46 protein-coding genes (1 of these 46 cut by a window edge) are annotated in these 57,671 nt (G+C 70.9%); 21 read left to right on the plus strand and 25 right to left on the minus strand.

Going from position 1 to position 57,671, the window contains the following annotated elements; translation table 11 throughout:
• Positions 1 to 21 precede the first annotated feature (21 nt).
• Both OHA25_RS30905 and OHA25_RS30910 read right to left on the minus strand, forming a co-directional pair.
• Positions 22 to 636 carry a helix-turn-helix domain-containing protein gene (locus OHA25_RS30905; protein WP_305923480.1) on the minus strand — a complete coding sequence of 205 codons (615 nt, stop codon included), beginning with the start codon at positions 634 to 636 and terminating at the stop codon, positions 22 to 24.
• Positions 637 to 744: 108 nt separating this feature from the next.
• A complete protein-coding gene (locus OHA25_RS30910) occupies positions 745 to 1,788 on the minus strand; it encodes a LacI family DNA-binding transcriptional regulator (protein WP_327580474.1) in 1,044 nt (347 codons plus the stop codon).
• 145 nt (positions 1,789 to 1,933) lie between these two features.
• Here OHA25_RS30910 and OHA25_RS30915 point away from each other — a divergent pair, with 145 nt between their 5' ends.
• From OHA25_RS30915 to OHA25_RS30925, 3 genes are read left to right on the plus strand one after another with little or no spacing between them, the layout of a single operon-like run.
• A complete protein-coding gene (locus OHA25_RS30915; RefSeq protein ID WP_327580475.1) occupies positions 1,934 to 3,214 on the plus strand; it encodes an ABC transporter substrate-binding protein in 1,281 nt (426 codons plus the stop codon).
• 7 nt (positions 3,215 to 3,221) lie between these two features.
• Positions 3,222 to 4,175: a carbohydrate ABC transporter permease gene (locus OHA25_RS30920; protein WP_327580476.1), complete on the plus strand. Its 954-nt coding sequence runs from the start codon at positions 3,222 to 3,224 to the stop codon at positions 4,173 to 4,175.
• A complete protein-coding gene (locus tag OHA25_RS30925) occupies positions 4,175 to 5,002 on the plus strand; it encodes a carbohydrate ABC transporter permease (protein WP_327580477.1) in 828 nt (275 codons plus the stop codon). Before OHA25_RS30920 ends, OHA25_RS30925 begins: the two co-directional genes overlap by 1 nt.
• Before the next feature lie 61 nt (positions 5,003 to 5,063).
• Here OHA25_RS30925 and OHA25_RS30930 read toward each other — a convergent pair whose 3' ends face one another.
• Together OHA25_RS30930 and OHA25_RS30935 are read right to left on the minus strand one after the other, a co-directional pair.
• Positions 5,064 to 6,731, minus strand: coding sequence for an HAL/PAL/TAL family ammonia-lyase (locus OHA25_RS30930; protein ID WP_327580478.1), 1,668 nt, complete (start codon positions 6,729 to 6,731; stop codon positions 5,064 to 5,066).
• 197 nt (positions 6,732 to 6,928) lie between these two features.
• Positions 6,929 to 8,290, minus strand: coding sequence for a sensor histidine kinase (locus OHA25_RS30935; protein WP_327580479.1), 1,362 nt, complete (start codon positions 8,288 to 8,290; stop codon positions 6,929 to 6,931).
• A 170-nt stretch (positions 8,291 to 8,460) separates the two neighbouring features.
• Here OHA25_RS30935 and OHA25_RS30940 point away from each other — a divergent pair, with 170 nt between their 5' ends.
• The gene (locus tag OHA25_RS30940; protein ID WP_327580480.1) at positions 8,461 to 9,399 is read left to right on the plus strand and encodes a sulfite exporter TauE/SafE family protein; all 939 of its coding nucleotides are present in this window, start codon (positions 8,461 to 8,463) and stop codon (positions 9,397 to 9,399) included.
• Positions 9,400 to 9,413: 14 nt separating this feature from the next.
• Here OHA25_RS30940 and OHA25_RS30945 read toward each other — a convergent pair whose 3' ends face one another.
• On the minus strand, positions 9,414 to 10,952 hold the full coding sequence (locus OHA25_RS30945) for a multicopper oxidase family protein (protein WP_327580481.1): 1,539 nt from the start codon (positions 10,950 to 10,952) through the stop codon (positions 9,414 to 9,416).
• A gap of 11 nt (positions 10,953 to 10,963) precedes the next feature.
• Complete coding sequence (locus tag OHA25_RS30950) at positions 10,964 to 11,419, minus strand: hypothetical protein (protein WP_327580482.1); 456 nt, start codon at positions 11,417 to 11,419, stop codon at positions 10,964 to 10,966.
• A 223-nt stretch (positions 11,420 to 11,642) separates the two neighbouring features.
• Between OHA25_RS30950 and OHA25_RS30955 the strand changes: the two genes are divergently transcribed.
• Together OHA25_RS30955 and OHA25_RS30960 are read left to right on the plus strand one after the other, a co-directional pair.
• Complete coding sequence (locus OHA25_RS30955; RefSeq protein WP_327580483.1) at positions 11,643 to 13,094, plus strand: hypothetical protein; 1,452 nt, start codon at positions 11,643 to 11,645, stop codon at positions 13,092 to 13,094.
• Between the two features lie 167 nt (positions 13,095 to 13,261).
• Positions 13,262 to 14,986 carry an RNA polymerase sigma factor gene (locus OHA25_RS30960; protein WP_327580484.1) on the plus strand — a complete coding sequence of 575 codons (1,725 nt, stop codon included), beginning with the start codon at positions 13,262 to 13,264 and terminating at the stop codon, positions 14,984 to 14,986.
• A 67-nt stretch (positions 14,987 to 15,053) separates the two neighbouring features.
• Here OHA25_RS30960 and OHA25_RS30965 read toward each other — a convergent pair whose 3' ends face one another.
• The gene (locus tag OHA25_RS30965; protein WP_327580485.1) at positions 15,054 to 15,875 is read right to left on the minus strand and encodes an SAM-dependent methyltransferase; all 822 of its coding nucleotides are present in this window, start codon (positions 15,873 to 15,875) and stop codon (positions 15,054 to 15,056) included.
• Positions 15,876 to 15,990: 115 nt separating this feature from the next.
• Here OHA25_RS30965 and OHA25_RS30970 point away from each other — a divergent pair, with 115 nt between their 5' ends.
• Positions 15,991 to 17,415 carry a basic amino acid/polyamine antiporter gene (locus OHA25_RS30970; protein ID WP_327580486.1) on the plus strand — a complete coding sequence of 475 codons (1,425 nt, stop codon included), beginning with the start codon at positions 15,991 to 15,993 and terminating at the stop codon, positions 17,413 to 17,415.
• A gap of 17 nt (positions 17,416 to 17,432) precedes the next feature.
• Entirely contained in the window at positions 17,433 to 18,692 is a 1,260-nt protein-coding gene (locus tag OHA25_RS30975) for an arginine deiminase (protein ID WP_327580487.1), read from the plus strand.
• Here OHA25_RS30975 and OHA25_RS30980 read toward each other — a convergent pair.
• The 8 genes from OHA25_RS30980 to OHA25_RS31015 all read right to left on the minus strand — a co-directional run bounded on the left by OHA25_RS30980 (position 18,674) and on the right by OHA25_RS31015 (position 26,819).
• Positions 18,674 to 20,431 (minus strand): cytochrome c oxidase assembly protein, encoded by a 1,758-nt coding sequence (locus OHA25_RS30980; RefSeq protein WP_327580488.1) that lies wholly within the window; start codon positions 20,429 to 20,431, stop codon positions 18,674 to 18,676. The genes OHA25_RS30975 and OHA25_RS30980 overlap by 19 nt on opposite strands.
• Positions 20,432 to 20,524: 93 nt before the next feature.
• Positions 20,525 to 21,007, minus strand: coding sequence for a hypothetical protein (locus OHA25_RS30985; protein WP_327580489.1), 483 nt, complete (start codon positions 21,005 to 21,007; stop codon positions 20,525 to 20,527).
• A 79-nt stretch (positions 21,008 to 21,086) separates the two neighbouring features.
• The gene (locus OHA25_RS30990; protein WP_327580490.1) at positions 21,087 to 21,968 is read right to left on the minus strand and encodes an aldo/keto reductase; all 882 of its coding nucleotides are present in this window, start codon (positions 21,966 to 21,968) and stop codon (positions 21,087 to 21,089) included.
• Positions 21,968 to 22,264 (minus strand): cupin domain-containing protein, encoded by a 297-nt coding sequence (locus OHA25_RS30995; RefSeq protein WP_327580491.1) that lies wholly within the window; start codon positions 22,262 to 22,264, stop codon positions 21,968 to 21,970. The genes OHA25_RS30990 and OHA25_RS30995 overlap by 1 nt, the downstream gene beginning before the upstream one ends.
• A 5-nt stretch (positions 22,265 to 22,269) precedes the next feature.
• The gene (locus OHA25_RS31000) at positions 22,270 to 23,172 is read right to left on the minus strand and encodes a carbohydrate ABC transporter permease (RefSeq protein ID WP_327580492.1); all 903 of its coding nucleotides are present in this window, start codon (positions 23,170 to 23,172) and stop codon (positions 22,270 to 22,272) included.
• Between the two features lie 9 nt (positions 23,173 to 23,181).
• Positions 23,182 to 24,072 (minus strand): carbohydrate ABC transporter permease, encoded by an 891-nt coding sequence (locus OHA25_RS31005; RefSeq protein ID WP_327580493.1) that lies wholly within the window; start codon positions 24,070 to 24,072, stop codon positions 23,182 to 23,184.
• Positions 24,069 to 25,487: an ABC transporter substrate-binding protein gene (locus OHA25_RS31010; protein WP_327580494.1), complete on the minus strand. Its 1,419-nt coding sequence runs from the start codon at positions 25,485 to 25,487 to the stop codon at positions 24,069 to 24,071. The genes OHA25_RS31005 and OHA25_RS31010 overlap by 4 nt, the downstream gene beginning before the upstream one ends.
• A 24-nt stretch (positions 25,488 to 25,511) precedes the next feature.
• The gene (locus OHA25_RS31015; protein WP_327580495.1) at positions 25,512 to 26,819 is read right to left on the minus strand and encodes an alpha-L-fucosidase; all 1,308 of its coding nucleotides are present in this window, start codon (positions 26,817 to 26,819) and stop codon (positions 25,512 to 25,514) included.
• Between the two features lie 178 nt (positions 26,820 to 26,997).
• Between OHA25_RS31015 and OHA25_RS31020 the strand changes: the two genes are divergently transcribed.
• From OHA25_RS31020 to OHA25_RS31030, 3 genes are all read left to right on the plus strand, one after another.
• Positions 26,998 to 28,740 (plus strand): glycoside hydrolase family 97 protein, encoded by a 1,743-nt coding sequence (locus tag OHA25_RS31020; protein WP_327580496.1) that lies wholly within the window; start codon positions 26,998 to 27,000, stop codon positions 28,738 to 28,740.
• A 112-nt stretch (positions 28,741 to 28,852) separates the two neighbouring features.
• The gene (locus tag OHA25_RS31025) at positions 28,853 to 30,073 is read left to right on the plus strand and encodes a hypothetical protein (RefSeq protein ID WP_327580497.1); all 1,221 of its coding nucleotides are present in this window, start codon (positions 28,853 to 28,855) and stop codon (positions 30,071 to 30,073) included.
• Between the two features lie 9 nt (positions 30,074 to 30,082).
• A complete protein-coding gene (locus OHA25_RS31030) occupies positions 30,083 to 31,663 on the plus strand; it encodes a hypothetical protein (RefSeq protein WP_327580498.1) in 1,581 nt (526 codons plus the stop codon).
• On the opposite strand, the gene OHA25_RS31035 is transcribed toward OHA25_RS31030, so the two are convergent.
• From OHA25_RS31035 to OHA25_RS31045, 3 genes are all read right to left on the minus strand, one after another.
• The gene (locus tag OHA25_RS31035; RefSeq protein ID WP_327580499.1) at positions 31,633 to 33,657 is read right to left on the minus strand and encodes a glycoside hydrolase family 36 protein; all 2,025 of its coding nucleotides are present in this window, start codon (positions 33,655 to 33,657) and stop codon (positions 31,633 to 31,635) included. The genes OHA25_RS31030 and OHA25_RS31035 overlap by 31 nt on opposite strands.
• Before the next feature lies 1 nt (position 33,658).
• Entirely contained in the window at positions 33,659 to 34,825 is a 1,167-nt protein-coding gene (locus OHA25_RS31040; protein WP_327580500.1) for an ROK family transcriptional regulator, read from the minus strand.
• 137 nt (positions 34,826 to 34,962) lie between these two features.
• The gene (locus tag OHA25_RS31045; RefSeq protein WP_327580501.1) at positions 34,963 to 37,854 is read right to left on the minus strand and encodes a CBM35 domain-containing protein; all 2,892 of its coding nucleotides are present in this window, start codon (positions 37,852 to 37,854) and stop codon (positions 34,963 to 34,965) included.
• Positions 37,855 to 38,583: 729 nt separating this feature from the next.
• Between OHA25_RS31045 and OHA25_RS31050 the strand changes: the two genes are divergently transcribed.
• The 5 genes from OHA25_RS31050 to OHA25_RS31070 all read left to right on the plus strand — a co-directional run bounded on the left by OHA25_RS31050 (position 38,584) and on the right by OHA25_RS31070 (position 43,632).
• On the plus strand, positions 38,584 to 38,811 hold the full coding sequence (locus OHA25_RS31050) for a hypothetical protein (RefSeq protein ID WP_327580502.1): 228 nt from the start codon (positions 38,584 to 38,586) through the stop codon (positions 38,809 to 38,811).
• Positions 38,812 to 39,059: 248 nt separating this feature from the next.
• Entirely contained in the window at positions 39,060 to 41,471 is a 2,412-nt protein-coding gene (locus tag OHA25_RS31055; protein WP_327580503.1) for a PQQ-dependent sugar dehydrogenase, read from the plus strand.
• A gap of 22 nt (positions 41,472 to 41,493) precedes the next feature.
• Positions 41,494 to 42,699 carry a carbohydrate-binding protein gene (locus OHA25_RS31060; RefSeq protein ID WP_327580504.1) on the plus strand — a complete coding sequence of 402 codons (1,206 nt, stop codon included), beginning with the start codon at positions 41,494 to 41,496 and terminating at the stop codon, positions 42,697 to 42,699.
• 81 nt (positions 42,700 to 42,780) lie between these two features.
• Positions 42,781 to 43,167, plus strand: a complete 387-nt coding sequence (locus tag OHA25_RS31065; protein WP_327580505.1) for a VOC family protein — start codon at positions 42,781 to 42,783, stop codon at positions 43,165 to 43,167.
• 36 nt (positions 43,168 to 43,203) lie between these two features.
• On the plus strand, positions 43,204 to 43,632 hold the full coding sequence (locus OHA25_RS31070; RefSeq protein WP_327580506.1) for a MarR family winged helix-turn-helix transcriptional regulator: 429 nt from the start codon (positions 43,204 to 43,206) through the stop codon (positions 43,630 to 43,632).
• 90 nt (positions 43,633 to 43,722) lie between these two features.
• Here OHA25_RS31070 and OHA25_RS31075 read toward each other — a convergent pair whose 3' ends face one another.
• Positions 43,723 to 44,514, minus strand: a complete 792-nt coding sequence (locus OHA25_RS31075; RefSeq protein ID WP_327580507.1) for an isocitrate lyase/PEP mutase family protein — start codon at positions 44,512 to 44,514, stop codon at positions 43,723 to 43,725.
• A gap of 205 nt (positions 44,515 to 44,719) precedes the next feature.
• Here OHA25_RS31075 and OHA25_RS31080 point away from each other — a divergent pair, with 205 nt between their 5' ends.
• The 5 genes from OHA25_RS31080 (at position 44,720) to OHA25_RS31100 (ending at position 50,473) form a co-directional block, all read left to right on the plus strand.
• Positions 44,720 to 46,345 (plus strand): FAD-binding oxidoreductase, encoded by a 1,626-nt coding sequence (locus OHA25_RS31080; protein ID WP_327580508.1) that lies wholly within the window; start codon positions 44,720 to 44,722, stop codon positions 46,343 to 46,345.
• A 133-nt stretch (positions 46,346 to 46,478) separates the two neighbouring features.
• Positions 46,479 to 48,257, plus strand: a complete 1,779-nt coding sequence (kstD, locus tag OHA25_RS31085; protein WP_327580509.1) for a 3-oxosteroid 1-dehydrogenase — start codon at positions 46,479 to 46,481, stop codon at positions 48,255 to 48,257.
• A 20-nt stretch (positions 48,258 to 48,277) separates the two neighbouring features.
• Positions 48,278 to 48,829, plus strand: a complete 552-nt coding sequence (locus OHA25_RS31090) for a Chromate resistance protein ChrB (RefSeq protein WP_327580510.1) — start codon at positions 48,278 to 48,280, stop codon at positions 48,827 to 48,829.
• Positions 48,826 to 50,007 carry an MFS transporter gene (locus OHA25_RS31095; protein ID WP_327580511.1) on the plus strand — a complete coding sequence of 394 codons (1,182 nt, stop codon included), beginning with the start codon at positions 48,826 to 48,828 and terminating at the stop codon, positions 50,005 to 50,007. Before OHA25_RS31090 ends, OHA25_RS31095 begins: the two co-directional genes overlap by 4 nt.
• A gap of 94 nt (positions 50,008 to 50,101) precedes the next feature.
• Positions 50,102 to 50,473 carry a hypothetical protein gene (locus OHA25_RS31100; protein WP_327580512.1) on the plus strand — a complete coding sequence of 124 codons (372 nt, stop codon included), beginning with the start codon at positions 50,102 to 50,104 and terminating at the stop codon, positions 50,471 to 50,473.
• Here OHA25_RS31100 and OHA25_RS31105 read toward each other — a convergent pair.
• The 6 genes from OHA25_RS31105 to OHA25_RS31130 all read right to left on the minus strand — a co-directional run.
• Entirely contained in the window at positions 50,372 to 52,543 is a 2,172-nt protein-coding gene (locus tag OHA25_RS31105) for a SpoIIE family protein phosphatase (protein WP_327580513.1), read from the minus strand. The genes OHA25_RS31100 and OHA25_RS31105 overlap by 102 nt on opposite strands.
• Before the next feature lie 205 nt (positions 52,544 to 52,748).
• Positions 52,749 to 53,867, minus strand: coding sequence for a bifunctional 3-oxoadipate enol-lactonase/4-carboxymuconolactone decarboxylase PcaDC (pcaDC, locus tag OHA25_RS31110; RefSeq protein ID WP_327580514.1), 1,119 nt, complete (start codon positions 53,865 to 53,867; stop codon positions 52,749 to 52,751).
• A 2-nt stretch (positions 53,868 to 53,869) separates the two neighbouring features.
• Complete coding sequence (locus tag OHA25_RS31115) at positions 53,870 to 55,267, minus strand: lyase family protein (RefSeq protein WP_327580515.1); 1,398 nt, start codon at positions 55,265 to 55,267, stop codon at positions 53,870 to 53,872.
• Positions 55,254 to 55,778 (minus strand): protocatechuate 3,4-dioxygenase subunit alpha, encoded by a 525-nt coding sequence (pcaG, locus tag OHA25_RS31120; protein ID WP_327580516.1) that lies wholly within the window; start codon positions 55,776 to 55,778, stop codon positions 55,254 to 55,256. The genes OHA25_RS31115 and pcaG overlap by 14 nt, the downstream gene beginning before the upstream one ends.
• Positions 55,775 to 56,527, minus strand: a complete 753-nt coding sequence (gene pcaH, locus OHA25_RS31125; RefSeq protein ID WP_327580517.1) for a protocatechuate 3,4-dioxygenase subunit beta — start codon at positions 56,525 to 56,527, stop codon at positions 55,775 to 55,777. Before pcaH ends, pcaG begins: the two co-directional genes overlap by 4 nt.
• 5 nt (positions 56,528 to 56,532) lie before the next feature.
• Positions 56,533 to 57,671 carry the 3' portion of a thiolase family protein gene (locus OHA25_RS31130; protein WP_327580518.1) on the minus strand. 7 nt of this gene lie beyond the right edge of the window, so only the last 1,139 of its 1,146 coding nucleotides appear in the window; its start codon lies off the right edge, out of view; the stop codon is at positions 56,533 to 56,535.

A 57,671-nucleotide genomic window follows, 5' to 3' on the forward strand; every position in this document is an offset into this window, starting at 1 on the left:
CGGGAGCGGCCCATCGACCGGTCAGCGCGGCTGGCCGTCGTGGGTCCGGGCCACGCCCATCGCCCCGGTGCCCGGCTGGACACGGGGCACGCTGACCACGACGTGGACCAGACTCTCTCCGTCCAGCGATTCGTAGAGGTGCGGCCGGTCGGCCGGATAGCGGACGAAGTCGCCGGTGCTCAGCTCGACCGCGTAGTCCACGGGTCCCACCCGGACCCGGCCGCTGATCACGTACAGGTGCTCCAGGGTGCCGACCGGATGGGGAGCGGACGGCTCGCCGGCGTCGTCGCCGGCCGCCGGAAGGATGCGGAGCAGATAGTTCTCGATCACGCCGGAGCCGTAGACGTGGTCGAGCGAGCGGGACTCGTAGCCTCCGTGCTGACGCCACGCCACGTCGTCGCCGCGCTGGACGACCATGACCTGCTCGCGTTCGGCCACCAGCCGCGTCACCGGCACGCCGAGCGCTTCCGCGACGGAGAACAGCGTGTCCACGGTCGGATTGCCCGTGCCCTGTTCGATCGTGGACAGCGTCTGCTTGGCCAGCCCTGCCTGCCGGGCCAGCTCGGCCAGTGACATGCCCCGCTGCTCTCTGAGGAGCCGCACATTGCGCGCGACCACGGTATTTCCCGATGACACGGCACCACTGTAGGCGCAGCCGGCCGAGCGCGGTGGCGAGGGCCTCCTTAGGCGGGCGTCAGCCGTCGGCCACCACCTTACGTTCGTTAAATTGCCCGAAAGTTTCGGTCATCGGGAAGGTTTCGTCGTGCTTTCCCGGACGATGAGCTCGGTGCCGAGCTCGATGCGGGGCTGAGCCGGCGGCTCGCCCTGGGCGAGCTTGAGCAGCATGGTCGCGGCGGTGGCCGCCATCTCGGTGAGTGGCTGGCGGATCGTGGTCAGTGGCGGGGTCATCCATTGCGTCGAGGGCAGGTCGTCGAAGCCGACCACGCTCAGGTCGTGCGGGATGCGCAGGCCGAGCTGGTGCGCCGCACGGTAGACGCCCATGGCCTGTCCGTCGTTGCAGGCGAAGACGGCGGTCGGCGGATCGGCCAGGCGCAGCAGCCGGTTCGCCTGGGCCAGGCCGCCCTCGACGACGAAGTCGCCTCGGCCGATCAGGTCCGGATCGATGGGCACCCCGGCCATGTCCAGGGCGGTGCGGTAGCCGTCGAGCCGGGCACGGCTGGACAGCGCGTAGTCAGGGCCGGTGATGATGGCGATGCGCCGGTGCCCGAGGTCGAGCAGGTGGCGCGTCGCCGCCAGCCCGCCGTTCCAGTTGCTTGCGCCCACCGTGGGCACCTGCTGCCCCGGATCGCCTGACGGATCGAGCAGGACCAGGGGGACGCCGCGCGTGGCGAGCTGGTCGCGCTGCTCCTTCGTCAGGTCGGCGAATACCGCGATCACGCCGGTGGGGCGGCGGCTCAGCACGGCCTCGATCCAGCCCTTGCCGGGGGTGTGGCGGTGTTGCAGCTCCGACAGGACGACGGCCAGCTGGTGCTCGCGGACCACCTGCTCGACGCCCTTGGCGATCTCCACCGGGTAGTCGCCCTCCAGGGCGTGGAAGACCAGCTCCACCAGCGGGGCCGGGCTGGCCCGCCGCCGCTGTGGGCGATAGCCGTGCTCGCGGATGAGCCCTTCGATGAGGGCGCGGGTCTCGGGCGCCACCTCGGTGCGACCGTTGACGACCTTGGAGACGGTTGCCGTGGACACCCCGGCCAGCTCGGCGAGTTGCGCGATGGTGAGTGGCTGGGGCGGGGCGCCATCGCCTGCGGGCGGCTCTTCGGTCGCGGTCATGGCCGCAGTCTAATGGGATGCTTTCGGCAAGTTGCCTTAACTGTTTCGCGGAACTTACCAGTCGGTTCTTGACGGATTTCCGAGGATCCCCCTACAGTCCCGGGGTTAACGATCGGAATTAATTACGAAACTTTTGAGGTAGCCCGTGAAGCTCCGCATCGCAACACCGGTCGTGCTCGCCGCGGCCATCGCCCTGACCGCATCCGCCTGTGGAGGCGGCGGCAGCAGCACCTCGGCCCTGCCGTCAGGCGACGGCAAGTCGTTCGAGTTCTGGTCGTTCACCGGGATCGACCAGAAGACGTCGGTCGATAAGTACCAGAAGGACAACCCGGGTGTGCAGGTCAAGCTGACCGAGGTGGGGGGCTCCACGGAGACGGCACAGGCCCTGACCACGGCGCTGGCCGGCGGCAAGGTGCCGGACCTCGTCCTCATCCAGGGTGACGACCTGCCCAAGTTCGTGCAGCAGCCGCAGAACTTCTACGACCTGCGGCAGCTCGGCGCGGACAAGATCAAGGGCGATTACCTGGACTGGGTGATGAGCCAGAGCACCGCCAAGGGCGGCGAGATCATCGGCATTCCGACGGACGTGGGCGGCATGGCGGTGGCGTACCGCCATGACCTGTTCAAGGAGGCCGGGCTGCCGACGGACCGGGAGGAGGTGGGCAAGCTCTGGCCGACGTGGGACGCCTTCATCGAGACCGGCAAGAAGTACACCACGGCCACCGGGAAGGCGTTCGTCGACAACGCCGCCACCAGCGTGTTCTACCAGGCGGTCAACCAGGGGCCGATGAAGTACTACGACCCCTCGGGCAACGTCGTCTACAGCACCAGCCCCCAGGTCAAGACCGCCTTCGACCTGGCGATCAAGGCGGCGCAGTCCGGGATCACGGCCAAGCAGAGCTCGTTCTCCGACGGCTGGAGCGCGGGTATAGGCAAGGGCCAGTTCGCGGTGGTCTCTGCGCCGGCGTGGTTGCTGGGACAGATCGAGCGGAACGCCCCCGACACCAAGGGCAAGTGGGACATCGCCGCTATTCCTGGCGGAGCGGGCAACTGGGGCGGCAGCTACCTGGCCATCCCCAAGGGCGCCAAGAACCCGAAGGCCGCCTGGGACTACATCACCAAGACGCAGTCGCCGCAGAGCCAGCTGGAGCACTTCGTCGACTCGGGGTCGCTGCCCACCACCCCGTCGGTCTACAAGGACCCGAAGCTGACCGGGCACAAGGACTCGTTCTTCTCCGACGCGCCGACCGGGACGATCTACACCAACTCGCTGCTCGGGCTCAAGCCGTTCCACGTCGGCACGGACAGCGCCGCCATCGGTCAGGAGTTCCTGAACGCGCTCGAGAACGTGGAGCAGGGCAAGGGCGACGCCGCCAAGGCATGGGACGCGGCGCTGGCCAACATCAAGACCGCCATCGGTAAGTAGGACCGGCGTGACGACGACTCTCAGCACGTCGCGGGCGGCCGGTACGCCGCCCGCGGTCCCCACCCGGGTCCGGCAGAGCATCCGCGAGCGCGTCGCCCCGTACGCCTACATCGCGCCGTTCTTCCTGATCTTCGCGGTGTTCGGCCTGGTGCCGCTGCTGTTCACGTTCTACGTGGCGCTGTTCGACTGGAACCCGATCGGCGAGCACGTCTTCATCGGCCTGGACAACTTCACCCGTCTGCTCGACGACGCCCGGTTCTGGAACGCCGCCTGGAACACCATCAGCATCTGGCTGTGGTCGACCGTGCCGCAGCTGCTGCTGGCGCTGGTTCTGGCGCACCTGCTCAACCACGCCCGGCTGCGGTTCGCGGTGTTCCTCCGGATGTCGATGCTGGTGCCGTACATCACCTCGGTCGCGGCCACCGCTATCGTCTTCGCCCAGATGTTCGACCGCGACTACGGCCTGCTCAACTGGTTGCTCGGGCTAGTGGGGGTGGAGCCGATCGACTTCAAGCAGTCGGTATGGGGCAGCCACCTGCTCATCGCGGCGATGGTCACCTGGCGCTGGTTCGGCTACACGACCCTGCTGTATCTGGCCTCGCTGCAGGCGATCCCGCGCGCGCTGTACGAGGCCGCGGCGGTCGACGGCGCGGGCAGCTGGAAGCAGTTCCGCCACATCTCCATCCCGTCCCTGCGGCCGGTCATCGTGTTCACGATCGTGACCTCCACGATCGGCGGGCTGCAGATCTTCACCGAGCCGCTGCTCATCTCCCGGGTCTCGGCGGTGACCTGCGGGCCGGTCCGCCAGTGCCAGACGCTCGCACTCTTCCTGTACGAGCAGGGATTCGGCCAGTTCCAGTTCGGCTACGGCGCCGCCATCGGCGTGGCGCTGTTCATCCTGATCATCGCCTTCGCCACGCTCAACTACCTCCTGTCCGCCCGCGTCCGCCCGGAGCGCTGATGAACAAGGCCAACCGCGTCCGCTGGTGGACCTATCTCCTCCTCGGCCTGGCCGTTTTCGCCTGCCTGTTCCCGCTGTACTGGATGTTCGTGGTCGCCAGCACCGACAGCGCGACCGCCACCCAGATGCCGCCCGAGATCGTGCCCGGCGGCAACTTCTTCCACCTGGCCGGGCTGGTCTTCGAGACGGTGCCGTTCGTCAGCTCGATGGTCAACAGCCTCATCGTGGCCGGGGCCATCGGGGTCGGGCACGCGGTGCTCTGCTCGCTGGCGGGCTTCGCCTTCGCCAAGATGAGCTTCCGCGGCCGCAACACGTTGTTCCTGATCGTGGTGCTGACCATGACCGTGCCGACGCAGCTCGCGGTCATCCCGCAGTACATGATCATATCCAACCTGAACTGGGTGGACACCCTGCAGGCGCTCATCGTGCCCGGCCTGGCCAGCGCGTTCGGCATCTTCTGGATGCGTCAGCACATCGGTGCCACGATCAGCGACGAGCTCCTCCAGGCCGCCCGCATCGACGGGGCCACGACCTGGCAGATCTTCTGGCGGATCGCGTTCCCGCTGGTACGGCCGGCCGCGTTCGTCCTCGGCCTGCTCGGCTTCGTCACCGCGTGGAACGACTTCCTGTGGCCGTTCATCGTGCTGAAGTCGCCCGAGATGTACACCGCGCAGATCGCCATCAAGGCGCTGCAGAACAGCTTCGACATCGACCTCGGGCTCGCCATGTCCGGCTCGTTCCTGGCGACCTTGCCGCTGCTGGTGCTGTTCATCTTCGTCGGCAGGCGGATGGTGGCCGGGATCATGGACGGCGCCTTCAAGGGCTGATCATTCCCTCACCGGCGCCGCCTGTGCATCGCGCACGGGCGCGCCGGTGGAGGCCTCGCGATCAAGCGCTGGACACAGAGGGGCGCAAGTGCCCGTTGCGCACCAGCCAGATGGCCTTCTCCAAGTCGGGGGTGAGATAGCGGTCGTCGCCCAGGGGTGTGACGTACCTCCTGATCTCCGTGTGCAGGCCCTGGGTGACGGCGCCGAGCGGCAGGCCCGCCATCTTCTGGGCGATCAGGTCAACGCCCTGGGCCGCCATCAGATACTGGACCGCCAGGACGATTTCCAGCCGGTCCAGGTTCTCGTGCAGGTGCCGGACCGAGGCCATCGCCATCGTGTTGTGGTCCTCCTGCCCGTCCTTGACCGGCCGGGACAGCGTCCCCGCAGGCGCGGCCCTGACCTGCATCTCCGGGACCAGCGCCGCGGCCACCGTCTGCACCTGCACCATCCCGGAGTTCAGCCCGACCGTGCCACCGGCGAGGTTCGCCGGAAGGCCGTAGCTCCACCGGGGCGACAGCAGCCGTCCCGACAGTTCCTGCGACAGCACCCCGATGTCGGCGATCTCCGCGTTGAGGGTGTCGGCCAGATGCCCCATGATGGAGCCGTCCCAGTTGCCGCCCATCACGAACTCGTAGCCCGGCCCTTCATCCCGCTTGAAGATCAGCGGGTTGGAGGTCGAGGAGTTGGCCTCCCGCAGCAGAGTCCGGTGCGCGTCGGCGAGCTCGTGCCGCAGGCCGGCCATGATGTGCGGCGCCGCCCGCACCGACACCGCGTCCTGGATGCGCGGCTCGTAGTTCGCCGGGTCGAGGCGCTTGCGTCCCTCCTCCGTCATCCAGCCCGAGCCCGCCACCATCTCCCGCAGCCGCGCGGCGACCGCGTCCTCCTCGGGGATGTGGCGTTCCTTGTGCGTACGCGCGTCGAGCGATCCCCGCTCGGCCCTGGTCGCCTCCATGAACAGGGCGAAGGCGCCTTCCGCCTGGTCGGCGAGCACGGTGGCCCGGTGCACGGCGTGCAGCAGGGTGGCGGCCAGGACCGTGCTGCCGCTGACGATCGGCAGCGCTTCCCCGGCCTGGAGGGTGAAGTCCCTGGGCAGCCCGGCCTTCGGCAGCAGCTCGGAGGCCGGCCCCTCGACCCCCTGGTACCGCACCGGCGCGTTCTCGCCGATCATCGCCAGCCCGGCCGCGGCCTGCGGCTGCAGGTCCCCGGTGCCCAGCGAGCCGATCTGCGGCATCCGCGGCACGACGCCCGCGTTGACCATGTCCAGCAGCCGCTGGGGCACTTCGGGTCGTACCCCGACCTTTCCCCTGGCCATCTGGTTCGCCTTGAGGATCATGACCAGCCGGACCACGTCGTCGGGCAGCGGCTCACCGACGCCCGCGGCGTGCGAGCGCAGGACGTTGCGCTGGAACTGCTCGGCCTGCTCGGGTGTGAGCGGACGGTCCTTCAGCGGCCCGAGCGCCTGGTTCCAGCCGTACACCCGCTGGTTCTCCAGGGCCTTCAGCGCTCCTGCCCGCGTGGTGATCATGTTCGCCCGCGCGTCCGGTGCGAGCTGGGCGGAGACCGGACGGCCATCGAGGATGGCGAGCGCGTCCTGGAGGGAGAGCGAACCGCCGTCCAGCACCAGGCCCAGCACCGGCGCAGGCGCTGCTGCCACAGGAGGCGGGGCGGGTTCGGCGACTGCCTGCCCCGGCGCGCACAGGGCGGCCAGCAGGCCGACGGCGGTCGCCATTCGTCCGATGGTGGTCATCAAGGTGATCCCCCTGCCCTCGCGATCAAGAGCGATGCTGCTCCGTTATAGCGGTGGGGCCAGACAGGGCCGGGGACGGCTCGACACCGCAGAGACGAGTGCTGACCTGGTCTCGACCGGTCCTATGCAGTGCGATGCCCTTTCTGTGCCCGTGCTGTGCCAGAGCGGAGCGGGCTCCGTCATCCCGAGCGGGGAAGGCGCAGCACGAACCGGGCGCCGGTGTCGGAATCCTCGATGGTCAGGGTGCCCTGGTGGGCCGTCGCGATCTCGCGGGCGATCGGCAGGCCGAGCCCGGTGCCGCCGATGTCGCGGTTACGCGCGTCGTCCAGGCGGGTGAAGCGCTCGAAGACGAGGTCGCGCTGGGCGGGGGCGATGCCGGCGCCGTCGTCGAGCACCTCGAGCACGGCCTCCCCGCCCTCCTGCCGCACCGTCACGTCGATCCGCGTCTCGGCGTGCCGCTCGGCGTTGTCCAGCAGGTTCGTCAGCAGGCGGACCAGCTGCAGGCGGTCGCCCATGATGACCACGCTCTCCTGCGTGTGGGTGATGACGCGCTTGGTGCGCGGCCTGGTCGTCTCGGCGACGACGAGCTCGCCCAGGTCCACGTGCTCTCGGCGGCTGGGGGCGTCGGCGTCCAGCTTGGTCAGCGTGAGCAGGTCCGAGACGATGGCCTGGAGCCGGTCCAGACTGGCGAGCACCTCCGTGCCCGTCGCCTGCCAGTCGGTGTCCTCGGGGTGGAGCATCGCCTCCTCGACCTGGGTACGCATCGCGGTGATCGGGCTGCGCAGGTCGTGCGAGGCGTCGCCGGCGAACCTGCGCTGCCGCTCTATCGCGATCTCCTGCTGCCGCATCGCCGCCTCCAGCCGCTCCAGCGTCTCGTTGGCGGTCTCGGCCAGAGCCCTGAGCTCGTCGTCAGTGTCCGGCACGGGAACCCGCAGCCCGCCGCCGCCCGCGGTGATCTCGGCCAGCCTCGTCGTGATGCTGCCCACCGGTGCGAGCGTCCGGTGCACGACCCGCGACACCCCCAACCAGGTCACCGCGGCCAGCCCGGCCGTCATGCCGATCAGGAACAGGATCACCTGCGGGCTGACGTACCAGGGCACGGTCGGCTCGAAGGCGTAGATGACCCAGGTGCCGTCCGGCTGGTACGCGCGCAAGGCGACCACGATCTTGCACGTGCCGGGGAAGGCCGGCAGATCGCAGAGCTCCGCGTCGTCGTTGGCCTGGTCCGGGCGGGGGATCGCGGTGGTCTGGCGGGGCGCGCCGGCCAGGCTCCGCGTCCAGGTGACCGGATGCCCGGCCGGGTCGATCACTTGGATGCCGTCGAGCCCGTCCGGCTCCAGCAGCCGGGGCAACTGGTACTTCTTGACCAGCATGAGCACGCGCAGGGCTTTGCCGGACACCTTGAGCGACCGGATGTCCCGGGCCTCGTCCCGCGTGCCGTACAGCACGAACGCGCTGACGACGATGTTCAGCAGGACCATGGCGATGCTGGCGAGCAGTGCCAGCCGCGTCCGCAGTGAACGGCGCAACCGTGCTCTCACGCGTCTTCCCCCCGGCGATCAGAAGATCACGGTTGTCGCGCTCGCCGCTAACTTAGGGAGATTCCTCAATAAATGCGACCAGAAGGCAAGAAGGCCGGTCCACCCCTTGACGGGAACGTGGATCGCCATAAATGATTATCCCTACTTATTAAGTAGAGAAAGGGGAGATCGTGCGAGCGCTCATCCTGCTCGGCCTGGTCGGGTTCGCGGCCCAGCTCGTCGACGGCAGCCTCGGCATGGCCTACGGGGTCACCTCCAGCACGCTGCTGCTGGCCGTCGGCACCAACGCGGCCGCGGCCTCGGCCACCGTGCACCTGGCCGAGATCGGCACCACGCTCGCCTCGGGCATCTCCCACTGGCGCTTCGGCAACGTGGACTGGAAGGTCGTCGCCAGGATCGGCATCCCCGGCGCGCTCGGCGCCTTCGCCGGCGCGACGTTCCTGTCCAGCCTGTCCACCGAGATCGCCGCGCCGGTCATGTCGATCATCCTGCTGACCCTCGGCGTCTACATCCTCGTCCGCTTCACCGCCTTCGGGCTGCCGCGCGGCAACCTCGGCAAGCCGCTGCGCAAGCGCTTCCTGGCCCCGCTCGGCCTGCTGGGCGGCTTCGTCGACGCCACCGGCGGTGGCGGCTGGGGCCCGGTCGGCACCCCCGCCATCCTGGCCAGCGGCCGGCTGGCACCCCGCAAGGTGATCGGCTCCGTCGACGCCAGCGAGTTCCTCGTCGCGATCGCCGCCAGCGTCGGCTTCTTCGTCGGCATCGGCTCGGAGAACATCGACTTCGCCTGGGTCGCCGTCCTGCTGCTCGGCGGCGTCATCGCCGCGCCGATCGCGGCCTGGCTGGTCCGCCACATCCCGCCGCGCATCCTCGGCTCGGCCGTGGGCGGCGTGATCGTCCTGACCAACATCCGCACCCTGCTGCGCAGCGACTGGATCGACGCCTCCGGCGCCGTCCAGACCGTCGCCTACCTCGCCATCGCGGTGATCTGGGCCGGTGCCATCGCCTACTCGGTGCGCGAATACCGCCGCGACAAGGCCCACGAGTCTGTCGAGGCGATCGAGACCGACCTGCGCGTCCGGACCGCCGAGGAGGAGCAGGCCTCCGCATGAGGGCCGCCGGCGGCTCACTCCGGCTCGTTCGCTGCTGGACCTCCCACGGTGAACGGTGTGGTGACGTCCGCGTACATCAGGTGGGCGGTGAGCCCTTCCGAGGCGTGGGGCAGGTTGTGGCAGTGGTCCATCCAGATGCCGGGGTTGTCGGCGACGAAGGCGATCTCGTACGACTCGCCGGCCGCGACCTCGAGGGAGTCCACCCACCAGGGGCTGCCCGAGGCGGCCACGCCGTCGCGGCTGAGCACCACCGCGTGGTGGCCGTGCAGGTGCATGGGGTGGGCCTCGCCGCTGTCGTTGGATATCCGCATCCGCACCACGTCGCCCTCGGCCACGTGGAACATCGGCACGTCGGGATAGAGGTGCCCGTTGATCGTCCACCACAACCCGGGCACCCCGTCGAGGAAGCCGGGGCGGCGTCCCATGTCGTACGCGAACCGCCGATCGGGCTTGCCGGGATCGAAGGCGAGCGGCGCGGGGGCGCCGTACGTGAGAAGGTCCAGCGTCGGCCCCGGCCGGGGGACCGGAGGCAAGGTGTGCGACGTGGAGCCGAGCACCACGCCGGTCGGGCCGCCGAGGTGGATCCGGACCGGTGAGCCGTCCGCGGGCATGGTCACCTCGAAGTCGGCGCGTCCTCCCGCGGCCACCGCCACGGCCTTGTCCTGGACGTGGGCAGCCCCGTTGATCTCCGTGCCGTCGACGGCCACCAGCCGGTACGGCGCACCGCTGACCCAGGTCGGCATGAGGCCGTACTCGGTGTTGATCACCCGGACCCGCACCCGCGCCCCGGGCGGCGCCTGGACGGGAACGTCGCCCTCACGCCCGTTGACGGTGCGCACCCCGTTGTACAGGTGCACCAGCGCCACGACGTCCGTGGCCTTCTCCCGCGTCACCGGCGCGACCACCAGCGCCCCGAGCAGGCCCCCGCGAACCTGCTCGTGCGACATCTGGTGTGAGTGATACCAGAACGTGCCTGCCTGGTCGGCGACGAAGCGGTAGGTGAACTCCTTGCCGATGCCGACCGCGTCCTGGGTGACGCCGGCGACACCGTCCGCGGCATTGGGCACGTCGACGCCGTGCCAGTGCAGCGTGATCCCGCCGGGCACCGACTCGTTGATCAGCCGCACCTGCACGAGCTGGCCCTTGGTGGCCTTGATGACCGGCCCCGGCGACTGGCCGTTGAGCGTATACCCCTCGAAAGCGCGACCCGAGGGCAGCAGGAACCGCTGCTCTCGGGCGACCATGGTCACCGCCACGTCGGCGCGGCGGCCCGGGTCGGCGACCAGCCGCGTGACGTCCTGCCTCGCGCCCGCGTGCGCTCCCTGGGCCGAGGCGCCCCGGCCGGCGTGTGCTCCATGAGCCGAGACGCCCGCGTGCTCCATGGCCCCGCGCGGCCCGCCGCCGTAGTCGACGTGCCCCATGTCCGTGACCGCGTACGTCTCCGGCAGCAGGCTGTCTTGCCACAGCCAGATCAGCGGCCCCAGCACGGCCAGGGTCGCGGCGCCCGCGACGGCCAGGCGCACGCGGCCACCGCTCCAGCCCTTGCGCTGCATGGAACCCGCCGTCACCCGCGAGCCGCGAGCTGCGGCTCCGGAGCGCGCACCGCCGCGCCGCGACGTGCCGCGTAGAGCGCGGAGGTGAACAGCAGCAGCGCGTTGAGCCCGTGCACGGCGCCGATCAGGGGAATGTCGTGGCCGAGGATGCCGAACGTGACCTGCAGGACGACGAGCAGGACCACCAGGCCGGCCGCCTTGACGGCCCCCGGGACCTTCGCCCAGAAGGAGCTGATCAGCAGGAGCAGCGCGATGACGGGGATGGCGATCATGCCGTTGATGCCGTGGATGATGAGGCCGATGAACTCGGGGAACGGCATGTCGCCGCTCTCGCCGAGCGTCTTGTCGAGCACGCCGCCCTCGCCGACCCACTTGCCCATCCCGGCGTCACCCCAGACCATGACCGCCGCCTGCACGGCCACCTCGATCGCCACCAGGTAGGCCAAGACCTTGTAGACGTGCTTCACCACGCCCTCCCCTCTCAAGAGACCGCTTGTCTCGCGTGTCACGGTAGGGAGCGCCACTTGGGGAGGAATGGTGGGCGACTTGGAACGTGCTTGGGGCGGCGGTCCCCGTCGCGTCGGCGAGCGGGGGTCGCGACCGTGGCGGAGCTTCACGGGCGGGCATACCTTCCGGCAAGTTGTCGTGGGGTCGCCCGCCTGCTCCGGGCGGGCGCGCTAAGAAGATCCGGTGGCATCGAACATGTCGTGGTGGCGCGCCGATCCGTGGCGGGCGCTGCTGATCCTGGTGGCCTGCTGCTATGGGATCGTGCAACTGATCGTCGTCACGCCCGGGATGGGGCTGGGGTGGGACGAGTCGATCTATGTCAGCCAGGTGGATCCGCGGGCGCCCGCGGCCGAGTTCATCGCGCCCCGCGCCCGGGGGATCACCTTGCTGGTCGCTCCGGTGGTGCTGGTCACCTCCTCGACGGAGGCGTTGCGGGTCTACCTCTGCCTGCTGTCCGCCCTGGCGTTGTACGCGTCGTTCGGGATCTGGCTGCGGGTGCGGGCCGGGGCGATGGCGCCGCTCGCCGCCCTGCTGTTCGCGTCCTTGTGGCTGTCGTTGTTCTACGGCGGCCAGGTCATGCCGAACCTGTGGGTCGCCTTCGGCGCGGTGGCCGCCGTCGGCTGCTTCCTGCGCTGCGTGCGGCCGGGCAGCGGGCGCGGCCCGGCGATCGGGCTGGCGCTGAGCGTGGCCGCGGTGGCCCTGCTGCGGCCGCCCGACAGCCTGTGGCTCGTGCTCGCGCTCGCGGCGGCACTCGCCCGGCCGGCGTGGCGGCAGGCCAAGGTCACCGCCGCCCTGGTCGCGGGGCTGGTCGTGGGCTGGGCTGACTGGATCGTCGAGGCGTACGCACGTTTCGGCGGGCTCGCCGCCCGCTGGCAGGCCGCCGGCGCGGCGAACGAGACCGGCCTGCACGTCACCCTGCTCGAACACGCCCGCGCCCTCAACGGCCCGCTGCTCTGCCGCCCTCCCGCGCACTGCGGGCCCGTCCCGCCGTCCTGGCTGCTGTGGGCAAGCGCGATCCCCGTTCTCGTCCTGCTCGGCCTGTACGCGGCCCGGCGGCGCGGACACCTGGCCGCCTGCGCGGTGCCGGCCCTCGCCGGCCTGCTGATGGGCCTGCCGTACGTCTTCCTGGTCGGGTACGCGGCACCCCGCTTCTTGCTTCCCGCGTACGCGTTGCTGGCGCTGCCGATCGCGTACGGCGTCCTCCGGCTGCTGGAGCATCGGCCGCGACGGGCCCTTGCCGGCCTCGTGGCCGCGGGCTTCCTCGCCCAGTTCACCCTGCAGGGGCTCACACTGGACAAGGTCGTCGCCCCCCGGCTGGCCAAACGCCAGGCCGACGTCGAGGTCGCGCGCGCGTTGAGCGCCCTGGACCTGCGCCCGCCCTGCCTGGTGTACGGCGAGCACGCGGCGATGATCGCCTACCGGGTGGGCTGCGAGTCGTACACGATCCTGCGCTGGCCGCAGCAGTCGGCGGCCCCCGCCCCGATACGCGCCGCCCAGAGCGCGGGCAAACACGTGGTCGCCGTCGACAGGGGCCGGCAGGCCGCCGCGCCCTTCCTGCTGGACTGGGAATGGAGGCCGCTGCCGGAAGCACGGCCCGGTACGTGGCAGGCGTACCTGCCCCCGCCGCACTCGTAAGCCCGGCCCGGTGGGTGACCGGTGGGTGAGCGGAAACACATCGACGGCTGATCCAGGCCGGACCCGATCATAAGCGACGAATGGAACAATTTCGTGTTTGTGTTATGCGAGTGGTGATTCTCCCGTCTCCTGTCCGGAGCTACGGAGGCTCCGGATCGAGGTAATGGATGTACGCACGGCCGACGTACGAGGTGGAAACGGTGCTCGCGGCCCGGGCGGGCGACCGCGCCGCCGTCGACGAGCTGGTCAGAAGCCACCTGCCGCTCGTGTACAACATCGCCGGCCGGGCCATGAACGGCCATCCGGACGTGGACGACGTCGTCCAGGAGACGATGGCCCGGGTCGTGACCGGCCTGTCCGGGCTGCGCGACCCGGAGAGCTACCGCTCATGGCTGGTCGCCATCACCATGAACCAGGTACGGGAGTGGCGGCGGGCCACGGCCGCCACCCTGTCCGCCCTCGACGAGGCCCTGGGCCTGCCCGATCCGGGCGCCGACTTCGCCGCCGTCACGATCACCCGCCTCCGCCTGTCCGGGCAGCGCAGGGAGACCGCGGAGGCCGCCCGCTGGCTCGACGCCGACGACCGCGAGGTGCTCGCGCTGTGGTGGCTGGAGGTCGCGGGGGAGCTCACCAGGGCCGAGCTGGCCGCCGGGCTGGGAGCGAACGAGCAGCACGCCGCCGTCCGCGTGCAGCGCACCAAACGCCGCCTGGAGAGCGCCCGCGCCGTGGTGCGCGCCCTCACCGGCACCTGCCCGGAGCTGGCCGCGGCGGCGGCGCGCTGGGACAGGGCGCCGTCCGACCTGTGGCGCAAGCGGCTGTTCCGGCACGTGCGCGAATGCCCGGCGTGCAGCGCCCAGGCGTCCGATCTGGTGCCGGCCGACCGGCTGCTGGCCGGGATCGGCCTGGTGGCCATCCCCGCGGGCACCGTGATCGGCCTCGTCGAGCTCGCCCGCACCGCCGCCGTGCCGGTGGTGAAAGCGGGCCTGCTGGCCAAGGGCAAGGCCGCGGCCGGTTCACTGCTGGCGGCCAAGCCCGTCGCGGTCGCGGCGGCCGGCGCGACGGTGATCGCCGGGGGAGCGATGGTCGTCCAGACCATCAGGCCCGACGACGCGCCCCCCGAACGCGCGGTTCCAGTGATCGCCACCTCATCGCCCGCGACCGCCCGGCGCTCACCCGCCCCGTCGGCGCCAGCCGTCACCGCGCGTCCGCTGAAAAGCCCTCAGGCGAGCCTGTACGGCCGCACCGTCGACACGGTGGACCAGGCCCCGCCGATGAACCGTCCGCCGGCCCCGCTGCCCCGGCGCCGCGCCGGCCAGGTCGCGTTCGCCGGCGAGTACGGGCACGCCCGGTTCGGCGGACCTGGGCTGACGAAGCGGGGCCACTACCTCACGATCACGGGACGAGGCTACTTCCTGATCCGCTTGGGGATCCTGTACCACAACCGGGTCGGTCCCATCCAGCCCGTCACCTGGACCGGGCTGAAGGGCAAGCTGTTCCACGTGGCCTCCGGGGGCGGGCAACGCATGGATGACGAGCAGTCGCCGGGCGTCACCAAGATGGGCTCCGCGGAGACGGGTTTCGCCCAGTTGCCCAGCGGACACCAGCCGAGATGGCAGAACGAGTTCTACTACGTCGACGGCAGCGTCACCGTGCACAACAACGACAGCGGCGGCGGCAGCACGGACGTCGACTTCACCGTCGTGCCCAAGACCTGGGAGGACGTCTGGGCCGACATCTCGGCCAAGCCTGATCGCGCCAGGGGGATCCTCCGCTACGGCCTGACCCGCGACACCGGCGACGATCGAGCCCCCGTCCCGCAGTACGTCACCAGGAAACGACCCGCGGACCCGGCCCTGGTCCCGCAGCGCAGCCAGGTCTCGGCTGCCCGATGACCGGCCCGCTTCCCCACGGGGGCGGAAGCGGGCCACCTCCTCACCGAGCTCCGGAACGAGCCGACGGTCACGGTTTGCGGGCGACCCCGCAGAACGCGTCCACCTCGTCGGGCGTGCCGAACACGTCGGCTTCCACCCGCCAGCGGGAGACGGACACGACACCCGGCTCCACCAGCTCCAGCCCGTCGAAGAACGGGGCGAGCTCGGCGGGGGTGCGCAGCCGGTAGTGGTAGCCCTCGCCCCGCTCGCGCAGCCGCTCGGCTTCGGCGGCCGCGTCCGGCTTGACGACGTTGGTGCCGTCCTCGAACACCAGGTAGCTGCCGGACGGCAGCGCGTCCATCAGCTGCTTCACCAGCGCGTATGCCTGATCGTCGGCCATGATGGTGCCCATCACGCCCAAGAGCATGACCGCCGTCGGCTGGGCGAAGTCCAGCGTCTTGCCCGCGGCCGCCAGGATGGCGTCCGGGTCGCGCACGTCGGCCTCGATGTAGTCGCAGGCGCCCTGGGGGTCGCTGGTGAGCAGCGCCCGGGCGTGCACCAGCACGAGGGGGTCGTTGTCGACGTACACGATGCGGCTGGACGGATGCACCCCTTGGGCCACCTCGTGGGTGTTGTCCACGGTCGGCAGGCCGGTGCCGATGTCCAGGAACTGCCGGATGCCCACCTCGCCGGCGAGGAACCGGACGGCCCGCCCCAGGAACGCCCGGGCGTGCCGGGCGATGTCCTCCATGCCGGGATAGGCGTCCTTGAGCTTGGCGGCCAGCTCCCGGTCGACCGGATAGTTGTCCTTCCCGCCCAGCCAGTAGTTCCAGACCCTGGCTTGGTGCGGCCGGGTGGTGTCGATCCTGGCGAGCAGCTCCGGATCCGGCACGGGGGAGTCATCCGTCACGAGAGGTCCACCTCATAAGCGGCGTCTGCGGGGTTTCAAGATAGCGCACGAAGCAAGAGAGGGATTTGACGGTTGACGGACCCTCTCGTCGGAGGTGGCCGGGTACGTCGCGATCGTGACCACGCAGACCGAGGCCGCGCGCAAGATGTCGCTGCCGGCGCTGACCGCGATGGTCGTCGGGTCCATGGTCGGCGCCGGGGTGTTCTCACTGCCGCGGAACTTCGCGCAGGCCACCGGCGTCTTCGGGGCGTTGGTCGCGTGGCTGATCGCCGGCGTGGGCATGCTCATGCTGGCCCTGGTGTTCCAGACGCTGGCCGTGCGCAAGCCGCAGCTGGATGCCGGCGTGTACGCCTACGCCAAGGCCGGGTTCGGCCAGTTCCCCGGCTTCTTCTCCGCGTTCGGCTACTGGGCCAGCGCCTGCGTCGGCAACGTCACCTACTGGGTGCTGATCAAGTCCACCCTCGGCGCGATCGTGCCCGCCTTCGGCGAAGGGGCCACGCTGCTGGCGGTGGTCGTGTCCGCGGTCGGTGTGTGGGCCTTCCACTTCATGATCCTGCGCGGCGTCAAGGAGGCCGCGAGGATCAACCAGATCGTCACGGTCGCGAAGGTGCTGCCCATCCTGGCGTTCGTGGTGATCCTCGCGGTCGCCGTGAAGGGCGGGGTGTTCTCGGCCAACCTGTACGGCGGCCCCGAAGGGCTGTTCGAGCAGATCAGGGCGACCATGCTGGCGACGGTGTTCGTGTTCCTCGGGGTGGAGGGCGCCAGCGTCTACTCCCGGTACGCGCGCCGCCGCGCCGACGTGGGACGGGCGACCGTGCTGGGCTTCCTCGGCGTGCTGGCGCTGTTCGCCTCCGTCACCATCCTGTCGTACGGCGCGCTGCCGCAGCAGGAGCTGGCCGGCCTGCGCCAGCCGTCGATGGCCGGCGTGCTGGAGTCGGTGGTGGGCCGTTGGGGCTCGACGTTCATCTCGATCGGGCTGATCGTGTCGGTGCTGGGCGCGTACCTGGCCTGGACGCTCATGGCGGCGGAGGTGTTGTTCGTGGCCGCCAAGGACAGGGACATGCCCGTCTTCCTCACCCGCGAGAACGTTCACGACGTGCCGGTCGCGGCCCTGGTGATGACCAGCGCGCTCATCACCTGCGTGCTGGCCGTCACGCTCTTGTCCGAGGACGCCTTCACCTTCACCCTTGAGCTCACCAGCGCGCTGTCGCTGATCCCGTACCTGCTGGCCGCCGGCTACGCGCTGCGGCTCACGCTCAGCGGCGAGACCTACGACGCCGACCCCCGGGGCCGGAACAAGGACGTGGCGATCGCCGCCCTCGCGACGTTCTACACCGCGTTCCTCATCGTCGCGGCCGGCCCGACGTTCCTGCTGCTGTCCTGCCTCATCTACGCCCCAGGCACGATCCTGTTCGTGCTCACCAGGCGTGAGCACGGCATGCGCGTGTTCTCCCCCGCGGAATTCGCCCTGTTCGCCGTCACCGTCATCGGGGCCGTCATCGCGCTCGCCGGCCTGGTCATGGGATGGCTCACCATCTAGCCCGTGAAGGAGAGACCATGAACGACCAGCCTTTCGGCGTGCACTCCGAGGTGGGGACGCTGCGCAAGGTCATCGTCCACCGGCCGGACCTCAGCCTGCGCCGGCTGACCCCGGGCAACAAGGACGTGCTGCTGTTCGACGACATCCTGTGGGTGGAGCAGGCCCAGGTCGAGCACGACGCGTTCGTCCAGGTGATGCGCGAGCGCGGCGTCGAGGTGTTCTACCACCACGAGCTCCTCGCCCAGGCGCTGGAGGCGAGCTTCGACGCCAAGCAGCACGCCATCGAGCAGGCCGTCACCCACCTGACCGTCGGCCCGGCCCTCGTCGACGTCGTCCGCGAGACGCTGGCCGGCTGGAGCGGCGACAAGCTCGCCACGCACCTGATCGGCGGGCTGTCGAAGGAGGAGTTCGGCATCGCCGATCTGGACGGCTCCTCCCTGGTCGCGGCCTCGGCCGACCCGCGCGCGTTCATCCTGGCGCCGCTGCCCAACTCGTTGTACCAGCGTGACCCGGTGGCCTGGTTGTACGGCGGCGTCTCGATGAACCCGATGTTCTACCACGCCCGCCTGCTGGAGACGATGAACCAGTCCACCATCTACCACCACCACCCGATGTTCGCCGAGGACGACTTCTCCTACTGGTACCCGTACGGCGGCGAGGACGAGCGGCTCCACGAGGAGTCCTACGGAACGGCCGCGATGGAAGGCGGCGACATGATGCCCATCGGCCACAAGACGGTGGCCATCGGCATCAGCGAGCGCACCAACCCGCGCACCATCGAGCACCTCGCCCTGTCGTTGTTCGCCGCCGGGGCGGCCGAGCGGGTGATCGCCGTGGACATCCCGAAATCCCGCTCCTACATGCATCTCGACACCGTCTTCACGTTCCTGGACGTCGACAAGGCCAGCGCGTACCCGCCGTTCCTGGAGGCCGCCACCACCTTTTCGCTGCGCCCCGGCGACAAGAGCGGCACCCTGGAGGTGCACCGCGACCGCAGCCTGCCGGCCGCCCTGCGTGAGGCGCTGCGCCTGACCGAGCTGGACATCGTCCCCACCGGCGGCGACGACTACCAGCAGGCCAGGGAGCAGTGGGACTCCGGGAACAACTTCTTCGCCCTGTCACCTGGCGTGGTCGTCGGTTACCACAAGAATCAGTTCACCAACCGGAAGCTCCGTGAGCACGGCGTCGAGGTCATCGAGATCGAGGGCTTCGAGCTCGGCAAGGGGCGCGGCGGCACCCACTGCATGACCTGCCCCCTTCAGCGGGACGCCATCTGAGACGCACGCGCCTCGGCGGCCGGTCGCACTGCCACCGGCGTGAGCGCGAGCAGCGGCACGAGCAGGTAAACGGCTCCCGCCAGACGCTGGTCGGCGAGGAGGCCGGGCGCGCCCGACGGAGCCGCGGCCGCGAACCAGTCCGCCGCGACCGGCGGCCCCACGAGCAGGTACACCCCGACCACGAGGTGCACGCCGGCCACCACCGCCAGCAGCCGGACCCGCGCCGCCCACGGGAACGGCCCTGGCGGCGGGTCGCCGCCGACCAGCACCCACGACACCGCCAGCCCCAGCCCGAGGAACACCACCCCCGTGACCAGGTGCGCGGCATACCCGGCCAGCGACCACGGCAGCCACCCCGTCGTATACAGCAGGAGGAACGGCACCGGATAGGCGATCATGAGGACGGCCGGCCGGGTGAAAGCCGTGACGGTCCTGCCCGCCAGCGTGAGGGGTGCGCCCGCGCACAACAGGAGCGGAACGACGACGGCGAGCACGACGTGCTGCAGCGCCTGCACCGACAACATGGCCCGCGCGTAGCCGCCGACCCCGCCGACCAGGACCAGCGCCGCCAGTGCCAGCCCGGCGTACCAGGCGAACGTGCGGCCGGACGGCCACGCCGGAACCCTGCGCAGGCCGGCCAGATACCCGGCCGCGGGCAGCGCCAGCAGCAGGATGATCAGCGCGTCCGGGCGCACCTCGCTGATCAGCGCGCCAGGGGAGAACGGCGCGAGGTCGTACCCCAGCGCGCCATGCCCCGATCCTTCGCCGCCTGCCGGCGGGGGAGTGCGGGACAGGCCGACGGCCAGCCCCGTCGCCGCCGCCATCACGCCGACCTCACCTGCCGCGAGCCGCACGAACGTGCCGCGTACCCCGCGGTCGGCGACGCCCATGACGGTGCGGCGCCGGTGGTTCCAGCCGAACCAGCCGAGCACCGCCAGCGTGGCCACCTTGGCCAGCAGGAGCAGTCCGTACGGGGTCCGCCACAGATCGGACGGCGCGCCCAGCCGAACCCACGCGCCGGCCAGGCCGGAGAAGGCCACCGCGGCGAAGCAGCACAAGGCGATCGCGCTGAACCTGGGCAGCACCACCGGCAGGTCGTCCGAGCGGCGGAAGTGGACGAGCAGCGCGCCCAGGCCGCCGGCCCACAACGAGGCCGCCACGAGATGCGCCATCAGCGCCGACACAGCGAGGTCGTGGTCGGCGGCCGAGGCGGCATGACCCACATAGGCGGGCGGCAGCAGCCCGAACACGGCGATCGCCAGCGGGATCCACCGGGGCAGCCGCCGCGCGTACGTGGCCGCCGCCACCACGAAGGTCACGCCCAGCACGACCAGCAGGGCCTGGGTCTGGGGGAGCAGCGTGCCGATGTTCAGCCGGCCGGGCGTGGCGAGGAGCTCCGCCACCGGCATCGGGATGAAGCTCGACAACGTCAGCACGTAGCTCAGCAGCGTGGTGAACGCCCAGCCCAGCGCCCACCAGCCCGCCGCGCACAGGCACCGCGCCGGCTCGGCCGACCCGGCGGGGGCCAGCACGGCGGCCAGCAGCGTGCCCACGCAGGCGACCGCGCACACGACGTGGAGGAATCGCGTCAGCGGCAGCCCCCAGTCCGTCAGCGGACCCGCCGTGGGCAGGCCGGGGATCGCCGGCGCACCCGCGCCGCCGCCGAACCGCAGCACCGCGACCAGCACTACGACCCCCACACCGACCGCGAACCCGGCATACACCGTCTTCCACCGCATACGAGGGGTACGCAGGGCCGGCCCCGCCGGTTCACCCGCCCACGGCGGTGGCGCGGATCGTTCGGAGAGGGGCGGAGATGCGCCGCGTGCGGGTCAGGCGGGCGGCACCGCGCCGGGGCGGACGATCATGAGGACCACGACGACCGCCCACACGAGGTTGTAGACGCCGGCGAGCATCGACAGCGTCCGGAGCCTCCGGCCGTCATCGGGCGTGCTGAGCGCCGCGCGCTGGCGCGGGTAGATCTGCGTGGCCAGCAGCCCGCCCGCCACGATGGTGAGCACCATGGCGACGTTGATCCAGATTTCGCCCATCCGGCCCTGGACGAGGGCCAGCGCGATCCCGGCTACTGGGACGATGAGGCCGAAGGCGGCGTACCCGCCGGTGATGCGGTGCAGCAAGGCGGCCACGGCCGGGCTGCGCTCACCCGGCGGGCTCGCGGACGGACTCGGCTCATCCGGCGGGCCCGCGGCCGGGGCGAGCGGCGCGTAGCGAGGAAACAGGCTCGCGGCGACGGCCGAGCCGCCGACGAACACGATGCTGGCGAGCACGTGTATCGACAGCAGGACATGATCCATGGGAACTCCTCCAACCTTCAGTTCACCTGAAGCCTAGCCCAAGCTTCAGGCGGTCTGAAGGTCGGGTTCCCGCGCGAGATCAGCCCAGCTCGTCCCAGAGGGCGACGGGGACGGGCCGGTCCAGGGCCTGGAGGTTGGCGGTGACCTGCGCCGGGGCGTGGGCGCCGACGAGGACCGTGCGCACGGCCGGGTGCCGCAGCGGGAACTGCAGGGCCGCGGCCGGCAACGGCACGGCATGCCGGGCGCACGCCGCGGCCAGGGTGCGGACCTCGGCGGGAGCGTCCGCGGGCGGCTCGGCGGCGGCCAGGAGCCCGCGGTGGAAGAGGCTCGCCGCGATGACCGGGATACCGCGGTCCTGGCAGAGCGGGAGGAGCTCGTCGAATGCCGTCCGGCGCAGCAGCGTGGCCTGGTTGGCGGCCAGCAGCAGGTCCAGGTCGGTGAGCTTGACGAAGTCCACCAGCATGGGCGACTGGTTCATGCCCACGCCGATCGCGCGGACGACGCCCTGCGACCGCAGCTCCGCCAGAGCGGGATAGGCCTCGTCGAGCGCCTGGGGCCAGTGACGGTCGGGATCGTGGATGAACAGGATGTCCACGTGGTCGAGGCCCAGGCGGTCCAGGGACTCCTCGACGCTGCGCAGCACTCCGTCGCGGCTGAAGTCCCACTCGACGTGACGGTCGCCGAGCACGGCGAAGCCGCCGTTGTCGCCCGGCCCCGGCCGCACGAGCCGTCCGACCTTGGTCGACAGGATGAACGCCGAACGCGGGCGCTCGCGCAACGCGCGGCCCATGCGCCGCTCCGACAGCCCGAGCCCGTAGAACGGAGCGGTGTCGTAGTACCGGATGCCGCACTCCCAGGCCGTGTCCATCACCGCCTGGGCCTCGGCGTCGGAGATGGTCAGGAGGTAGTTGCCGAGCGGGCCCCCGCCTAGGCCGACGCGGGGGAGCGGGACAGAGGACATCACGCCTGCTCCAGGTGCAGCCAGGTAGTGACCACCTCGGAGACCGCCTCCAGGTGGTGGTCCTCGCCGGCTTCCACGATGAGCACATCACCCCCGGCAAAATCCGAAGTCTCGCCATTGATGTGGATCTTTCCGGTGCCGGAGAGGATGAGGAAGATCTCCGGATCCGGGTGGGTGTGCGGGCCCTTGGCGTGGCTGATCCGGCCGGGCGGCAACGTCGAGACCCCACCGGACTCGACCCGGTACCCGGGCAGCGACACTCCGGCTCCCATGGCCGCCAGCGTGCTCCTACGCATAACGACTACCTTCCTGCGATACCCGTGAGCGTGACGCCCCGGATGAACGTCTTCTGAGCCAGGAAGAACACGACGAGGATGGGCAGCATCGACAGCAGCGCGACGGCCATCATCTGGTTGTACTGGGTGACGTACTGGCCGCTGAACATGCCCAGGCCCTGCGCGAGCGTGATCTTCTCCATCGAGCGCAGGTAAAGGGTGTTCTCCAGATACTGGTTCCAGTTGCCGACGAAGGAGAACAGGCAGATCGCCGCGATCGCGGGCTTGGCCAGCGGCAGCATGACGCTCCACAGGATGCGCAGCTCCGAGGCCCCGTCGATGCGGGCGGCGTCGATGAGCTCCTGCGGGATCGTGGTGAAGAACTGCCGCAGCAGGAAGATGTAGAGCGCCACGCCGAAGAACTCCGGCACGACCAGCGGCAGATACGTGTCCACCCAGCCGAGCTTCGAGAACATGATGAACTTCGGCACCAGCGTGATCTCGCGCGGGATCATCATCGTGGCCAGCAGCGCCGTGAACATGATGCCGGCCGCCCGCGCCCGCATCCGCGCGAAGGCGTAGGCGGGCAACACGCACGAGATGAGGTTCCCGGCCATGGACAGCGCGGTGATCAGGATCGTGTTCAGCAGGAACCTGGTGAACGGCAGCGACCCCGTCCAGCCCTTGACGTAGTTCTCGACGTGGAAGGAGTCCGGGAGCCATTGGGGCGGGAAGGCCAGGTTGTCGGCGTCGGACTTGAGCGAGGTCGTCAGCATCCACAAGAACGGCAGCAGGAACACCGCGGAGCTGATGATCAGCAGGACGTACGCCCCGCTGCGCCGGATCCGCCTGATGCGCTCGGCCTGGTCGGACGTCAGGGACGGGCCCGGCTTCGTACGCGCGGGCCGGGCCGCGGTCTCGAGGAGCATCGGGGGACCTCACTTGAACTCGTAGTGCACCCAGCGCCTGGCCAGGCTGAACTGGATCGCGGTCACGATGATGACCAGCACGAACATGGCCCACGACAGCGTGGCCGCATAGCCCATGTCGAAGTAGACGAACGCCTGCCGGTAGATGTAGAGCCCCAGCACCATGGTGGCGTTGCCGGGTCCGCCCTCGGTCATGACGAGGATGAGCACGTAGCTCTGCAACGCGGCGATGAACCCGGTCACCACGTTGAAGAAGATGACCGGCGACATCATCGGCACCGTGACGTTCCAGAACCTGCGCCACCACCCGGCCCCGTCGATCTCCGCCGCCTCGTACAACGTCTTCGGGATGCCCTGCAGGCCGGCCAGGTAGATGACGATGGTGTTGCCCGCGCCCCACACGCTCATCAGCACCAGCCCGGGGATGGCCCACTCCTGCGAGGCCAGCCAGCCGGGTCCGTCGATGCCGACCGAGGCCAGCAGCTTGTTGATCAGCCCGTAGTCGGGGTGCAGGATGTTGATCCACAGCAGCGCGGTGGCCAGGCCCGACACCACCGACGGCAGGTACATCACGGTGCGGAACAGGCCCTGGAACCGCAGCGGCTGGTTGAGCAGCAACGCCAGCACGAACGTGAACGTCACGCCGAGCGCCACCGAGCCCAGGCCGTACTGCACCGTATTCTCGATCGACTCCCAGAACTCGGGATCGTTGAACATGCGCGCGTAGTTGCCGAACCCGATCCACGACGGCGTCTGCAGCAGGTTCCATTTCATGAAGCTCAGGACCACGGCGGCGACGATCGGGCCCGCGCTGAACAGGACGAACCCGATCAGCCACGGCGAGACGAACAGGTGGAAACGCCGGGCCTCACGACGCGCCAGCGGGCTGACGGCGGTCATGCGATCTTGTTCTCGCTCAGGACCGGCGTGACCTTGTCGACCATCTCCTTCAGCGCGTCGTCCACGCTGATCTTGCCGAGCTGCGCCCGCTCCCAGATCGGCAGGGCGGTGTCCACGACCTTCTTGTTGGCCGGCAGCCGCAGCACGCCGTCGTCGGAGGCGTAGTCGGCCATGATCTTCTTGACCAGGTCCGCCTCCTCCGCCGGGATGCCGAGCGCCTTGGCGGTGTCCTCCCACGCGGACTGGCGGGCCGGCGCGGCGATCCGGCGGAACTTGTAGCCGGAGGCCGACAGGTATTCGTGCATGTAGATCCAGGCGGCGCCCTTGTTCTGCGACGAGGCCGCCATGACCAGCGCGCTGCCCACGGCCGGGGTGGTGCGGCCCTCCGGCCCCTTGGGCACCTGCGTGGCGCCCCACTTGAACGCCTTCTGCTTGGACAGCTCCAGCATGACCCACGCGCCGTTGACGAACAGGGCCGCGTGCCCGGACTTGAACGGATCGACCTTCTCCAGCAGCTGCAGCTCGGCCAGGCTCGGCGTCGCCTTGTCCTTGAGCAGCAGGTCCAGCCAGCGGGCCATGACGTCCCTGGCGGCCGGCTCGGCGATCATCACCTTCGACTCGGCCGCGTCCAGGAACCGCCCGCCGAACGGCAGCAGGTAAACGGAGCTCAGGTCGGGCGACGGCTTCGGCATCGGCGAGACGCCGTAGATCTTCTCCACGCCCGACCCGTTGGTCATCTTCTTGGCCGTCTCGAAGAGCTTGTCCCACGTCCAGGTCTCGTCCGGGTAGTCCAGCCCGGCCTTGTCGAACAGGTCCTTGTTGTAGAAGAGCAGCTTGGGCGCCATGTCGGTGGGCAACCCGTACAGCGCGCCGTCCCGCTGGAAGTAGCCCAGCCCGCGCTGCGGGATGTCGTCCATGTCGAACTCGGGCGTCTTGGCGATGTAGTCGTCCAGCGGCTGCAGGACCTTGTTGGCGATGAGGTTCTGCGTCCAGGAGTAGTGGTTGTAGAGCACGTCGGGCAGCGTGCCGCCGGCCGCCTGCGCCATGTATTTGGTGAGGAACTGGTCGAACGTCGCCGACTCGCGCTTGATCTCGATGTTCGGATGGCGCTTCTTGAAGAAGAAGTCGAACTGCGCGTTGCGTACCTCGGTGACGGCGTCCGTGGTGAACGCCAGCGTGATCACGACCTTGGACGCCGGGTCGGGGACATTCGTCTTCGGCCAGGTCAGCGAGTTGTTGAGCTGCTCGGCCTCCTCGAAGGGCCAGTCGTCGCTGCTGGGACGGTTGGGGTCGATCACCTGGGCGCCGGACTTGACCGGGGCCGCGGCCTGCTTCTGCTGGCGGCTGTCGCCGCAGGCGGACAGCGCGGCGGCGGCCACCGCCAGGGCCAGCATCTGCCGACGGTTCATCTCCATGGGGTCATCTCCGTGGGGGGTCTTTCACAGGAAGAGCTCGAGCACCGGCACGGCCACGTCGGGTCGCTGCACCGGGAGCTGCAGGGTCAGGGTGCCGGGCGCCAGCGCGCCCAGCTTCGTGTGCCCGCTGTCCACGGCCGGGTCGGGGGCCAGGACGCGGATCTCCGAGGCGTCGTTGAGCAACTGCGCGTAGCGCACCTTGCCCGCCAGCCCGGGCAGGTGCAGATGCTTGTACGGCCAGGCGAACAGGTGCACGTAGAGCCGGTTGCCGCGCTGGGTGTAGCGGCAGTCCGGCGGCGCCTCGTACGTGCTCGGACCGGCGCCGTAAAGGGAGCGGCCGTGCAGCCGCGTCCACGCGCCGATGCCGCGCAGCGACTCCAGCGCTCGCGCCTCGAACGCGCCGCGCCCGTTGGGCCCCACGTTGAGCAGCAGGTTGCCGTTCTTGGAGACGGTGTCGACCAGCATGCGCACGAGCAGGTCCACCGGCTTGTAGTCGAGGTTGTCGCGGTCGTAGCCCCAGCTGCCGTTGAGCGTCTGGCAGGCCTCCCAGACCTCGGCCGGCGGGGCGGGCGGCTGGAACTGCTCGGGCGTGGTGAAGTCGCCGGGGATCTCCAGGCGATCGTTGATCAGGATGTCCGGCTGCAGCCTGCGGACCATGGCCGCCAGCTCCTCCGAACGCCAGTCCGCGGCGCCCTTGCCGCCGGGTGTGCCCTTGCTGTTCCTGACCCGCTTCGAGTAGGAGAAGTCAAACCACATGGTGTCGATTCGGCCATAGCGGGTAAGCAGCTCTTCAACCTGGTTGTGCAAATAGGACTGGTATAGCCCGATATTTCGGTCATCGGGAGTCGCACCCTCGACGTACGCCGGGTGCAGGCCGTCGATCGGGAAGTGCGGGTGGTGCCAATCGATCAGCGAGTGGTAGAAGCCCACCCCGAGCCCGCGGGCGCGGAAGGCCTCCACGATCGGGCCGACGAGGTCCTTGCCGTACGGCGTGTGCGCGACCGAGTAGTCGGTGTAGGCCGAGTCCCATAGGCAGAAGCCGTCATGGTGCTTCGTCGTCAGCACCATGTAGCGCATGCCGGCGCCGGCCGCCGCCTCCGCCCACGCGTCCGGGTCGAACAGGTCGGGGTCGAAATGGTCGAAGTACGGCTGATACTGCTCGTCCGTGAGTCGCTCCCGCTGCTTGACCCACTCGTGCCGGGCGGCCAGCGCGTACAGGCCCCAGTGGATGAACAGCCCGAACCGTTGCTCACGGAACTCCGCCAGCCGGGCACTAGAGGTCGGATGTATAGCCGGGGTGGTGCGGTCATGTGGCGACAGTCCGTGAGGCATGACCGCACCGTAGACCGACTAATTAACTTCGTCAAGAATTGAATTGAAACCCGTCGCAACCTAGGCTCTTGCGCATTGTGAGGAGCGTCGGGTGCCTTGCGTGGCCGGAGCGGCAGCGCCGTCGCCGGGTGGCAGGACGCGATCTACTCCTCCTATCTCTTTCACCATGGAGGGTCACGTGCCGAATTGGACGCTGAGCGACGGGGATCTGGAGGCGGTGCTCGACCTGTCCGCGGCGGGCGAGCTCACGCTGGGGCTGCGGCACGCGGGACGGACCGTGCTGGAGCCGTCCAGGCTGGGCGTCCGCACCGCCCACGCGGATCTGAGCACGGGGCTGGTCGCGGCTGGGATGTCCGAGCGGCGAGTCGAGGAGTCCTACCGGACGGTGACCGGGAAACGGCGCGAGCATCGGTACGCGGCCGGCGAATGGACGTTGTCGTTCACCGCGGGCGGGCACCGGCTCGACCTGCTGATCCGGGTCGGCGATCACGGCGTGGCCTACCGCTACGCGATTCCCTGGACCGGTCCGGTGACCGTGGTGGAGGAGATCTCGGAGTACGTCGTGCCGGGTGACGCCCGCGCGGTCCTGCTGCCGTACGAGAACGGGCGCTGCGACTACGAGGAGATCCACCGGCACACCACGGTGGCCGGCGCCGAGCCCATCCTGTACGGATACCCGTCGCTCTTCCAGGCCGGCGACGCCTGGATGCTGATCACCGAGTCGAACCTGGACGCCGGATACGCCGGCTCCCGCCTGCGCTTCGACGGCCGCGCCTTCCGCCTCGACCTGCCGGACCCGTACGTGACCGCGGCCAGCCCGCTCGTCACTCCGTGGCGCACCATGATCGTCGGCGACCTGGCCACGATCGTCGAGAGCGACCTGGTCACCAGCCTCGCCGCGCCGTCCGAGGTCGAGGACACCTCCTGGATCCGGCCCGGAGCCGCCGCCTGGTCGTGGTGGTCCGACGGACCCTCCACGCGGGACCTGGAGGCCCAGAAGCGCTGGGTGGACTTCGCCGCCGCGAACGGCTGGCCGTACCTGCTGGCGGACGCCGGCTGGAACAAGGAGTGGATGCCCGAGCTGATCGCCTACGCCCGCGACCGGGGCGTCGGCGTGTGGCTCTGGTCGCACTGGCAGCACGTCGACACCGAGCTGGAGCACCGCGAGAAGCTCGCGCTCTGGAAGAAGTGGGGCGCGGTCGGCGTGAAGATCGACTTTACCGAGTCGGACGGTCAGGACCGGATGCGCTGGTTCGACGCCATCCTGGCCGCCACCGCCCGGCTCCGGCTCATGGTGGTCTTCCACGGCGGCACGATCCCGCGCGGCACCGAGCGCACCTGGCCGCAGTTCATGACCGCCGAGGCGGTCAAGGGCGCCGAATGGATCAAGCCAAAGCCCGGCAAGGAGCCGCTCTACCCGGCCACCCACTACCTGTCGCTGGCGTTCACCCGCAATGTGCAGGGCCCGATGGACTTCACGCCGTGCACGTTCACCGCGGTGCGGGCCATCTCGCCCGGATTCGAGCTCGCCCTGTCGGTGCTCTTCGAGTCCGGGATCCAGCACTTCGCCGACTCCATCCAGGCCTACCAGGCCCGGCCGGAGGCGCTGCGGCTGCTGTCCACCGTCCCGGCCGCGTGGGACGACACGCGGCTGCTGTCCGGCGACCCCGCCGACCACATCGTGCTGGCCAGGAGGAGCGGCGGCGAGTGGTACGTCGGCGCGGGCGTGTCCGGTGAGGCCCGCACGCTCACCGTGCCGTTCGACTTCCTCGACGAGGGGGAGTGGACGGCCGAGATCTTCCAGGACGCCCCCGGTGACCGGATCGCCACCGAGACCGTCACGGTCTCCGCCGGGGGCAAGCTCGACCTCGCCGTCGCCCCGAACGGCGGATTCACGCTTCACCTGAGGAGAGCACTCTGATGACGACCAGACGATCGGGCGGCGACTTAGCCCCCCTGTCGCGTATCGGCGCCCCCGGCTCCTGCCCCGGCGTCACGCACCTCCACGCCTGTCGCCGCGGGGTGAGGACCTGATGAGGGGCCTGCGCCTGGCCGGCACGCTGTCGGTGCTCGCGCTGCTCCTGGCCGCCGCCCCACCGGCCCAGGCCGGGGCCGGCACGGGGGCTGAGGCTGGGGCTGGGGCGCCGCGCTGGGAGACCCGGTGGAGTCCGAGCCCGTGGCGGGACGGCGTGAAAGCGTTCGAGGCGCTTGAGGACGACCGGCGCGGCTCGCACCCCGAGGGTCAGCCGCACGTCTACGTCGCGGGCAACGCCTGGCGGTTCGACGCGCACCTGGAGGACCGCGACGGCTCTGACCGCATGCGGAACGAGGTACGCGGCATGCGAGCCGCCGACGGCCGGCCGCTGGAGATGCGCAAGGACGAGACGTGGCGGATCACGTACCAGATGTACATTCCGGACACGCTCGACGCGACCACCAGCTTCACCCACATCTGGCAGTTGAAGACGTCCGACATCGGCACCCCGGTCGCGCAGCTGTCGCTGCCGGTCGTCAACGGCGTGCCGAAGATCGCGGCGCGCTACTGGACGCTGGAGGACAACAAGTCCCACGACTTCGCCACCGCCGACCTGGAGCCGATCCAGAACACGTGGGTCGGCGTCACCATCGAGCTCAAGTCGGCCGACGACGGCTACATGCGATGGGTGTTGCGGGACGGGTCGCGGACCATCGTCGACCAGAAGGTGGAGAACATCGACCTGTGGTGGACGCCGGAGCAGTACAACCGGCCCAAGTGGGGCATCTACCGCAGCATCAGGAGCGCCGGGCTGCAGGAGACGTACCTGCTGGTCAAGGGCCTCAAGGCGGACCAGCTCGGGCCTGCGGCGCCGCCGGTCACGCTGCCGCCGCCGGACCGGAGCCCCGGCACGTACGAGGCCGAGCGGCCCGGCAACGTGTGGGAGGGCGCGGCCGAGCCCGCCTACTGCGCGGTCTGCTCCGGCGGGCGGAAGGTGATCCTCATCGGCGGCAACGTCTACGACTACGCCGTGGTCAAGGGCGTGCTGTCGGAGACCACCGGGACCAGGCAGATGACCGTGCACGCGCTGGTGGACGGCTCCCAGACGTACGCGGTCAGCGTCAACGGCGGCGATGCGATCCAGGTGCCGATGACCGGGACCAAGGACACGGTGACCACCGCGACCGTGCCGGTGGACCTGGTGGCCGGGGTCAACACGATCCGCTTCTACAGCCACACCGCGCGCTCGCCCGAGCTCGACAAGATCGTCATCAAGTGAGGGACCCCTATGGCACATGACCTCAGCAGGCGCGCCGTGCTGGCCGCAGGCGGCGCGCTGGCGCTGACCGCGGCGGCCGGCTCACGGCCCGCCGCCGCCACGCAGCCGTGGCAGTCCCGGCTCGTGCACTACGACCGGTGGGGGCGGCTGGCCTACGAGCAGGACGCCGAGGCCAACCGCGTCCCCGACTTCAGCCACGCCGGCTACCGCAACGGCGAGCGGCCGATCCCGCACGTGCCGGTCGTCAAGACGATCCGGCCCGTCGAGGGCGACAACACCGCCCACATCCAGGCGGCTCTCGACGCGATCGGGGCACTGCCGCGTGCCCGCCGCGGCGCGTTGCTCCTGCTGCCGGGCGTGTACCCCGTGGCGGGCACGGTGTACGTGCGTGCCAGCGGCACGGTGTTACGCGGTGTCGGCGACGGCGAGGACCCGTCGGGCAACACGATCGTCAAGGCGACCGGGAACAACCCCAAGGACCGCAACGTCATCGTGGCCGGCGGCGTCGCGGGCGGCGGCTGGAAGGGCGAGGTCCCGGGCACCCGTACCGAGATCACCACCGGGTTCGTGCAGGTGGGATCGCGCTCGTTCGAGGTGGCGAGCCCGGGCGCGCTGCGCCCCGGCGACAACGTCGTCATCACGCACCCCTGCACCGAGGAGTGGCTCAAGGCCATCGACTACGGAGGTCACGACGTCGGGCCGCCCTGGAAGGTCGGCGAGCACCCGATCATCTACAACCGCTACGTCTGCGACGTGTCCGGAAATGTCGTGACGATCGACGTGCCGGTCTTCAACCACCTCAACCGCGCCCACGCCACCTCTTACCTCTACACGTGGGACAGGGCCGGGCTCGTCACCGAGGTGGGCGTGGAACGGCTGCGCGTGGACATCGAATACCACGGCGACCCCGAGCAGGACGAGGACCACGCGTACAACGCGATCGTGCTGCTGCGTACCGAGGACTCGTGGGTGCGCGACTGCACCATGCTGCACTTCACCCAGGCCGGCGTCGCCACCCAGGAGACGACCCGGGCCACGGTCGAGAACTGCCGGGCCATCGACCCGGTCAGCATCGTGACCGGCAGCAGGCGCTACAACTTCAACACGTACACCTACTCCCAGCAGGTGCTCTTCCGCGACTGCCACGCCTACAAGGCCAGGCACGCCTTCGTCTCCAACGGGCACAGCACGGTCTCCGGCGTGGTGTTCCTGCGCGGCACCGCCGAATACGCGCTCAACTCCAGCGAGGGCCACCGCCGCTGGTCACAGGGCCTGCTGTTCGACGGACACCGGGACGTGGACCCGCACTACGACTACACGCTGGGCCTGTACAACCGCGGCCGCTACGGCACCTCGCACGGCTGGTCCGCGGCCCACTCGGTGGCCTGGAACTGCGACGTCGCCACCAGCAGGCTCATCGTCCAGAAACCGCCGACCGCGCAGAACTACGCCATCGGCTGCCGCGGGACGATCACCGGCGACGGGCCCTTCCAGCAGCCCGCCGGCTACGTCGAAGGCGCCGGCCAGCCCGGACTCTTCCCGTCCTCGCTCTACGAGGCTCAGCTGCGTGACCGGCTCCGGCCCGCCTGACCCTGCCGCTCCAGCCGCAGCAGCCCGCCCTCGGGCACGGTGACCTCCACAGGCCCGGGGGCGAGGTCGACCAGTTCGTCGCCTTCGGTGCGGCCCCGGCAGTCGACCACGGTGGCCCGGGCCCTGCCCGGCGTGGCGACCTGGAGCAGCACGTCGGCGGAGGCGTCGCCGTTGGCCAGCCACAACGTGCCGGCCTCGGGGACGCGGACGGGCAGCGGCGCGTACCTGGCGGTGATCACCGTGTCCCCGGAGCTCGCCGTCACCTGCGGGTAGGTCAGGTCCGGCCGGGCGGGCTCGAACCGGCCCCGCTGCAGCACGTCGGCATGGTCCCTGAAGAACGACAACCAGAACCGCAGCACCTCCTCCTGCGCGGGGGTCAGCGCGGTGAGGTCCACCGAGATCTGCGGGACCGCGAACAGCACGTTGATCAGCTGCGCCGCCACGCGCTGCGGGCTCTCGTCCGGGTGCCACATCAGCATGTCCGCGTGCACGGCCAGCGGGCCGGCGATCAGGCGCAGGTCCACGGTGCGCTGCCGGTTGTGCGCGGGGCTGAGCGGGCAGTCGGAGGCGCGGATCATGGTGGCGTACGGCCACAGGCCCGGGCTCACGTACGGCTGGCGCAACTCGACCAGGCAGTCGCCGGGCAACTGGGTGAGGAGCCTGCGCACGCCCTCGTTCACCGTGGCGCAGTCGGCCTCGGGGCCCGGCGGCGGCGGGTCCTCGACCGCGAACTGGTCGATGAAGTCGATCTTGAGGCCGTCCATGCCCCACTCCCTGACCGCCCGGGTGAGGTGGCCGGCGAGCAGGTCTCGGATGGCGGGGTAGCGCGGGTCGACGATGGCGGCGTCCATGTGCTCCTTGTAGGCCAGCGTGTACGGTCGCACGCGGTCCCAGAGCGCTGTGTGGCGGCCGACGAACGGCAGGGCGTACCAGAGCAGGTAGGCGAGGCCTTCGCCGCGAACCTTCGCCACGTGTCCCGAAATATCAGGAAATGAGGTTCGGGAGGGCTCCCATTCACCGACGTAGCCGTAGCCGCGGCCCCGGTCGTCGCTGTGCCAGCCGTCGTCCACGATGATCGCCTCGCAGCCCAGCTCGGCCGCCGGGGCCGCCTGCCGCTCCACGCTCGCGGCGTCGACGTGTTGCTGCATGGCGTACCACGTGGAGTAGGCGGGCATGCGCGCGGCCCGCGGGACGTCACGGGCCAGGCCGTTCCGCGATCCCCACCACTCGGCGACCTCGGCCAGCGTCGTCGCGAAGTGCCGCCGGGTCAGGTCCAGCCGGAGCACCACCCCGTTCCCCGGCTCGGCCTCGTGCTCCATCCAGAACCCGAACTCGCCGGTCTCCTCCACCACTCCGGTGCGGGTGCGCACGGGCCTGACGACCTCGGCGGCGGCGTACGTGCACAGCGCCACGTCCCCGGCTCCCACCAGGCATCCCACGGGGGCGTTCTTCTCCAGAGCCGCCGTGCGGGGGCGCCGCCAGAACGGTGGCAATCCGCGATGCTCGCCGCCGTCGGCGCTCCAGAACGCGGTCGCGTCCACACACGGCACCCGCCACCCGAGGCGCACCGTGGCCCCACCCTCGGGGGTGACCCGCACCTCCAGCACGCCTGGGGCAGTCTCGGCAACCACCCACCTCACTCCGCCGCCTTCACCGCTCCCCAAGACCCCGGCTCCAGCGTCGATCGCGCCGCCCGGCGTGGCGTCGCCCGGCTCGGTGCTGCTCGGCTCGGTGCTGCTCGGCATGGTGCCGCCGGGTTCAGGCGCGATGCCCGTGGAGTCGGGCGCGTCCTCGAAGGACGTCGAGCCCTGCTCAGCTCGGGCCGCTTGGCCCGCGTCGCCTCCGGCTGTGGTCGGCTCCGGAGCGGTGGCGAGTGGCGGCGGGAAGGGGGTGGCCGTGCAGGTAAAGGTGAGGCCGGCCGCCTGGAAGCGCATCTCCTCCGGTGGCCGTGGCGTTCCGTCGTGTGGCTGCCAGATACCGGAGGCGGCGGTCAAGTCAGCGCTCCTGGGAGGTGAAGAGGGTCTGGATGGCGACCGCGGCCGCGCCGCGCGCCCATTGCTCGAAGGTCCGCGGCCGCAGCAGCAGACGGGAGTCGGCGGCCGCGCCGAACGCCTGGCTGATGAACGACCGGTTGATCTGCTCCTCGAACAGGTCATAGGCGGCCAGGCCCTGCACATCGCCGGTCACGATGATCCGCTCGGGCCCGAACAGATTGGCCATCGCCGCGATGCCCAGCCCGATGGCGTGCCCCGCCCGGGCGAAGACCTCCCGCGCCGCCGTATTCCCCGCGTGGGCGGCGTCGATGGCCGCGTCGATGGTGAGCGAAGCGTCCCCGGTGACGGCGCGTACGGCGGCCACGATGGGCGCGCTCCCAGCGATGGCCTCGACGCAGCCGCGCCCGCCGCAGTGGCACTCGGGCTCCTCGCCCCCCACCGGGATGTGCCCGATCTCCCCGGCCACGCCGTGCGCGCCGGCCACCACCCGGTCGTTCGCCACCAGCCCGCACCCTATTCCAGCCCCCACGGTGACCAGCGCGAACGACGACGCCCCCACGCCGTCGCCGAACCACTGCTCGGCCACGGTGAGCGATCTGACGTCGTTCTCGACGGTGACGTTGAGCCCCGTCGCCTCGGCGGCCAGCCGCGCCAGCGGAACCTGCCGCCACCCCAGAAAGGGGGAGTACCGCACCAACCCGAGCGCCTTGTCCACGTCCCCGGACACGGCCAGCCCCAGCCAGTGACAGCGCTCGCCGTAGGCCGGATCGCCGGCCAGCAGGTCGGCGACCAGCTCGGCCAGCGCCTCGACGACGCCCTCGGGGGAGGTCGTGGCCAGGCGGCGGTGCGCCGACACCAGGGGCTGGGCCCGCAGGTCGGTGACGACGCCGATGAGTTCGTCATCGGTGATCTTCACGCCGGCGAAGAACTCCCGGTTGGCCCTGATCGTCAGCGGGCTGGCCGGGCGCCCCGCGCCGGGCGCCGTACGCTCCGTGGCCTCCAGCTCTTCCAGGTAACCTGCCTCGATGAACGGGCGGGCGGCCTTGGTCACGGCGGCGGACGACAGCCCGCTGCGCCTGGCGATCTCCACTCGGGTCACCGGACCCTGGGTGAGCACCATGGTGAAGACGGTGGCCTCAGCGCGGGTGCTGGTGAGCCGAGGATGCATGACGGCAATCGTAGCACTAATTAACTTCCTCAAGAATTGAATTGGAACGTGACATGGGACGGCTTTACGCCGGGTTCGTCGTCGTCCGCTTGGCACAGCGTGGGACGGACGACGACGAACGCGGGGGAGCGGAGTGGTCAGCCCAGGGAGATCCGGTCCAGGTCGGGCGCCGCCGCCGTGTCGTTGTGAATCTTGATGGTGTTGGCCCCCGCCCGCAGGGTGACCGGCACGGACGTGGTGTAGGGGGTGTTGTTGCCGGTGCCGCTCACCTTTACCTCGACCGGCGGCTCGCCGTTGACGGTCACGAAGTACGAACGCTGGCCGTTGACGGTGAAGTCGATGTACAGCGTGTACTGGCGGGCCGTGTCCACCGTGACGTTCTCGAACAACACGGAGGCGTCCGGTCCGCCGCCGAGGTTGCGTACCTTCTGCCCGCCCGAGCACGGCCCGCAGTTGGTGATGCCCGCGCTGCCGAGCTGGTTGCGGGAGTCTTCGGCCTCGCGCATGAACACGCGGTCGGCGGGGCGCAACCGGACCCGGAGCTGCCTGGTGACCGTGTTCGGCCGGCCGAGCACCTGGAACGACGCCCTGATCGGGATGTCGGCCGAGGCGACGTCCTGGCCGGGCGGCGAGGTGAGCGTCCAGGAGCCCTCCAGCGTCTGCCCGAGCCGCAGGGTGGCCACCGTGGCCGGGCCGCCCTCGACCGTCCACCCGGCGGGGACGGCGGGGGCCAGCTCGACCTGGTCGAGCGCGTCCTCGACGTCCAGGCGCAGCTTGGCCGACACCTTCATCGACTGCTGTCCGGGGCCGACCCACTGCAGCCCGGACGGCTCGACGGTCATAGTGGTCTTGGGCACGTACGAGGTGGGTGGCAGGGGCGCGACCGCGACTCTGTCGATGCCCGGACCCTTGGCGGCGTCACTGAACACCGTGATCGTGTTGGCTCCCGCGCGCAGCGGCACGGCGAGTGCCGTGGCGGCGGGAACGCCCGCGTTGTCCCCGGTGACCGCCACCCTGACAGGGGCGGCGCCGTTGACCGAGACCGACAGCGAGGTGGCCGCGGTGGTGGTGTGGTCGATCTGGATCCGGTGATCACCGGCCTCGGCGACCGTCACCTCGCGGTACGTGATCGCGTTGCGCGAGCCGCCACCCAGCCCGGTGACCTGCGCGCCGCCGGAGCACGCCGCGCACGGGGCGAGCCTGGCCGCGCCGGACCGCTGCTGGCGTTCGGCCTCCAGCGGCACGGGGGTGGCCGGCGACAGCGGGTAGCCGTGCGCCACCTGGATCTCGTCGATCTGCAAGTGGCGGACGAAGCGCGGCGCCTGCGGGCCTGCCCAGGTGTTCAGCACCTCCAGTTTGATGTAGCGGGCATGCTGCTCGCCGAGGTCGATGGCCTGCACGCCGCGCGCGCTGGGCAGCGCGCCGGTGCGCACGGGCGCGCTCCACCGCTTGCCGTCGTCGCTCACATAGACCCGGTAGTCCTTGATCCGTGCGGAGTCCTCCGGGTGCCCGAACGTCTCCCTGGCGTACGTGGGCGACCATTCGCGCTGGTTGACCGCCAGGTAGGACGCCTTGCGCGCGCGGCCGAGGTCCAGCGTCACCGACACTGGGAGCTGCGCGTCGCTGTCCCAGTAGTCCTCGAAGCTGCCGTCCACGAGGGCGCCGGCCGGGTGCCCCTCGCGCGCCGACGAGGCGGTGGCCTTGAGGGTGGACTGGTCGTAGAAGAACTGCCGGCCGGCCGTCTCGACCTTGAACACCGTGTCGTACTCGTCCCACTTGGTGATGCCGAGGATCGTCAGGTAACCGCCGGACTGACTGAAGCGCATCTGCGCGCCGGTGCGCAGGTCGCTCACCCGGGTCACCCGGTAGCCGTTGTCGCGCAGCCGCACCATGTCCGTGCTGGGCCTGGTCACCACGTGCACGTACTGGACCGCGGCGCCGTCGCGGGAGACGGTGATCACGCCGTGGGCGCCGTCGTTCCAGAAGCCGGGCCGCATGCCGCCGTACATGTAGCCGCCGCCCTCGGTGCCCTGCAGCGACTCCTTGATCGGGGGCACCCATGTGGACATGAAGGCGTTGAACGCCTCCTGCTGCGGCGGGAAGCGGCCGTTCACCATGGGGGTCTCGGCCATCAGCGACTTCATCGACGAGCCGGCGTTGGTGATGTAGCGGCCGGTGCTGAGCCGGAAGTCCACGGGGTGGTTGCCGCCGTCGTACCACCAGTCGCCGGTGGTGGGCAGCTTGTAGTCGGCCTCCACCAGGCGCGGCATCGGCGTCCACGCCGCCTGGGGGTAGTCGTAGGACGGGGTCATGCCGGTCTTCTGCTCGTTGCTGACCGTGTCCATGATCGGCGTGTCCTCGTTGTTGTTGCTCAGCAGCCAGGACGGCCGCTTCTCCCTGATCTGCTCGTAGAGCTTGTTCTGCTCCCAGTACTCGTTGTCGTTGTCGATCCAGAATCCGGCCAGTTCCGGATATTTCTCCATGACCTCGAAGAACAGGTCATAGCTGTACATGCCAAACCCGGCGCGTGTGGTCAGATCGACCTGGCGGCCCTTGTAGGCGGAGTAGGCGGCGGAGTCGAGTGTCTCCACCCCCTGCTCGTTGTGCCACTGGGGGTCGTCGGTCATGTAGAGGATGATCCGGACGTCCTTCGCCTTGCCGGCGTTCACCAGCTCGCCGAGCAGGTCCCGCTTCGTCGCGCAGCTGCCGGGGATCTCCGACGGCCACGGGCGCGCGTAGCCGAGCCTGCTGTGGAAGGTGGCCAGGACGATGTACGAGGCGCCCAGCTTGCGGGCCTCGTCGACCCAGTAGTCCGCGGTCCAGCCGCCCTCCGTGACGTCGCGCTCCCAGGTCGCGCAGTCGAGATGGCGGGGTGCGGTGAACATGCCCCAGTGCAGGAACAGGCCCGCCGTGGAGTCGCGTAACCATTGCTGGCGGGGGTGCTCGACCTCCGCGCCGGCGGCGGGGGCGACGAGCAGGGTCAGGATCAATGCGAGGAGAAGGGTTGCTGCGCGGGCTCGGGGTCTCACCGGGATCGCTCCCTCATGGAGATGGCCATGTTGCTAGACATCCGACGAATACAGCGGGATGGTGGTGCGGTCAAGGGGTGCTTTGCTGCCATTCTGGGAGGATCTGACAGTAATGATCCTTGGATTTTCCTCTAGGGATCTTTCCTCAGGCAATCGATGCGATCGGATGTCTAGGGGTGCGGACCATGGTTCAGTCGCGGGATAAGTCCGGAGTGGAAAGGCGCTGGGACCTGAGCATGCTGTAACGAAAACAACTTGCAGCGTCGCGTTCTGTGACGATACCGTGGCATCGGTCGAACAGATGAGCGATAGCCGGGGCGCTGGTTCGTCCGCCATCACCGCCGGGGCACGTGCACTCAAGCCATGGCGCGGGTTGAGGAGCGTTTCGAGGAGCTCATCGGCGAGGTGATCGAGGAAAGGGGTGGCTGGTGGAGCTGGAGGTCATGTCCGAGCACATTCGCCCACTGGTCGCGGCGGACCCCCAGTACGGTGGTTACCGGCTGGCCAAGGCTGTCAAGCGCACCAGCCGAGTGTGGCGCGCTTTCACACCGGGAAAACCGCCCGTTCAGCGTGTTGACCTACTACTCGCTGGCCACCGCGGGTGGCGCCCGGCCAGATAGGGTCACGCCGTGCTGTGTGGAATACCGCGCTGGAGCAGCGCCGCATCTATCGCAGGCGCGGTTATCACGAGCAAGCGCGGCAGTTGGTGGAGGCCATGGCACGTGGAAGGTGCGCTGGAAGTCCAAGACCCGCACGCCGCCATCGTTCCGCTTCCCCGAGGGCGGCAAGATCGTGATGGAGCGGCTGAACCGGCGCTGGGCACGGGCCAAGCTGTCCAAACTGGGCTGGGGCCGCTTCCGCTGGAGCCGCCCGCTCGGCGGGCCAATCAAGAACGCAACCGTGGTACGGGTGGGGCCGTGGGCGGTCGGCCGAGGCGCCCGGAACGCACCTACCTGAAGGATCACGGGGCCTGAAGACATCCCATCCCTCATTCCCGAGCGTTTGATGAGTTGTGACGCCGCGTCGTCGGCCGATAGGTCGACGGCGCGGGCACGTGCCTTCGACGTGCGATCGCTGCATTTGAGTTAGGAAACTTTCCTAAACAATGGATCGTTCCAGGTGTTGACGGCTGCGGCGGTTTGCGGGAAAACCATCTAGAGCTCCAATCTCTTACTCGAGGCATCACTCTCAGCCAGGAGCGCCCGATGAACTTCAGCAAGTCCCGGGCCTGCGCCATCGCCTGCTTACTCGTCATGGGAATGGCCGCCCTCCCCGCCGCCGCGGCACCCATTCGGTACGAGGCCGAGAACGCGACGATCTCCCAGGGAGCCGTCGAGTCCAACCACACCGGCTACTCCGGCACCGGCTTCGTCAACGGCACCAACGTCGCCGGCTCGTACACCGAATGGACGATCAACGCGCCCGCCGCCGGCACCGCCACGCTCGCCTTCCGCTACGCCAACGGCACCGGCGCCGACCGCCCCAGCGACATCGCGGTCAACGGCACGACCGTGGCGGCGAGTCGGTCCTTCCCCGCCACCGCGAGCTGGGCCACCTGGGCCACGCTCACGCTGACCGCGCCGGTCGTCGCAGGCGCGAACAGGATCAGGGCCACCGCCGCGAGCGCGGGCGGCAACCCCAACTGGGACTACCTGGACGCCGAGGCCCCGGCCGCCGCGTTCACCGACTACCAGGCGGAGACCGCGACGATCTCCCAGGGCGCCGTCGAGTCCAACCACGCCGGATTCACCGGCTCCGGATTCGTCAACTACGCCAACCTGACCGGCTCCTACGTCGAGTTCAGCGTCAGCGCCGCCGCGGCCGGCACCCAGACCCTGACCTTCCGCTACGCCAACGGCACCACCGCCGACCGGCCCATGACCATCACCGTCAACGGCACCGCGGTCGCCACCGCCCGGTCCTTCCCCAGCACCGGCGCCTGGGCGACGTGGCAGGAGGTCACCCTGGACGCGCCGCTCACCGCGGGCGCCAACACGGTCCGGGCCACGGCCACCACCGACGGCGGCGGGCCCAACCTCGACCGGCTCCGGGTCACCGGCCCCGGCGACACCGAGAAGCCCACCTCGCCGGGGCAGCCGGTCTGCTCCGCCGTCGCGCACAACGCCCTGACGCTGGACTGGCCGCCGGCCACCGACAACATCGGCGTGGTGGCGTACGACATCTACCACCAGGGCCAGCAGATCGCGACCGCTCCGGCGCCGCCGTACCGGCTGACCGGGCTCACCCCCGACTTCGGCTACCAGCTGTCGGTGTTCGCCCGCGACGCCTCCGGCAACGTGTCGCTGAGCAGCCCCGAGGCGAACTGCCGCACGCTGCCCGCGCCCGCCGACGACCCGCCGTCGCAACCCGGGCAGCCCACGGTCAGCGGCGTGCAGGCCACCTCGGCCACCGTGACCTGGGGCGCCTCCACCGACGACAACGGGGTGCGCGCCTACCTGGTCCGCGACCACGCCACCAACGCCGTGCTCGCCACCGTGACCGGCACCCCGCCCGCGACCACGGCCACGGTGCCGCTGGAATGCGCCCGCACCTACCAGGTGCACGTCGTGGCGCGCGACAGCGCCAACCAGCTGTCCACGCCGAGCGCGCCGTCCGCGTCCTTCGCCACCGGCACCTGCGGTACGGTGCCGCAGACGCCCACCAGCGTCGCCGGCGGCTGGGACGTGCCGTGGGACATCTCCTGGGCGCCCGACGGGACGTTCGCGCTGGTGACCGAGCGCGACACGTTCCGGGTCTTCAAGGTGACCCCGTCGGGGACGAAGACGCAGGTCGGCACCGTGCCCAACACGCAAACCACCAACGGCGAGGGCGGCCTGATGGGCCTGGACTTCTCGCCCACCTGGAACGGCACCACCGACCAGGACGTGTTCTTCATGCACACCGCGTCCGAAGGCAACCGCATCGCCAAGATGAGCTTCAACGGCACCACCCTCAGCGGCTACGCCGGCGTCCTGCAGGGCATCGACAAGAACCGCTACCACAACGGCGGGCGCATCAGATTCGGCCCCGACGGCTACCTGTACGTCGCCACCGGCGACGCCCAGCAGACCAGCAACGCCCCTGACCTGGACTCGCTCAACGGCAAGATCCTGCGCATCACCAAGACCGGCGCCGCCGCGCCCGGCAACCCGTTCGGCACCCGCGTCTACAGCTACGGCCACCGCAACCCGCAGGGCCTGGCCTGGGACTCGGCCGGCCGCCTGTGGTCGTCGGAGCTCGGTAACTCCTCGCGCGACGAGCTCAACCTCATCCTGCCGGGCCGCAACTACGGCTGGCCCACCTGCGAGGGCACCTGCAGCGTGTCCGGCATGACGAACCCCAAGCACACCTGGGGCGTCGCCGAGGCCTCGCCGAGCGGCATCGCCATCGTGAACAACACGGTCTTCATGGCCGCGCTGCGCGGCCAGCGGCTGTGGCGCATCGTGCTCAACGGCGAGAACGTCTCGACGGTCAATTCGTACTTCAACGGCACGTACGGCAGGCTCCGCGCGGTCGAGAAGGTGCCCGGCGCCAGCGCCATCTGGTTCGGCTCCACCAACTCCGACAACAACGGCGACGGCTCCGCCGACACGATCCGCCGTTCCACCATCCAGTAATCACCCCCCAGGAAGTGACCACATGACACAACCCTTGTCCCGTCGCCGCTTCGGACTCCTGCTCGGCGCGGCCGCCGCCGTGCCTCTCCTGCCCGCGCGCCCCGCGTTCGCGGCGCCCACCCTGCTCCCGTCGGGGATGACGTGGCAGCTGATGTGGTCGCCGTCGGCCTCGGCCAACGGCATGGGGGCGTGGGAGAGCATCGAGGACGACCGTGCGGACTCCCATCCGGCGGGCGCGCCCCACATCCGCCCCGACGGCGACAACTATCGCTTCACCATGCACATGGTCGACCGCGACACCAGCACGGACCGGCAGCGGCACGAGGTGACCGGCAACCGTACCTCCAGCAGTAGCTACCTGTCCTGGAAGACCGGCGAGTTGTGGCGGGTCACGTACTCGATGTACATCCCGAGCACGCTCAAGGCCACCACGACCTTCACCCACATCTTCCAGACCAAGATGCCCGGCTCGGGGACGTCGCCGATCACGGTCACCTCGCTGCGCCGGGTGGACGGACGGCAGACCATCGAGCACAAGATCTTCGAGCCGAACATCCTGGTCGGGCGGACCGATCTGGAGCCGCTGCACAACAAGTGGATCGACATCGACTACGAGATCAAGATCGGTGACGGCTCGGCCGGCGCGGTCCGGTGGGTCGTCAGGAACGGCGGCACCACGGTGGTGGACGCGACGACGACGGGCGTGGACACGTTCCTCGGCGACCGGGTGCGGCCCAAGTGGGGCATCTACCGGTCGCTGGGCGACACGTCGGGCTCGCTGCAGGACTGCCATCTGCTGCTGACGAGACTCAGGTCGTACAAGGCCGTCCCGGGCGGCGGCGGGGGCGTCACGCGTTACGAGGCGGAGAACGCGACGATCTCGCAGGGCGTGGTCGAGTCCAACCATACGGGCTTCTCCGGCACGGGTTTCGTCAACGGAGACAACGCGGCGGGCTCGTACGTCGAGTGGACCGTCAACGGCGCCGCCGGAGCGGCGACCCTCAGGATCCGCTACGCCAACGGCACCACCGCCGGGCGCCCGGCGACGATCACCGTCAACGGCGCCACGGTCGCCGCCGACCAGCCCTTCAACGGCACCGGCGCCTGGACCACGTGGGCCACCGCCGCAGTGCCCGTGACCCTGCGTTCGGGCGCCAACACGGTGCGGATCACCGCGAACACCGCGGGCGGCAATCCGAACCTGGACTACATCGAGGTCGCGCAATGACGAGCGGTCTCCGCGGGCGCTCGCCTCCCTCCCTGGACGCCGCCGTGCGTCTTCGGCGGCCTGCCGGGGAACAGGTGCGGCATGGAAGTGCTGAGCAGCCGCGTGCTGCTGCGTCCGAAGGATCTCGGGCGCAGCCGCCGCTTCTATGCCGAGACGCTCGGATTGGCCGTCTATCGCGAGTTCGGCCCGGCCGACCACCCAGGGACGGTGTTCTTCCTGGGCCAGGGATTCCTCGAGCTCTCCGGGCACAGCGACGCCGGGGCCGGCCCGGCGGTGTCGCTCTGGCTGCAGGTACGCGATGCGGCGGGCGAGGAGGAACGCCTGCGCCAGGCGGGCGTCACCATGCTGAGGGAGGCCCGCCTGGAGCCGTGGGGGCTCGTCGAGTCGTGGATCGCGGACCCTGACGGCCATCGCATCGTCCTGGTCGAGGTGCCGCCCGACCATCCTCTGCGCCGCGATCCGCGCTGACGGGCCGCGCGTGGTTCGGTAGGGGAGACTGGGGAGGTGAGCAACGACCGTCCCGCCCCGCCCGTGACGAGCCCTTCCATCATCCTGCTGACGCTGGCCCGCCGCATCGAGACCGAGCTCAACGCCGCCCTCTCGCCGCTGGAGCTCACCGTCAGCAGGCTCGGGCTGCTCGGTCACATCGCCGTGGTGCCCGGGGTGTCGTTCAGCGACTTGGCCCGGATGTCGGGCACCACGGTGCAGAGCGTGCACACCGCGGTGAAGGCGTTGGTCGGCGCGGGACTGGTGCACGATCACACCGCCCGCGCCGGCTCCGCCTCGGCGATCGAGGTCACGCCTGAGGGCGCCCGTCTCCTCGAGGCGGCGAAGGAGGCGGTGGCCGAGGTGGACGAGCGCATGTTCGGCCCGGACGCCGATCCCGTGCAGCGGCAGATCGGACAGGCGGTGCTGGCCGCCTTCGCGCTCTGAGTCATGCTCCTGGCCGCCCGGCGGCGCGACTTTAAGCGCATGAGACGTCGACGCGGTTCACGTCCGGCATCGTGGTCCACACCTACGGGCTCAAGGAGACAGCGCGGCGTTGAGCCCGCCGTAATCCAGGCCGTCCGCGAGCGTGTCGTACGTGCCGGCGCCCAGCAGCTCGGCGGCCGCCCGCGCGGCGCACGCGTACGCGGACTGGGCGATCGCGGAGCCGACGCTGACCCGCGTGACCCCGGCCGCCGCCAGCTCGGCCACGGCCGGTGCGCCGGGCCCGGCCATCACGTTCAGCGGTAGCGGCCCGCCGGCCAGGCGGGCGATGGCGTCCAGGTCGAGCAGGCCCGGCACGAACAGCCCGTCCGCCCCGGCATCGGCGTAGACCCGCGCCCGCTCCTCCACCTCGGCTGGCTGGTCCCCTGGGATTCCGGCCAGGTAGACGTCGGTGCGGGCGTTGATGAACACGTCGACCCCGGCGGCGTCGGCCGCCTCCCGTGCCTCGGCGATGCGCCGTGCCTGATCCTTCGGCGAAAGCAGGGGAGCCCCGCCGGAGTCCTCCAGGTTGACGCCGACCGCCCCGGCCTCGATCACCGCGCGTACGGTGGCCGCCACGTCCCCGTACCCGCCCTCGATGTCAGCGGTGACCGGCACGCTCACGGCCGCCACGATGCGGCCGACCGCCGCCGCCATCCGCTCCCGGCTGAGCCCGTGGGCGTCGGGCGCGCCGTTCGCCCAGGAGACGCCGGCGCTGGTCGTCGCGATCGCCTGCGCCCCCGCGCCTTCGATCACGGCCGCGGAGGCGGCGTCCCAGGCGTTGGGCAGCACGAGCACGGCGCCGCCGTGGTGCAGGGCGCGGAACAGGGCCGCCTGGTCGGTCATGCTGATCTTCCTTCCGTTACGCGTTGTTTGAGACCAGAGCATCGCGGGTGGACCGGCGTGCCGTCTGGCTGGATTCGGACATGACCGTCGTCGGAGAGGTGGTCCTACCTCCACCTCCGCGTACATCTGGATGCATTCTCCGGCCACGTCCGCACTTCTAGCGTCGAATACGCAGATTCCGGACGAACGGCAGGGGGAGTGGGTCATGGGCAAGGTCACACGCCGGGGATTCCTCGGTGGCACCGCGGCGCTCGGCGGTGTGGCGATGACGGCGGAACTCGCGGGATGGACGACGCCGGCGGAGGCGGCCGGCGGCCCGCCCTTCGGTCCCGTCGTCGTGCGTCCCTCCGACCCCCGCTACGACGACCTGGCGGTACGCAGGACGAACCAGCGTTTCCGGCCGCGGCCCGACTACTTCCACGTGGTCGGCTCCACCGAGCAGGTCGTCGCGGCCGTCAACGAGGCGGTCCGCGCCGGCCGCCGCGTCACCGTCCGCAGTGGCGGCCACTGCTACGAGAACTTCGTCGGCGACGGCGCCCAGGTCGTGATCGACATGTGCGAGATGTCCGAGGTGTACTTCGACGCCGAGCGCGGCGCGTTCGCCATCGAGGCCGGCGCCACGCTCATGCAGGCGTACCGCAAGCTCTACCTCGGGTGGGGCGTCACCATCCCCGGCGGCCAATGCGGGGGCGTGGCCGCCGGGGGCCACATCGCGGGCGGCGGGTACGGCCCGCTGTCGCGCCGCCACGGCCTCACGGTCGACTACCTGCACGCCGTGGAGGTCGTGGTGGTCGACCGCACCGGCCGGGCCCGCGCCGTGGTGGCCACCAGGAACCCGGCCGACCCCCACCACGACCTGTGGTGGGCGCACACCGGCGGTGGCGGCGGCAACTTCGGCATCGTCACCCGCTACTGGATGCGCGACCCGAACGCCAAGGGCGGCGACCCGGCCGAGTTGCTGCCCAAGCCGCCCGCCGAGGTGCTGTCCGGCGTGGCCGTCTGGTCGTGGGACGGCATGACCAAGGAGTCGTTCCGCAGGCTGCTGCGCAACTACGCCGAATGGCACCTGCGCAACAGCGCCCCGGCAAGCCCGCAGGTCTCGCTGTGGGGCTCCCTGCTGATCCCCGGTCGCCAGGCGGGCGCCGATCCCGGGGGCATGATCCTGCCCGCCCAGATCGACGCCTCCGTGCCGGACGCGGAGCGCGTCCTGCGCGACCACTTCACCGCCGTGGCCGACGGGGTCACCCCTCAGGTGTTCGTTCCGCCGCTGAGGCGCGAGCCGTGGTTCCAGGCGGTGCGGACGCTGTCGCTCAGCGCGGAGGCGGAGTCGGGCCGTTACAAGGGCAAGTCCGCCTACCTGCGCAAGCCGTTCGCCGACGAACAGGCGGACGCGGCCTTCGACGCCCTCCACCAGGCCGGCGACGTCTCCTCCAGGGGCGTGTTGTGGCTCCTGTCGTACGGCGGCCAGGTCAACACGGTGCCGTCCGCCGCGACCGCCACCGTGGAACGCCAGTCCATCCTGAAGGCGCTCCACCTGGTCACCTGGGACGAGGGCCAGGACGGTGCCGCGCACCTGGAGTGGGTGCGCCGCCTGCACCAGCGGACGTTCGCGGCCACGGGCGGCGTGCCGGTGCCCGGGGGCGACTGCGGTGGCGCCTACATCAATTACCCGGACATCGACCATGCCGACCCCGCGTGGAACACCTCCGGCGTGCCGTGGTCCACGATCTACTACGGGGACAACTACGCCCGCCTGCAGCGGGTCAAGAGCCGCTGGGATCCGCGGAACGTCTTCCGCCATGCCCTCTCCGTCCGCCCGCCCGCGAGATAGCATTGCCCAAGCGCTTGCTTCGATCATGATGTGGTGTGATCCTTCGAGTGGCGATCACGGCCGGGGCTCCAACGCCCCGTGGCCCGCTTCGTACGCCCTGTGAACGCCCCACGAGCGAAGGGACCGACCCGCCATGGCCGAAGCGACGCACGCAAACCCCGCCCCCGAGGGCCCCAGCCGGCGCACGCTGCTGCGTGGGGCCGCCGTCGCCGGCGGCGCGCTGGTGACGGGCGCGGTGCTGGGCGGTACGCCCGCCCGCGCCGAGGTCGAGTACGACGTCGTCGTGGTCGGCGCCGGCGCCGCGGGTATGACCGCGGCCCTCGCCGCGGCCAAGCGGGGCCTGCGTACCGTCGTGGTGGAGAAGGCGCCCACGTTCGGCGGGTCGGCCGCGCGCTCCGGCGCCGGGATCTGGATCCCGAACAACGAGGTCATCCTGGCCGCCGGGGTGCCGGACACCCCCGCCAAGGCCGCCGCCTACCTCGCCCGGGTGGTCGGCGGCGACGTGCCGGTCGAGCGGCAGCAGGCGTTCCTGGCGGCCGGGCCGGCCATGATCTCGTTCGTGATGCGCAACAGCCCGCTGCGGTTCCGGTTCATGGAGGGCTACTCCGACTACTATCCGGAGTTCCCCGGCGGCATGCCGAACGGGCGCTCCATCGAGCCCGCCCAGCTCGACGGCCGCATCCTGGGCGCCGAGCTGGACCGGCTGAACGCCCCGTACATCCCCAGCCCGGCGGGCATGGTCGTCTTCAGCGCCGACTACAAGTGGCTGACGCTCGCCCTCGTCAACGCGAAGGGCGCGGCGGTCGCCGCCGAATGCCTGCTGCGGGGCACCGAGGCCGCGCTGCGCGGCGAGAAGCCGCTGACCATGGGCCAGGCCCTGGCCGCCGGACTGCGTGCCGGGCTGCTGTCGGCCGGTGTGCCGGTGTGGCTCAACACCCCGCTCACCGATCTGCACCTCGAGGGCGGGCGCGCGAGCGGCGTGGTGGTGTCGAGGAACGGCACCCAGACCCTGGTCAGGGCCGCCCGCGGCGTCATCGTCGGCTCGGGCGGGTTCGAGCACAGCGCGGCCATGCGGGCCGAGTTCCAGCGCCAGCCCATCGGGACGAGCTGGACCGTCGGCGCGAAGGAGAACACCGGAGCCGGCATCGAGGCCGGCGAGCGCGCCGGGGCGGCGCTGGGGCTGATGGACGACGCCTGGTGGGGGCCCGCCATCCCGCTGCCCGATCAGCCGTACTTCTGCCTGGCCGAGCGCACGCTGCCCGGCTGCATCATCGTCAACGGCGACGGCGTGCGCTTCGTGAACGAGGGCGCGCCCTACAGCGACGTCGTGCACGTCATGTACGACCGCAACACCCCCGCCGACCAGCACATCCCGTCCTGGCTGATCGTCGACCAGCAATATCGCAACCGCTACCTGTTCAAGGACGTCGCCCCGCTCCTGCCGCTGCCCGCCTCCTGGTACGACAGCGGCGCCGTGCACAAGGCGTGGACCATCGAGCAGCTGGCCCAGCGGATCGGCGTGCCCGCGGCGGCGCTGCGCGGCACGGTCACGCGCTTCAACGAGTTCGCCGCGACCGGGAAGGACCTCGACTTCCACCGCGGCGACAGCGCCTATGACCGTTACTACACCGACCCATCCGTCAAGCCGAACCCCTGCCTGGCGCCCTTGTGGCTGCCGCCGTTCTACGCGTTCAAGATCGTACCGGGGGATCTCGGGACGAAGGGCGGGATGGTCACGGACGCGCGGGCACGCGTGCTGCGGGCGGACGGCTCGGTCATTCCCGGCCTGTACGCCGCCGGCAACGCCAGCGCCGCCGTCATGGGCCACAGTTACGCCGGCTCGGGCTCGACCCTCGGTCCCGCCATGACCTTCGGCTACGTCGCCGCCAACCACATCGCCGACTCGATGTAACAACTGCTACATTCGGGCGTGTGACAAAGCAGTGGGTGGTGCTCCTCGTCCGGCTGCCCGCCGGTCCGTCGCGGCACCGGGTCGCGGTGTGGCGGGAGCTGCGCCGGCTCGGGGCCGTGTCCTTGGGGCAGGGCACCTGGACGGTGCCCGACGTGCCGGTCTTCGCCGACGGTCTGGCCCGGGCCGTCGAGCTCGCCGGCACGGCCGGGGGAGAGGCGGTCGTGCTGGAGGCGGCCGGTCGCACGCCGGCCGACTCCGAGCGCCTGCAGGCCATGTTCACGGCCGCCCGCCGTGAGGACTGGGCCGAGTTCCTCGCCGACTGCGGAAAATTCGAGGAGGAGCTGGCCAAGGAGATCCGGCAGGCCAAGTTCACGCTGGCCGAGCTGGAAGAGGAGGAGCAGTCGCTGGAGCGGCTGCGGCGCTGGCACCGCGCCCTGACCGCACGCGACGTGTTCGGCACCCCGGAGGCCGAGCAGGCCGCCCAGCGGCTGGCGGCGTGCACCGCGGCCTGCGAGGACTACGCCGAACGTGTCTTCGCCGCCCTCCACCAGACGCCGGGCGGGCGCGCATGACGGCGTCCGGCGCGCAGGCGCCGCCCACGCCGCGCGGGCGGATGTGGCCGCTGTACGCGGCCGGGTTCACCACCGCGTTCGGCGCGCACGGCGTCGCGGCCAGCCTCGGCGGCCAGTCCCCGGACGCGGTGACGTCGCTGCTGGTCCTGGGCGGCCTGCTGGCGCTGTACGACGGCGCCGAGGTGCTGCTCAAGCCGGTCTTCGGCACCCTGGCCGACCGGATCGGCGCCCGCCCGGTGCTGCTGGGCGGACTGGTCGCCTTCGCCTGCGCCTCGGCCGTGTACGCGCTCGCCGACAACCCCGGCGCGCTGTGGGCCGCCCGCCTCGGCCAGGGCGCCGCCGCCTCCGCGTTCTCCCCGTCGGCCTCCGCCCTGGTCGCCAGGCTCAACCCGGCCGGCACGCACGGCCGCGCGTTCGGCGGCTACGGCTTCTACAAGAGCCTCGGCTACACGCTGGGGCCGCTGCTCGGCGGCGTGCTGGTGTGGGCGGGCGGGCTCCGGCTGCTGTTCGCGGTGATGGCGGTGCTCGCGGCGGCCGTCGCGGTGTGGGCGGCGCTGACCGTGCCCCGCGTGCCGCCGCTGCCCAGGACCCGCCAGACCGTGCTGGACCTCGCGCGCCGCCTGGCCGAGCGGACGTTCTGGCAGCCCACGGCCGCGCTGGCCGCCGCCACCGCCGCGCTGTCGGTCGGCGTCGGCTTCCTGCCGGTCTCCGGGGCGGCCGCGGGCCTGGGCCCCGTCGCCACCGGGGCTGCGGTGTCCGTGCTGGCCGCCTGCGCCGCCGTCGTGCAACCGGCCGCCGGACGGGCCCTGGACGCCGGCCGGATCACCACCCGTGCGGGCCTCGCCGCCGGTCTCGCGATCACCGCCGCCGGCCTGGCCCTGGCGGTGGTGCCGGGCCTGGCGGGAGTGCTGGCGTCGGCCGTGCTCATCGGGGCGGGCACAGGACTGATCACCCCGCTGGGCTTCGCCGCCCTGGCCGCCTCCACCCCGCAGGAGCGGCTCGGCCAGACCATGGGGACCGCCGAACTCGGCCGCGAACTGGGCGACGCGGGCGGCCCGCTCCTGGTCGCCGCCGTCGCCACGGCCGCCACCCTCGCCCACGGCTACGCCGCGCTCGCCCTCCTGCTGGTCATCGCCCCGGTCGCCCTGCTCGCCGGCGCCCTCCGCGCCCGCGGGTGAGGCTCAATCGGGGAAAGATCTGCGAATCGGGGCGATCCCGGGCGAATCCTGGCAGACTCACCGGGTGACCGCGTCGTTACGCATGAGGAGGATCATGCCCCCGAGGATCATCACCGCCCTGGTCGTCGCCGCATCCATCATCAGCCTCGCCCCGGCCGGCCAAGCGTCCGCGACCGCCGCCGTGTCCGCCGTCGGTGCCAAGCCGAACCTGCGTGCCTGCTACGACGGCAGGTGCAAGCTGACCCTCACCAAGCGTGTGACGTTCCGGGTCAGCTCCCGCTTCGGCATCACCAGGTTGTCCGTCGGCTTCACCGGGAAAGGTGTGACCGTGAAGGGCACCGGGCCGGGCATCGGCGCGGGAGCGTCATTCAGCAAGGGCGGGTCCGCGACCGTCAGCGGCATCAAGTTCAGCATCGTGTCGCTGTCGTCGCGCAAGGCGGTGCTCAACCTCGTTCCCGTACGCTGACCCGCGCGTCGCGTCACGCAGGAGCAACACCGCGATGTCGTCCGCACGCTGGTCCACGGAGGCCTCCTCGATGAGGGACTCCGCCAGGTCGTGCAGGGGCACGCCGGGGATCGGGGTGAAGCGCTCGGCCAGGTCCGCTATCGATTCGCCCAGGTCGAGGCCCGGCTCCTCGATGAGGCCGTCGGTGTAGAGGGTCAGCACGGAGCCGGGCGGCAGGTCCAGCTCCGTGGTGGCGTACTCGGCCTCCGGGTCGATGCCGAGCAGCAGTCCCGGTGACGTGTCGATGACCTGGGCGGGCTTGCCCGGCCGGCCGAGCAGCGGCGGCAAGTGTCCCGCGCTGGCCAGGCAGGCGATGTGCCGCTCGAGGTCGAGGCTGACGTACAGGCAGCTGGTGAACCGGTCCGGGGCCAGCTCGATGAGCAGCCGGTTGGTGCGCGCGAGCACCTCGCCGGGGGTGGCGCCGCCCGTGGCATGGGCGCGGATGGCGGTGCGCACCTGCCCCATGAGCGCCGCGGCGGTGACGTCGTGCCCCTGGACGTCACCGATGACCGCGGCCACCATGGTGTCGCTCAGCCGGATCAGGTCGTAGAAGTCACCGCCGATGTCCATGCCGGGATTGGCGGGCACGTAGCGGGCGGCCAGCTCCAGGCCGGGCACCTCGGGCAGCGTACGCGGCAGCAGGCTCGACTGCAGGCACTGGGCGAGCTGATGCTTGACGTCGTAGAGCCGGGCCCGCTCGAACGCCTGCGCGATCAGCCCGGCGAGCGCGGTCAGCGTGGCGCGCTCGTCGGTGCTGAAGTGGTGCGGGCGGTCATAGGCCAGAACGCAGGTGCCGATGGGCCGCCCGGACGTGATCAGCGGCAGGAACGCCCAGGCGGACATGTCGTCGGAGCGGAGGGCGTCCGGGTAGGCCGCACGGAGCTCGTCCCAGGAGGAGAAGAAGGCCGGCTTGCCGATGTCGTACGGATGCCGCTCCGAAGCCGGCGGGACCACGGGACGCCCGTCGAACTCCTCGACGGCCTCCCTGCTGTATCCCCGGGAGGCGGCCACGCGCATCCTGCCGGCCCCTGAGGTGAGGATGGCCAGGGCCTGCACGTTGTAGACGGGCATGACATGATCGGCGACGAGGTCGACCACCTCCTGGGCGGTCACCGCCCGGGCGAGCGTGGTCGCGAGGTGCAGCATCTCGTGCAGCGCGATCACCCGGGTGGGGCGGTCCGTGCCGGTCTCCGGCACGTGGCGGGCGAGGTCGTGGTCCGTCTCGTCGGGCGTGATGCGCACCGTGATGCCCGTTAGGCCGGGGAACAGCCGGAAGAACAGCAGCCGCCCGTCCTTGTTGCGGCCGGTGAACGAGGTGACCTGCCGGCTGAAGACCGCGGCACGGTGGCGGTCCTCGAAGACCGGATTCCATGGCAGCGCCTTCCACAGGCGCTCACCGAGCAGCTCCGACGAGCAGATTCCGAGCAGGTCCGAGGCCGACGTGGTGAGGAAGGTCACGCGGCCCTCCACGTCCAGCGAGCAATATCCCTCGGGGAGCCGATTGAGGCACTCCATGGCCACCAGTTGCCCGTTCGGCTCGGCCGTGTGCACGAGACGGGGATCCAGGACCCGGGGCCTGGGCCCGGGGGTGATCGGATGACCTTCGTCGGCCGCCTCCCGGAGCACCTCCCCGATGCGGGTGCAGGTCGCGTCCATGATGGTACGCAGGCGCCGGCTGAGCATGGTCGCGGGCCCGGAAGGCAACAGCAGCACGAGCCCGCCCCAGACGGTGTCGCCGGTGCGGATCGGGGAGATCGCCGCCGCGTAGTGGTAGGGCAGCGCGAGCGCCGCCGTGGGGAACGCGCGGGCCATGTGCTCCCGGTCGGACAGCCAGATCATGTGCCGCTCGCGCACCGCCGCCGCGACCGGCACGGGGTCGTTCCTCCTGATCCTGGCCCACGCGCGGGCGGCCCGCGCGGGCATGCCCACCTGCGCGTCCATCAGCAGCACCTCGCCGTCTTCCGCCACAAGATAGACGGCGCCGATGTGGGCGCCCGTGCCGGCGACGGCCTTGATCAGCAGCTCGTCCAATCGAGACGAGCCACAGTGCGAGGCGGCCTCCTCCCGCACCGCCTCAGCCCTTCCTCACGCTCACGAACCGTGAACGGAAAAGCAGCTCCAAACCCCGCATACGGGCAGAATACACGCAGGAATGGAGCGAATTGCTTACGTTGTGTTCATGCTCTGGCCTGCGTCTCGTACGCCGGGGACGCCGGTCCTTAAGGAGCGGGGCGCGCTACGCTCCTCCGGCGTCGGCCTCGTCCAGGACCCGCTGGGCGACGGCGAAGGCGGCGTTGGCCGCGGGCACGCCGCAGTAGACGGCGCTCTGCAGGAGTACCTCGCCGATCTCGTCCGGGGTCAGCCCGTTGCGGAGGGCCGCGCGCACGTGCATGGCCAGCTCCTCCAGGTGGCCGTGGGCGACGAGCGCGGTGAGCGTCACGCAGCTGCGGGTACGGCGGTCCAGGCCCGGCCTGGTCCAGATCTCGCCCCAGGCGTAGCGGGTGATGAAGTCCTGGAAATCCCTGGTGAACGGGGTGGTGCGGGCGATCGCCCGGTCCACGTGCGCGTCACCGAGCACCTCCCGGCGTACCCGCATGCCGGGGACGGCGGGCAGGTGGGCGAGGAGCGCGGCCGTGACGCGTGCGGGCTGGTCGACGTTGGCCAAGTGCGCGGCGCCGGCAAGCTCGACGAGCGTGGCGCCGGCGATGCCGTCGGCCAGCTGCCTGGCGTGCTCGGGCGGCGTCGCCGGGTCGTCCCGACCGGCCACGATCAGGGTGGGAACCTTGATCGCGGCCAGCGAGTCGCGCAGGTCATAGGCCGACAGGGCGTCGCAGCAGGCGGCGTACCCTTCAGGGTCGGCGGCGGCCAGGTCGCCGAGCAGCGCCTGGGCGAGCGGTGCGGGGAGGTCGGCGGGGGCGCCGGCGAACCAGCGCTTGGCCGTGGCCTCCAGCAGCGGCCCCGTCCCCTCGGCGCGGACCAGCCCCGCCCGGTCCCGCCACGCCTGCGGCTCGCCGAACCTGGCGGAGGAGCAGACCATCGCCAGCGACCGGACCCGGCCGGGGTGGCCGAGGGCCAGGGTGGCGCCGATCGCGCCGCCGATCGAGATGCCCGCATAGTGGAAGCCGCCGAAGCCTCGCGCGTCGGCCACCTCCAGCACCATGCGCGCCAGGTCGTCGATCGAGCTCACGGCGGCCGCCGGTGAGCCGCCGTGGCCGGGCAGGTCGAATCTGAGCACCCGGAAGGTCCGCGCGAGCGCGTCCACCTGCGGCTCCCACACCCGCAGGGACGTGCCCACCGACGGGCCGAGGATCAGCGGCTCGCCGTTCTCCGGGCCGTCCAGCCGGTGCTGCAACATCGTTATTCCTCCTCGAGCGACCGGTCGACCAGGGCCCGTGCGGAGCCTGCCGAGCCGGACAGGGTGTCGGACTCGGGCACGTTGGACAGGGTGTCGGACTCGGGCACGTTGGACAGGGTGTCGGACTCGGGCACGTTGGACAGGGTGTCGGACTCGGGCACGTTGGACAGGGTCAGGTTGGCGCGCATGCGGTCCGGGTGCACCCGCAGGTCCGCGACCAGTTCGGCGGCGTCACGGGCGGCTCCGGCCACCAGGCGCAGCGCCTCGCGCAGCGGCTGCCATTCCGCGTGCCAGGCGCCGGACGGGCGCTCGTCCTCGGCGGCGAGCGAACCGTACAGGACGGCGGCGAGCGAGGGCAGCTGGCGGGCGGCGGCGGCGATCATCGTGGATCTGACCGGGTTGTGCTTGTGCGGCATGGACGACGACCCGCCGCCGACGCCCTCGGACACCTCGCCGATCTCGGTACGTGACAGGACGAGCACATCGGCCGCCATCTTGCCCAGCGCCCCGGCCGTGAACGCCAGTGCGCCGGCCAGGTCGGCGACGGGCGTCCGCAACACGTGCCACGGCAGCCGCGGCTCGGCCAGCCCGACCTCCGCCGCAAACCGAGCCACGAGCAGCAACCCGGCATCGCCAGCCGCCGCGCCGCCGCCTCCCGTCGCGCTGCCACCCGCGCCGGCCGCCGTGCCGCCGCCGGTTGCGCCGCCGCCCGCTACGCCGCGGTCGGTTGCCCACGCGTCGGTGGCGCTGTTCGGCGGCGGGCCGGCAGGCGCGGCCGTTCCCCGGGTGGGGTGGAATGCGGCCAGGGTGCCGGCCGCGCCGCCGAGTTGGGCCGGGAGCGCGGCCCGGGCGGCACGCAGGCGGGTGCGGGCGTCGGCGGCCAGCAGGCGCCAGCCCGCCGCCTTGAGCCCGAACGTCGTCGGCACCGCCTGCTGGGTGAGGGTCCGCGCTGCCATCAGGGTGTCGCGGTGGCCGGCCGCCAGCCGGCCGAGCGCGGCCACGACCCGGTCGAGGTCCGCCAGGACCGCGCCCAGCGTGCGGTACGCGACCAGCATGATCGCCGTGTCGACGATGTCCTGGCTGGTCGCGCCGCGATGGACGTACGCGCCGAAGGGCTCCGCGGCCTCGCGGAGATCCACCACCAAGGGAATGACCGGATTGCCGCCGGAACGAGCCCGTTCGACCAGCCCCGGCAGATCGAAGGCCGTGACCCGCGCGCAGGCCGCCACGGCCTCGGCCGCCTCCCGCGGCACCAGACCAAGCACCGCCTGCGCCCGCACAAGCGCCGCCTCGGCATCCAGCATGGCCTGCAGGAAGGCGACGTCGCCGGTCTCCTCGGCCGCGCCCCGCATCGGGGACAGCAGTCCGAGGTCCGCGCCGGGCACGTCACCCGAAGTCAAGGAAGACCGTCTCCTTCTCGCCCTGCAAATGGATGTCGAACCGGTAGACGCCCTCGCGCTCCCGCACCGCGACCAGCGTCTCCCGCCGGTGCGGCGGCAGCTCGTCGAGGAAGGCGTCCTGGCCGAAGTAGATGCGCGTGTACAGGTGGTGGAGCAGGCCGCGGGCGAACACGCACACGCTGATGTAGCCGTTGCCGGGCGGCAGCGTGTGCAGCGCGTACCGGCCATCGGCGTCGGTCGGCACCCGCCCGAACCCGGTGAAGTCCAGCCCGTGCCGCCCGAGGACGGCCCCGGTCACCGGGTCGCGCCGCAGCGTCCCGGGAGCGCCGCTCAGGTCGCCCGACGGGTCGGCCTGCCAGAACTCCAGCAGCGCGTCCGGCACCGGCTCGCCGGCCCCGTCGTACACGTACCCCTGGACGGTGATCCCCCCGGCGGCCACGTCGCCGCCGCCGGGGAACGGCAGCGCGTAGCCGTAGAACGGGCCCACGGTCTGCGAAGGCGTGGGGTTCATCGGCCCTCCTCCATCCAGGTCGCCGCCGGGCCGTCCAGCACGATGTCCCACCGGTAGCCCAGGGACCACTCGGGCACGGACAAGTCATGCTCGTAGGCGGCGACGAGCCGCTGCCTGGCCCGCTCGTCCGTCACCGACTGCAGCACCGGGTCGTAGGCGAACAGCGGATCGTTCGGGAAGTACATCTGCGTGACCAGCCGCTGCGTGAAGGCCGCGCCGAACACCGAGAAATGGATGTGCGCGGGACGCCAGGCGTTGACGTGGTTACGCCACGGGTACGCGCCCGGCTTGATCGTCGTGAACGCGTAGCGGCCCTCGTCGTCGGTCAGGCACCGGCCCACCCCGGTGAAGTTGGGGTCCAGCGGCGCGGGGTGGTCGTCGCGCTGGTGCAGGTACCGGCCGGAGGCGTTGGCCTGCCAGACCTCCACCAGCTGGCCGCGTACCGGCCGTCCCGAGCGGTCGAGCACCCGCCCCTGCACGGTGATCCGCTCGCCGAGCGGCTCGCCGAGGTGCTGCTTGGTCAGGTCCGCGTCGAGCGCGGTGACGTCGGTGACGCCGAAGACGGGACCGCTCAGCTCGGCCGCCTCCGGGTCCTGCACCGCGATCAGCGGCTGCTTGGGATGGCGCAGCACGCTGCTGCGGTAGGGGGCGAAGTCCCGCGGCGGATGGTTCGCCTCCTGGCCGTCGGCGGCCTTGTGCAGCTCGGCGATCTCCTGATCGATGTCCGCCTGGGTGAGGGGTGGAGTCATTGCGCCTACCTTTCGAGCACGACGGCCAGGCCCTGGCCGACGCCGATGCAGAGAGTAGCCAGGCCGGTGCCGGAGCCGGCCGCCGCCAGGCGGTGCGCCACGGTGCCGGTGACGCGGGCGCCGGAGGCGCCGAGGGGGTGGCCGAGCGCGATCGCGCCGCCGTTCGGGTTGACGAGGGCGGGGTCGAGATCGGGCAGCTCGGCCAGGCAGCCGAGCACCTGGGCGGCGAAGGCCTCGTTCAGCTCGACCGTGTCCAGGTCGCCGAAGGTCTTGCCCGCCTTGGCCAGGGCCTTCTGCGCGGCTTCGACCGGCCCGAGCCCGAAGTAGCGGGGCTCGAGCGCGCTGGCCGCGCCCGCGGTGATCCGCGCCAGGGGCTCGCGGCCGCGCAGCCCGGCCTCGTCGGTAAGCAGCAACGCCGCCGCGCCGTCGTTGAGCGGGGAGGAATTGCCCGCGGTGACCGTGCCGTCCTTGCGGAAGACCGGCTTGAGCCGGGCGAGCTTGTCCAGCGAGGTGTCCTCCCGAATGCCCTCGTCCCTGGTCACGTCGCCGATCGGGACGATCTCGCGCTCGAAGGACGACTTGGCCGCCTTCTGGTGGCTGGCCAGCGCGTACGCGTCCTGCTCCGCCCGTGAGATGCCGTGCTTGTCGGCGATCAGCTCGGCGCCCTCGCCGAGTGGCACGGTGTGCTCGGCCGGCATCTTCGGGTTGACCAGCCGCCAGCCGAGCGTGGTGGACACCAGCTCCTGCCCGCCCGCCGGGAAGGCCCGGTCCGGCTTGGGCAGCACCCAAGGGGCGCGGGTCATGGACTCCACACCGCCGGCGATCACCGTGGACGCGTCGCCGAGCGCGATCATCCGGTACGCCTGGATCACGGCCTCCATGCCGGACCCGCACAGGCGGTTCACGGTCGCGCCGGGGGTGGTCACCGGCAGGCCCGCCAGCAGTGCGGCCATGCGGGCGACGTTGCGGTTCTCCTCGCCCGCGCCGTTGGCGTTGCCGAAGATCACCTCGTCGGGGGCCGCCACGTCGTTGCGCTCGGCGATCGCCGCGACCACGTGCGCGGCCAGGTCGTCGGGGCGGATGCCGGCCAGCGCCCCGCCGTGCCGTCCGAAGGGCGTGCGGACGGCGTCCACGATGTAAACGG

Source organism: Nonomuraea sp. NBC_00507 (assembly GCF_036013525.1).
Lineage (GTDB): Bacteria > Actinomycetota > Actinomycetes > Streptosporangiales > Streptosporangiaceae > Nonomuraea.

Excerpts from the sequence above, each read along its gene's own strand:
- OHA25_RS30910 (WP_327580474.1), bottom strand. The coding sequence starts at position 1,788 with ATGACCGCGACCGAAGAGCCGCCCGCAGGCGATGGCGCCCCGCCCCAG.
- OHA25_RS30925 (WP_327580477.1), top strand. The coding sequence starts at position 4,175 with ATGAACAAGGCCAACCGCGTCCGCTGGTGGACCTATCTCCTCCTCGGC.
- OHA25_RS30930 (WP_327580478.1), bottom strand. The coding sequence starts at position 6,731 with ATGGCGACCGCCGTCGGCCTGCTGGCCGCCCTGTGCGCGCCGGGGCAG.
- OHA25_RS30945 (WP_327580481.1), bottom strand. The coding sequence starts at position 10,952 with ATGCAGCGCAAGGGCTGGAGCGGTGGCCGCGTGCGCCTGGCCGTCGCG.
- OHA25_RS30960 (WP_327580484.1), top strand. The coding sequence starts at position 13,262 with ATGTACGCACGGCCGACGTACGAGGTGGAAACGGTGCTCGCGGCCCGG.
- OHA25_RS30975 (WP_327580487.1), top strand. The coding sequence starts at position 17,433 with ATGAACGACCAGCCTTTCGGCGTGCACTCCGAGGTGGGGACGCTGCGC.
- OHA25_RS30980 (WP_327580488.1), bottom strand. The coding sequence starts at position 20,431 with ATGCGGTGGAAGACGGTGTATGCCGGGTTCGCGGTCGGTGTGGGGGTC.
- OHA25_RS30985 (WP_327580489.1), bottom strand. The coding sequence starts at position 21,007 with ATGGATCATGTCCTGCTGTCGATACACGTGCTCGCCAGCATCGTGTTC.
- OHA25_RS30990 (WP_327580490.1), bottom strand. The coding sequence starts at position 21,968 with ATGTCCTCTGTCCCGCTCCCCCGCGTCGGCCTAGGCGGGGGCCCGCTC.
- OHA25_RS30995 (WP_327580491.1), bottom strand. The coding sequence starts at position 22,264 with ATGCGTAGGAGCACGCTGGCGGCCATGGGAGCCGGAGTGTCGCTGCCC.
- OHA25_RS31000 (WP_327580492.1), bottom strand. The coding sequence starts at position 23,172 with ATGCTCCTCGAGACCGCGGCCCGGCCCGCGCGTACGAAGCCGGGCCCG.
- OHA25_RS31005 (WP_327580493.1), bottom strand. The coding sequence starts at position 24,072 with ATGACCGCCGTCAGCCCGCTGGCGCGTCGTGAGGCCCGGCGTTTCCAC.
- OHA25_RS31010 (WP_327580494.1), bottom strand. The coding sequence starts at position 25,487 with ATGGAGATGAACCGTCGGCAGATGCTGGCCCTGGCGGTGGCCGCCGCC.
- OHA25_RS31015 (WP_327580495.1), bottom strand. The coding sequence starts at position 26,819 with ATGCCTCACGGACTGTCGCCACATGACCGCACCACCCCGGCTATACAT.
- OHA25_RS31025 (WP_327580497.1), top strand. The coding sequence starts at position 28,853 with ATGAGGGGCCTGCGCCTGGCCGGCACGCTGTCGGTGCTCGCGCTGCTC.
- OHA25_RS31030 (WP_327580498.1), top strand. The coding sequence starts at position 30,083 with ATGGCACATGACCTCAGCAGGCGCGCCGTGCTGGCCGCAGGCGGCGCG.
- OHA25_RS31040 (WP_327580500.1), bottom strand. The coding sequence starts at position 34,825 with ATGCATCCTCGGCTCACCAGCACCCGCGCTGAGGCCACCGTCTTCACC.
- OHA25_RS31055 (WP_327580503.1), top strand. The coding sequence starts at position 39,060 with ATGAACTTCAGCAAGTCCCGGGCCTGCGCCATCGCCTGCTTACTCGTC.
- OHA25_RS31060 (WP_327580504.1), top strand. The coding sequence starts at position 41,494 with ATGACACAACCCTTGTCCCGTCGCCGCTTCGGACTCCTGCTCGGCGCG.
- OHA25_RS31065 (WP_327580505.1), top strand. The coding sequence starts at position 42,781 with ATGGAAGTGCTGAGCAGCCGCGTGCTGCTGCGTCCGAAGGATCTCGGG.
- OHA25_RS31075 (WP_327580507.1), bottom strand. The coding sequence starts at position 44,514 with ATGACCGACCAGGCGGCCCTGTTCCGCGCCCTGCACCACGGCGGCGCC.
- OHA25_RS31080 (WP_327580508.1), top strand. The coding sequence starts at position 44,720 with ATGGGCAAGGTCACACGCCGGGGATTCCTCGGTGGCACCGCGGCGCTC.
- kstD (WP_327580509.1), top strand. The coding sequence starts at position 46,479 with ATGGCCGAAGCGACGCACGCAAACCCCGCCCCCGAGGGCCCCAGCCGG.
- OHA25_RS31095 (WP_327580511.1), top strand. The coding sequence starts at position 48,826 with ATGACGGCGTCCGGCGCGCAGGCGCCGCCCACGCCGCGCGGGCGGATG.
- OHA25_RS31100 (WP_327580512.1), top strand. The coding sequence starts at position 50,102 with ATGCCCCCGAGGATCATCACCGCCCTGGTCGTCGCCGCATCCATCATC.
- pcaDC (WP_327580514.1), bottom strand. The coding sequence starts at position 53,867 with ATGTTGCAGCACCGGCTGGACGGCCCGGAGAACGGCGAGCCGCTGATC.
- pcaG (WP_327580516.1), bottom strand. The coding sequence starts at position 55,778 with ATGAACCCCACGCCTTCGCAGACCGTGGGCCCGTTCTACGGCTACGCG.
- pcaH (WP_327580517.1), bottom strand. The coding sequence starts at position 56,527 with ATGACTCCACCCCTCACCCAGGCGGACATCGATCAGGAGATCGCCGAG.